This window comes from Rothia sp. 27098_8_161 (assembly GCF_041432905.1).
Classification (GTDB): Bacteria; Actinomycetota; Actinomycetes; order Actinomycetales; family Micrococcaceae; genus Rothia.
In genome coordinates, this window is sequence record NZ_JAPWAL010000014.1 from 1 (window position 1) to 48,750 (window position 48,750).

Consider the following 48,750-nt stretch of genomic DNA (forward strand, 5'->3'; position numbering starts at 1 on the left):
TCAATCTTGCTGTTCGCAACGGTCATGAGGGTCGGAGTGCTACCCGACGCGGCATGGTTGTGGCCGCCCGCAGAACCGTGGTTGTGGCCATTCTGTGCCACCTGGTTTGCGGAAGCGCCGGTCGCCTTCACCTTGAACACCATGCCCAGGGAGCGGTGACCCGCCACGGAGCAGTAGCCTTCCTGGTCGGCGGTAATGACGCCGGCATCAACGGTTTTCGTCTCGCCAGGGTTGATAACGCCGGTGGTTGCGCCGTTATCGAAGGTCAGGTCGTGGGTCATGCCCTTATCGTCGTTGGTGACTTCAACGACCAGGCGGTTACCGGCGGGTACTTCGACCTCGGCGGGGGTGAAACGGTAGTTGCTGGTCGCCTTCACCTGGACGGTGGTGGTCTGACCGGTCGCAGCCACGGAACCCGACGAAGAAACCGACGGCAGGTTCAATGCGGACGGGTTCACCGCAAAGCCCAGCAGGAACGCCATAGCAACCGCGAGTGCCGCCTGGAAGCTCTGCTTGGCGTGCGGGACGGGCTCCGGGGTGAGCGCCTCCTGATTGAAGACGGGCTTCTCGCCGCGGGCGCGTGCTGCCATCATTTCCTTGCGGGTATTCACGGAAGCCTTCACGCCGCGCACCATCAGCGGGATAAAGGCGATAAGTGCTAGGGCACCCACGATGGCGACCGCCATCTTAATGGACTGGCCCACCATGGAGCTGGGCATCATGAAGATCAGCAGCGCCAGATTCACGGCGGTAACGCGACCGGCAGCAAAACGGCTGAACTCCTTATTGGAGGCGCGCACCACCGCCGGGCCGCCACCCATCAGCTGAGGCAGCAGGTAGCTCATCGCACCCAGCAGCACCTGCAGTAGAAAGCCCACCACGAAGATGGGGGTGACCGCACGAATATCCATGACGGCGAACGGGGTGGTTGCCACCATGTAGGCGGTGGCCGCCACGCCAATAATCAGCCAGAGGAAGCCCATGCCGACGCCCATCGGCGGGTACTCGGTTGGGCGCTTGGTGCGCAGGGTACGTACCATCACCCAGGCAACAATAAGCAGACCGACCAGGTAGACGACCAGGCCCGCGGCAGCGAGCGGGCGCATCCCGAATATTGATCCGACAAGTGACAACGCCAAGCCGCCGCACATCAGGTACAGGGCGCGCAGGCTGTAAGTGAGCGCCTTATCAACCATCTTCGTGCGCAACATAGTCGGCCAGAACGTCACCAGCGTACCCACCACGGTAATACCGACGAAGCCGAGCACGTTCACGACCTCGTGCGCGAGCAGGAACTGGGCGTGCAGGGTGCCCTTCAGGTTCGGGTATGCAATCATCGCGCCAAACGTCGCACCGAGGGGCAGCATGAGCGCCGCCGCAATGTAGAAGCGAATCGTCACACCGAACCGCGAAGGCAGAGCCTGGCGCATCTGCTTCAGCAGGTACAGGGCATGCCACGTGACCATGGCGCCCACAATGAGTGCACCAACCACGGTGGCGGCGTAGAGTCCGGGCACGCTCAGCTGACCGATCATGCCGACCATGAGCACGAGAATACCGGCGTTCAGGATGAAGATGCGGCGCACCTGGGTGCCGCGCGCTTCATCGGGGATTTTGATCTTCATGAGCGCTTCGGTGAAGTGCTGCGACCAGATCAGGATCGAGTTCGTAATCAGGCCGAGGGTGACAATGTGCACCAGCAGCCAGCCGCTATTCGGGATAAGCTTATGCACCAGAAGCGCACCGATAAGGGTGAACATCCAGTAAGAGACGGGTTTGGAGGCGCGACGATGCCACGTACCGCGACCGGATGCACGGCGTGCAATCTCTTCGGGGGTGAGGTTCCCGCCGGGTACATCAGCCGGGCGCGCGCCAATGCTCAGGCCGGAGGAGCCGCCTCTGGAGACGCTTGCGGGCTTGCCGCTCGTGTTCTCACCTTCGGGTGGGGTGCCGAGATGTTCACTCACGTGATCACTGCTTTCACTGCTGGTTGTTCGTGGACGTCGGTGTGCGGGTCGGCACCCGGTACCCTTGCATTGGGGCGGGTGCCAATAAGCCCATTATATTGCCCGGGTAGTACCAATTTTGAAGACATGACGTGCATATGAAGGCGGCTCATACCGTGATAGTTGTGCTTGTGCGCTCAACTGATTCTTCCCCTGCGAATCTTCTCCCCAATGCACCTTTCACAGGTGCGCGCGATAAACTATTAGGATTCCAAAATCAGATGCCCGCCCACCCTATGCGCGCATCCGCCGGTACCAAGGTAAGGACAAGCACCTCGTGACAAGGACTGACTCCACCACCCCCATCTGGGGAAAAATCGCTATTGTGGCACTCATCCTCATGGTGGTGTGCGGTTACCTCTTTGAAATCCTTATTAACCCCTTCGGCGGTCTGGACTTTTCCATATACCGCATGGGTGCCATGACCATCTTCGACAATGAGGGGTTTACCAAGGATTTATACGCGCCAGCATTTATTGAAATTGGGGTGTTGAAGCTCCCCTTTACCTATCCGCCGTTTGCGGCTCTAGTCTTCCTGCCCTTTGCGTTCCTGCCGCTTGAGGTAGGCAAAGCCATTATGGTGCTGGGAACCACGGCCGCCGCTTGGTGGCTTTCGGCCACTATCTATAACTATGCCCAGACTTCCGGTCGTGCGTTACCCCTGCAGGGTCGCCTCGGTCGTACCGGAACTATCGCTGCCTTGACCATCGTGGTGATGCTGTGCGGCCCGTGGCGACGTACTTTTGACCTCATGCAGATTAATCCGCTCATTATGGCGCTGATTCTTGCCGATTTTGTGCGTCCGGCAACCCGCGTGCCGCGCGGTGTGCTCGTCGGTATTGCGGGTGGCTTAAAGCTTACTCCGCTGGTCTTCGGCCTTATCCTGCTGGTGCGCCGCGACTGGAAGGGCATCGCGGCCTTAGGCGCCACCTTCCTGGCAACAATTGCGGTCGGTTTTATCCTTTTGCCGAATGAGGCTCCCCAATTCTGGTTCTCAGCAATCTCTGACCCCTCCCGCGTGGGCGACATTAACTTCGTGGATAATATTTCCATCCAGGGTTGGCTCATGCACTTCGGTCTGAAGGGCACAGCCCTCAAGCTCGGCTTCTACGCCCTGGCCGCGCTCAGCATTGCCCTGGTTGCCGTGTTGCTCTACCAGCTTGAACGCCGCGGCAAAACCCTTGCACAGGTGGCCGTGACCGGCACTCTTATGGTGGCACTTTCACCGATTAGCTGGTCGCATCACAATGTTCTCCTGCCGCTACTGCTGGCAGCCCTTATCCTAGACGCATTCCCCACCTTTATGGTGTATCTTCCCTCCGCGGCACAAAAAATTGCGTGCGTGCTGGCGTGGGTGGCCGGTGTGGGCCTGTATATTTCACCGCGTATTATCGGCAGTATCACCCAGCTAGATATGAATGGCTTGGAATTCCTATGGGGGCCCGGCGTAGCTATTGGTGGTTTTCCATCCTTTGCCTTGTGGGCTACGGTCATGTTCTGGTCGGTTGCCGCACTGAGTGCGCCGGTGCGTGGCGCTCCGGTTGAACCAGCCGAAAGCGATGCGCCCCTGGGCTGGTGGGGTGCTCGTGCCGTTGTATCTGAATACGCGGCTACTACTTCTCGGGAGGCAACCGCGTGAGCCGCGAGAAGAATCGCGAGAAGAACGCCGAGGCGGTAGCGTCTATAATCCCGTGGGCTTCGGCATATTTCGCGGTTGCGGAACCGGCTGCTAAAAGCACTGTAGAACGTGCGGAGCCTGCCGCAGAGCCCACAAAACCTGCGCGTCCAGGCTTCTTTGACCGCATCCCCGGCATGCGCAGCGGCGCTCTCTGGGCGCACCTGCTGTTCATCCTGGTTGCCCTCTACGCCTTCGACTACGTGACGCACGCGGCGGCCGACGATATTTACGTGTACCGCCTGGGCGCTGTCTCCCTCGCGGACGGCCCGGACGGCTACCAGCTGTACACCTTCCGCACGCGCGGCCTGCCGTTTACCTACCCGCCGTTTGCGGCGCTGCTCTTCTACCCGCTCGCGTTCCTCACCGAGCCACAGAGCATGCTGCTGATTACCGCCATTATTTGTGCGCTCTGCTACTGGTGCGCGTACCTGCTGTACTCCTACGCGCGTAGCCGCTCGTGGCGTCTGCCGTTGCAGAAGCACCTGGGTCATTGGGGTATGGTGTCGCTGATTGCGGCGCTTATTTGGATGTGCGGCCCGTGGCGTTTGACCACACATTTTGGGCAGATTAACGCCATCATTTTAGTGCTGATTCTCGCTGATTTTATGCGTCCGGCAACCCGCATTCCGCGCGGCGTGCTGCTGGGTATTGCGGCGGGTATTAAGCTGACCCCGCTCGCGTTCGGTCTGCTGCTGCTCATGCGTAAGGACTGGAAGGGCATCGCGACCCTGGGTGCTAGCTTCGCCGCGACCGTGGGTATCGGCTTCCTAGTGATTCGGGAGGAGTCGCTGACGTTCTGGTTCCACGCGGTGCGTGATACTTCGCGTGTGGGCTGGTTCAGCTACTTTGATAATGTGTCAATTATGGGTACGTTGACCCATGCGGGCCTGCAGCATCATCTGACGGCTACCGCCCTGTCGGTGGTGCAGGTGGCGTTGACCCTGCTGATTGTGCTGGTTACGGCGGTTCTGTTGGTTCCGCTGATTCGTGCCCGCGCGCTCATGGCGCAGCTGGCGCTGACCGCGTTCATGATGCTGCAGATTTCGCCGATCAGCTGGTCGCACCACAACACCTGGTACCCGCTGATGCTCGCCGCCGTGGTCATGGAAATCTTCCCGCTCATGTACCAGCGGGTCAGCTCCTTCGTCTTCACGCTGGCTGTTATCTTGGCGACTGCGGCGCTGGTGGGTATGTACATTTCACCGTTCTGGATTGTGCTGGCGCTCTCCCCGCACTTCAACTCGGATCAGATTCTGATGGTGCCCGAGGGATCCCTGGGCCTGATGGCTGGCACTATGCCGTACCAGCTGATGTACCTGTTCATCCTGGTGACGTTCTTCGTGTACCTGGCGAATCGTCAGCTGGTGGAACGTGCGGCATACGCCGCAGGTGCCGAACTGGCAGAGGCGAAGTACTCCCGCTAAAGAAACCGCCTGCTCACGGCGGCTACCTGCTCACGGTTGCTGCCCGCTCACGGTTGCTGCCCGCTCACGGCGGCGGGCGCATCCAGCAGGGGCGTAAGCCCATCCGACAGAACCTCAGAGCATAGACTCCGGGCATAAAAGTATCCCAGTATATAAATATTCCGGTATAAAGTATCCCCCGCACCTATTCGGATGCGGGGGATACTTTTATACCCAGCCTGTTGATCTAGTCAGCCAAGCCACTAGTTAGTGCCGATGCTCCAAATAATTGCGGAGTCGGTACGAACCTGCAGGTAGCTCTTGTTGTTCTGAACCCACTGTATGCTGCCCTTCACAGGCGACATGGTCGAGGAGAAGAACGGGTCGTTCTTAGTTGCGTTCAGAACGCTGAAGCCGCGGCTGGTCGGGCCGCTGGTCTGGAACTCCATAGTCGCCTCGGTGCCTTCGTAGGTGAAAGCGTAGTGGTTCATGGTGCTCTGGAACTTCTCACCCTTCTTGTAGTGGGGTGCGGAGTCTGCATCGTAGACGCGAATGGTCCATTCGCCCTTACCGGTCAGTTCCAGCTTACGGGTGGGGGTGGAGTGGCCGCTCGCGTCAATCCATGCGGTGCCCTTGAGGTCCTTGCCGTCGCGGGTCGAGTCGATAACGCTCACACCTGCGCTGTTGTTGCCCTTCTCATCACGGCTAGAGATGAAGGCGTTAACCACACCATCTGCGGGCTTGAACTCGTAGTAGAGCAGGCCTGTAGACACATCGCCCTTGAGCTTCTCAATCTCGATGGTGTCCTTGTTGTCGGTGATGGTCTTCTTGTATTCCTTGAACTCACCCTCGGGCATCTTCGCTTCAGTAGCAGCGACCTGCGCTGCGGAAGAAGCCTCAGGGGATGCCTCAGCGGAAGTAGCCGCCGTGCTCGCCGACTTGGAAGAATCGGAGGTGGGTGTCGAGCCGCCACGCGGAACCAGCATGACAATCGCCAGGATGATAACAATCAGCAGAGCCAGCACACCACCGATAACACCCCAAATCTTGGTGCCGGAGAACAGACCCTTCTTCTGGGAGTTGTCCTTGCCCTGAGCTGCGGGCTCGGTACCGTAGGGGTTGCTCAGTGCCACGGTTGCCTGGTCCTGACCAGACACCTGACCCGCGTAGGGCTGCTGAGCGTTGTACGGCTGACCCTGGTAGGGGTTGTTTTGATACTGACTGCCCTGGACGTTCTGGCCACCCTGGAAGTTCTGGCCCTGGAAACCATCAGCCTGGTTCAGGTGGAAACCATTCGGTACCTGACCCGCCGGGATGAACGCCGCGTTCTGGTCGCCCTGCGCGTTCTGTCCGGGTTGCTCAGACAGGTTCACGGTACGTTCGGTTTTCGGAGTGTGGAACTTAACCAGCGGGGAGCTCTCGATGGTGTGGGCAGCCTCTTCGGTGGAGGCGGGAACCTCAGCTACGGGACCCTCAGCGACCGGTTCAGCTGCCGCCGGTACCTCGGGAGTAACCTCGGCGACGGGCTCAGCAATAGCGGGCTCAGAAATATCCGGTACTACGGGAGCTTCAACAGCCTCAGCAGCGGGCTCTGCAACAGGTTCGGAAACAACCGGTTCAGAAACAGCGGGATCGGACAGTGCGGAAGACTGGGATGCGAGAACCTGCTCGGGCAGAGTGACACCGGCCAGCGGAACCTGAGTCAGGTGACGCATCGGCTTGGGCCCGGAGGAATCCTCAGCTGACTCAGCCGCGGGTGCCTCTACAACCTGCGCAGCGGGAGCTGCCTCAGCAGCGGGCTCCTTGGGAATCAGTGGCTCAATAGTGGCCTCTTCAACCTGAATGGGTTCGGGCTCGGGCTCTTCGACCCACAGCTGCCAGCCTTCAGGAACGGGACCCCACGCGGGGTCAGGACGCCACGTGGGAGTGGGGGCCCATCCGGCAGGAGGAGCGGGCCAGTTGGGCGGCGGGTTGAAGACGAGTGCCATAAGAAAGTAGCCTTTCTGGTGCTGAAAAAACACCCCGGAAGAGCGGTCATCAGCGACTATGTATATGAGCGTATTATCGCTACAAATTATGGCATAGGTTCAGAAAATGAACCCCGTGAATGGTGGGTTTTGACTGTAATTCACGGCTTTTCAATGGTTTTGAAACATCCCGTATCGATTAGTTCTTGAAGGTTGCCGTATGCGCGGTCACCAGTGAACCCGCGGAGGCTAGGATTAAAGAATGAACACGATACCGCCTCCCGCACCCCCGCAGGTAGCCGCCGGAACCCCCGCAGCTGCTACTGCGCCTGCCGGCCTTGCCTACCACCGTCTCTCCCATGCCGACCCGAAATCCCGTTGGTTCTCACCCCTGCTGGAAGGTCTGCTCGGCGTCGCCGTATTTATTGGCCTCAACCTGATCATTTCAGTCGCCCTGGTTATGTCGGTTAGGGGTTCGGGAGTTTCCCTCCAGGATGTAGCTACGAACCGTGCCGTCATCATGGAACACCCGGCACTGTTCGCGCTGACCTTCCTCTCCCTCGTCGCCATCGTGCCTTCGCTCTTTGTAGCGCGCCTAGTCGTGGGTCCGAAGCCCTGGGGTCTAATCCACTCGGTGGCGGGCCGCCTGCGCCGCTCACTGCTGCTTCCGTACCTGGCTTTGAGCTTCGCGGTTTACGGCATCTACTACGCCGTGATGCTGGTGGTGAGCGGTGCGAACCTGCCTGAATACCATTATTTTCAACCTCCACAGGTTGAATTTTGGGTTTATATAGCGATGATGCTACTCCTCGTACCCGTGCAGTGCTACGCCGAAGAGCTTGCCTACCGCGGCTTCATGATGCAGATGCTTGGCCGCTGGCTCCGCACCCCCTGGTTGCCGATTGTGCTACCCGCAGTACTGTTCATGTTCTCCCACGCATACGACCCCTGGGGTCAGAGCACGATTCTCGCGATGGGTATTTATGCCGGTTTCCTCTGCTGGTACACCGGCGGTCTGGAAGCCTCCATCAGCCTGCACGTGGCAAATAACGTGATCCTGATGCTGCTGTCCATGGTGGCTGGTCTGGATCCCTTCGCCTCCGAGGGCGTGACCCCCGTGGATGCACTGCAGGGTATCGCACTGGAAGGCCTGTACGTGGTGCTCGCCTGCCTGATCTTCAACGCACGCGCTCGCCGCGGCGAGGTTTCACGTGAAACACAGCCGCTCAAGGTTGATAACTAAAGGTTGTGGCGGGTTGCTCTAGCCCAGCTACCCCAACCCACCCGCCCCACTCCATGCGGGCCTCACCAGGGCTCTTGCTCCACACCGCGTGGGCTATCGCCCGGGTCACCTCGTCAACACCCAAGAAAAGGTAGGGTTAAACCATGACTGTTGATGCTGTAAAAAATATTGAAGACCTCGCCGCATTCGTGGCGGATTCGCCGGTCTCTTACCTCGCCGCGCGCACGGTAGCGCGCCGCCTGCAAGCAGCAGGTTTCACCGAGCTTATAGAGACTGAAGCATGGGACCCGCAGGTCGCAACCGGCCGCCACTTTGTCGTTCGCGACGGCGCGATTATCGCCTGGGCTGGCGGCGAGAAGGCGCAGAAGGCAAGCGGCTACCGCGTGTTGGGTGCACACACCGACTCGCCCTCCCTGAAGGTCAAGCCCTCCTCCTCCATCACCACGAAGGGCTGGCACCAGATTGCTGTTGAGAACTACGGCGGCGCACTGCTGAACTCCTTCCTGGACCGCGAACTGTGCGTGGCGGGCCGCCTCACCGTCCTTCAGGGCGGGGAGATGAAGGACCGCCTGGTGCGCACCGGCCCGATTGCGCGCATCCCGCAGCTGGCGCCGCACCTGGACCACAAGCGCAACGAACTGGTGCTGGACAAGCAGTTCAACATGTACCCCGTGTGGGGCGTGGACCCGGCGGAGAATGATGTGCTCGGCTACATGGCGAAGCACGTGATTGACAGCGAGCCGGTCGACCCGGAAAACATTGTGGGTTACGACCTGCTATTCGCTGATTCGCAGCCTCCGTGCCGCTTCGGTGCCGATCAGGAGCTGTTCGCTTCCGGCCGCCTGGATAACCTGTCTTCGGTGCATGCGGGTTTGACCGCCCTGGAGCGTTACGTTGCCGATAATGCGGACGAGTACGCCACCGAGACCGTGATGCTTGCAGCGTTCGACCATGAGGAGCTTGGTTCGGAGTCGCGCAGTGGTGCGGCGGGCCCGTTCCTGGAGGATATTCTGGTGCGCCTGTCCGCTGCGCGTGGTGAGAGCACGGAGGAGTACCGCCGTTCGGTGGCGGCGTCGTTCTGTCTGTCGGCTGATGCCGGTCATCTGGTGCACCCGAACTATCAGGGTCACCACGACCCGACCGTGCAGCCGCTGCCCGGTGGTGGCCCGCTGCTGAAGATTAACGCGAACCAGCGTTATGCAACGGATTCGGTGGGTGCTGGCGTGTTCGCTGCGGCGTGTGCGAAGGTTGGTGTGCCGTATCAGGAATTCGTGTCGAATAACAATATGCCGTGTGGTTCGACGATTGGCCCGATTACGGCGACTCGCCTGGGTATGCGCACTGTGGATGTGGGTATTGGTTTGCTGTCGATGCATTCGATGCGCGAGATGTGCCATGTGGACGATATGGCGTACATGACCCGCGCGGTGGAAGGCTTCTTCCGCCTCTAAATTGAACCCCGCTGAGGTATGAGCAGCTGGGGAGTGGGCGCCGGGAACTTAGGGTTCCCGGCGCCCTTATTTTTAAAAATCTTTCGGGAGGTGTTTACCTCTTGAACAGGGTCTATATTTGCCGTAAAGTAACCCACAATACGTTATATAAGTGTTGCACACTACTTATTTTTGAGAAATTTTCACCAATGATGGTGCACCATTAGCTCGTCACCGGCGTAGCGAGCGAACCTCAACATGAAAGGCGGTTTCTATGTTCTTCGGTATTTCTCTGATCCCACTGGCGGTTTTGATCATTGTGGGTCAGCTGAAGAAAGCACCGCGAACGTCGCCAAACGACCCGGGCTATCGGGAGCAGAAGGAGCAGGCGCGAAAGCACCTGCGCATCCTGGATGTGCTCGGCGTGGGTTTTGCTCTTGCCCTGATGATTATTCAGTGGGGTAACGCCTCGTTCTCGCTTGCTTTTCATGCGTGCGTTATTTGGGTGGTTCCTCGGCAGCTGTATGAGCTCTGGCAGAAGTTCAATGTGTCGCGTGGGGTACTCTTCGCGTGTGCTATTGCGCTAATCATTATTGAGTTTGGGCTGGCGTTCCTGCCTTAGTCCGAGCGTGTAACAGTTGTGGCGGTGACCGAACAACGGTCACCGCCACAACTATTTTTAAGATGAGACAGACTCAGATTAGACGGGGTTCGATTAGACAGGGTTGTCGGGGCTGGGCAGGGTTACCACCTCAGACCAGCGCGTATCTTTAGCGGCCGCACGGTTCGCGTCGCTCTTCTGCTTCACATCGGCTGGCGCCTGCTGCGCCCACGCCTCAAAAGCAACAATGTAGTTCTCAGGGTAGTTTGCCGCGAGTAGCTCCTGGCGGGTCGGGAAGTACTCCTTACCCTCTCGAATATCGACGTAGTTGCTTGCCTTGTAGGGGTCTGCGCTCTGGATGTCACTGCGCGGGCCGGAGGCTACCTTTCCGCTTGCCACGTTATTGTCATCGATAGCGCGCACCCACGCCGCGGCGTAGGCGTGATCGGCCTTGTTCTTCTCGTACAGCGCCAGGCACTCGGCTCCTGCTGATTCAGCTTCGGCACGGGTGGGGAAGTTCGCCTGGTTGCGCACAACATGCCGCGCGGAGACGTAGGAGGGCAGTGCTGTTCCGCGGTCGGCGTTGATGGCTTCCTGCTGCTTGAGGGTTTCAGCTTTCGCGGTTTCGTCAGGTTCAAGGCAGGGGGTGGAGCTCTTCTTCGCCGCGGAAGAGGAAGCGGACCCGGTGGCGCTTGAAGCTGACGGGGATGAAGTCACGGTCGTATTCGAGGGTGCGGGAGTGTTTGATGCCGTGCTGGTGGAGCTACCGCAGGAGGCAAGAAGTAGAGGAAGAATCGCCAGCGCGGCACTGCGTCGTAGACCGCTGGAACGGAATGAAAGAAAAACAGGGGTGTGGGTCATGAGACCACCTCACAAGAGGGATGGAACGATATATTGAGTCTAAACATACCCGAATATTTGATACGTGGTCAATGGAAAATGTCACCTTATTTTTAAAACCAACACTCTAGACACAAGGTGTGCTAACCAGTAGTCTTAAGGTTCTGACCTGCTTAAACATGAGGTAGATAGGGTAAGAGTGTGGGGGCTTTGCAGGTCGCCTACCTATCCCAGGATTGACTTTAGGGCTTAGTGGATAAGAAAAACAATATTGAGGCTATGCGTTCGGTGTTCCGCTACTAGCTTTTTATGCTACTGAAAGGAAATGGCATCATGAATTCTACATATAAGATGTTTGCCGTAGATGAGAAAATAATTTTGTATATCTTGTTTCTCATTGTATTGCAATTTTTCTATATTTTCCCAACTGCCCTGTATGCAGATTTCTATAGATTTGTATCGCCATGTGATAGGTGGCAAAGTGCATATTTCGACTATATACCCTTCTTTGTGGTGGGAGTTGTATCAGCTAGCTTATGGCAGACTTTTAGTATGTGGCTGGGTGTAAAGCTTCGTATAGGAATTTTTTGGATCGCATCGCTATATTTAGTTTTTAAAATGTATGGGACTTATGAAATTTTAAAAGGCAATATCTTAAGTTCATGTAAAGTCCCTACAGAATATATGCATGGAATATTGTGGCCATATGATCTACAGGCATTCATTCTCTGGGGTCCCGATATTATCTCATGCGTTATTTTTATAGCAGTTTTTATTGCATGTTCTAAGCGTAGCTACTGGATACCAACCCTCGCAGCTATAGCCGCATTTGTTGTGCAGTGCGTCATCTTGGTACTGCTCTGGGAATACGTTAGGGGACTTATCTACTTCCTCCTGCAGTAGCGTTGGGCCGTTGAGGTGCAGGCTTTTACGGAGTTCGAGGTTGCATAAAAGGGGTTCCAACCGTGCTCCTCTGGGCATGTTGGCTTCTGCTGATTATCAGGCAAATAACAATATCTGACGCTAGTGTTTTGGTGTCTTGTTCACCTCAAAAGCCCGGTAGTCTCCATGTTTACGCAGGTCAAGGCACTGAATAAGCTTGTTTGTCGAGTTTCTTTCGAGATGTTGGATTTTAAAAAATAAACATAATTTTCTCTTGACCATGTATCAAAACTGCTTGTATATTGAGGGGCAACTCAGTATGCTCCAGCCCACAATGAGGTGACATTATGGCCCTGAATTCTAGGACCCCCAACCCCCGCTATATCGCACTGCGATACGGCGCCGCTCTCTTAACCCTGCCCCTGTTCCTTGCCGCCTGCGGCGGTGCAAACACCGCGGCAAGCAGCACCTCCTCACCCCCCACGGCGAGCGCCTCAGCAACGGCAAGCACCACACCGTACATCAGCTGCTCCTCATACTCCGCCGAAGATCTCGCATCAGCAGAAGCCGCCAAGCCCGCCCCGCGCACCGATGAACAATACCCCGCGTACATCCAGTACCGGCACATCCTCGCAGACGGCGCCCACATCATTGAGCCCAGCGAAATCGACAGCAAATGCCACGCCGCACTCAAAGCAGGGCGCAGCACCCTCCCCGAATACGTTCAAAACATCGATGCCTACAACGCCCACCCCAGCGTCGGAGTCACCGACCCCTTCGCCGGTAGTGAGTACCGAGACATCAAGGACCGCAACGAATTCATCCCCCACCGCGCAGACCTGGAAGAAGCCGCCTACCCCGAGATGATTATTCGTCTCTACGAAAAGTGGTACGAGGCAGCCCCCGCAGACATCAAGACGCTCAGCGACGGCAACCGTGCACGATTCCTCGCCACGAGCGCCTACCAGCAGTGGAAGGCCCAGCCCCAAATCCCCAGCAGCGCCCGCCCATAAGTCCACTCACGCATAATCCCGCTCAAAAACAGTTGTGGCGGTGACCGAATAACGGTCACCGCCACAACTCTTTAAAGGGGCTCCTAGCGGAGCTAGGGGAGGGGTTACTTGCCCTTTACCTCGCGTGCCAGAGCCAGTAGCTCCTCATGCACGGTCGTATCGCCCGTAACCTCCGGGTGGAAAGAAATACCAATCAGGTTGCCCGAACGCACACCCACAATCTTCCCCTCATGACGAGCCGTCACCTGCACACCCTCACCAGTGCCAGTCACAATCGGCGCACGAATAAACGCCGTATCAATAACCACCTCATCACCGGCAGGGGTCAACCACGGCAGGCGCACCTCTGCAGAATCAACCTGCGAACCAAAAGCGTTACGGCCCACCGAAACAGCCAAAATACCCAGCGACTGCTGACCCGGCGCCGGATCATCAATACGCTCCGACAACATAATCAGGCCAGCGCACGTACCCAGGGTCGGCAGACCCGAAGAAATCGCCTCAATCAGCGGCTCACGCACACCAAAAATACGGGTCAAACGGTCAATCGTCGACGACTCACCACCGGGCAGAACCAGCGCATCCAGACCCTCAAGCTGCTCACCGGTACGCACCCAACGTACCTGCGCACCCAAAGATTCCAGCATCTCCGCATGCTCGCTCACGCCGCCCTGCAACGCCAAAACACCAACCGTCAAACCCTCACCCGGCAAAACACCGGTAGGCTGAACCTTCATCACCGCTCCCTTCACAAAACAACAAACACAACAAACACAAGGAGGGTGGGACCCGCCTCAGCGAACCCCACCCCCTCATCAAACACTCACCCCGAATGCGGGGTGCGCGCACGAATTACCAGCCGCGCTCCGCCAGGCGGTGCGGTGCCGGAATGTCAGCAACGTTAATGCCGACCATAGCCTCACCCAGGCCACGAGAAGCCTCAGCAACCTTCTCCGGGTCATTGTAGAAAGCGGTAGCCTTCACAATAGCCTTCGCACGAGCAACCGGGTCGCCCGACTTGAAGATACCGGAACCAACGAACACGCCGTCAGCACCGAGCTGCATCATCATTGCAGCGTCAGCGGGGGTAGCCACACCACCAGCGGTGAACATGACCACGGGCAGCTTACCGGTCTGAGCAACCTCACGAACCAGCTCGTACGGTGCAGCCAGTTCCTTAGCCTTCACGTACAGCTCATCGGGCATGGTGTTGTACAGGCCCTGCAGCTCAGCAATCTGACGCTTAATGGTGCGGATGTGCTTGGTGGCCTCAGAGACGTCACCGGTGCCAGCCTCGCCCTTCGAGCGGATCATAGCGGCGCCCTCGGTGATGCGGCGCAGAGCCTCACCCAGGTTGGTAGCACCGCACACGAAAGGAACCTTGAACTGGTGCTTATCAATGTGGTTCACGTAGTCAGCGGGGGAAAGAACCTCAGACTCGTCAATGTAGTCGACCTTCAGAGTCTCCAGAATCTGAGCCTCAACGAAGTGGCCGATGCGTGCCTTCGCCATGACCGGGATCGAAACAGCATCAATGATGCCCTCAATCATGTCCGGGTCAGACATACGAGCCACGCCGCCCTGCGCACGAATATCCGCGGGAACGCGCTCGAGAGCCATGACGGCAACAGCGCCAGCATCTTCAGCGATCTTAGCCTGTTCGGGGGTGACGACGTCCATGATGACGCCGCCCTTGAGCATGTCGGCCAGGCCGCGCTTAACAAGCGGGCTGCCGGTTACGGTGTTGTTATCAGTCATGACCTTATCTTCTCACGTTCTGAGTGCTCACGCGCACTCACGGAGGTGGATTTTCTGTTCTCTGACACGGTACGACCCGAAGTTTACGTCAGAATGACACAAAATGTCATGAAAGGTGCCCGCACCCATGAAGTAGACAGCCCCGCCAGCGAGCGTAGGAAATAAAACCGCCGGTATACTCTTTAACCCAGTAGAACCCTGCACACGGGCACCGCGGGTAGGCGCTCACCACATCGTAAACGCCACCTAGAACAAAAGCCCGCAGGGCAACCATCAACACATTTCACAGACCATGTAGCGCACCAGGAACTGCGCCCGGGCACACCCATATCAGCACCCGAGCGTCCAGTACCCCTGTGCCCAAGAAAAGGAACAGCATGCTCGAAGTCGTTATCGCACTATCCCTCGCTGTCCTCGTAGGCAGCGCAATCGCGCACAAAACGCGGATCACCCCCGCCATTGTGCTGATTTTCATTGGCCTGGCTATCGGCATTATGCCCGCCCACGAACTGCACGAAGTTCAGAGTATTGGCCTGCCGCCGCACGTCATCCTCGAAATCTTCCTGCCCATCATGCTCTTCTGGGAAGCCCGCAACACCTCTTGGCGTGAAGCGCGCACCCGCATCCGCGGCATTATCCTCACCGGAACCCTGCTGGTCATCGTGACCGCCTTCGGTGTCGCCGGGATTCTGCACGAGCTCGTTGGCGTGAGCATCTGGGGTGCGGCCCTGCTCATCGGTGTGGCGCTCGCACCCACCGACGCAGTCGCCGTCGCAACCCTCAACGGCAAACTGCCCAAGTCCTCCATCACCACGCTTAAGGCGGAGGCACTCATTAACGACGGCACGACCCTCGTGTTGTTAACCCTCGCGATGCAGGTAGCCGCCGGCCAAGGACTCTCCCTCGGCCACTCCAGCGGCATGTTCTTCTTCTCCTTCCTCATCGGTATTCTGGTCGGTCTGGCAGTCGGTTGGGTAGCCAACAAGATTCGTGCCCACATCGACAACCCGATGTGGTTCACCTGCTTCATGCTGACCGTGCCCTTCATCGCGTTCCTGCTCGCGGAGAAGATCGAGCCTTTCCCCGATATGAAGGGCTCCGGCGTGGTTGCTGTCGTGATTGCGGCGTTCTTTCTCACCTACTACAGCCCGGACACCATCAAACCGCAGAACCGCACCTACGGTCTGCCCACCTGGGCGTTCGTCACCTTCGTCATGAACGCCGTGCTGTTCGTCATGGTCGGTGTGCAGCTGCCCACCGCCGTGGAACGTATGGGTGTCACCATCAACCTCTACGGCACCACCTGGAGCTACGGCCTGCTCGTTGTGCTGGTCGCCTGGATTGCCTGCGTTGCCATTCGTTACGTATTCCTGCAGGCGTCCATCTTCACGATTCGACTGCTTGACCGCAGCGAAAAGCAGCGCACCCTGCGCACCACCCACCGCGGACGTGTCGTATCCACCATGGCGGGTCTGCGCGGCGGCGTGTCCCTGGCGGTGGCGCTGTCCATCCCGGCGAGTGTTGAATACCGCGACTTCGTGATCTTCGTGGTGTCCGGTGTGGTGCTGTGCTCCATGGTCGTGCAGGGCATGCTGCTGCCCGCCGTGATCCGCTGGGCGAACCTGCCGGTCGACAACAGCGAAGAAGAAGAGATGAACGAAGCAATCCGCACCCTGATTGCCGAGTCCTTCGACTCCATCCAGGAAATCGGTGGACGCATCAACGCCCCGCAGGAAGTCATCGACCGCATCGCGGAAGAGTACATGTTCAACATGAGTATGTACCGCAACCTGCACACCCTGCACATGCACGGCGACGACACCCCCGAGAACGTGCTGAAGGTGCTCGAAGCGAACGAAAAGGAAAAGGAACTGCGCCTGGGCGTGCTCGAAGTTCAGCGTGACATCCTTAAGCGTCTGCGTGACGAAGTCAGAATCGACACGAACGTACTGCACCAAATCCAGGAACGCCTGGACATTGAGGTGTCGCGTGTGCTCGGCCCGCTTGAGCTCGAATAGCTCACGCTCCTACATGCGATACGTATGAGGTGAGGCGCCCCACCCCTGAACGGGGAGGGGCGTCTCGTTACTTTATGTTGCCGCTGCCTCTGTGCGCCCTCCCGTATCTGCGCACCCCAAGCGGCCATAAGGCAGGTTTTGCTCAGGGTGAGTATCTACCCACCCGCACTGAACATCGGTAAAATATGAAAGTTACGCCCGCACTCACCCCCCCCCTACGCGGAAGCCTCAACGGCCCAGGGAATGAGTAAGACATTTCGGGCACCCCGGCCCCGCACACTCGCGGACATCAGCCGTCTATCTGACGCACACAAGTGACCGGACCGCACAGACCAAGGAACCTATGACGTCCCACCAGACTGAAAACAACGCGCCCAAAAACGGCGCATCCAACAACACCGCACCCACCGCAGGACATGGCCCGCACGGTGCAAGCGAAGACCCGCAGAACATCTACCTGCTCAAAGACGCCCCCATCCTCAAGGCGCTACTCTCTCTCGGCGTGCCCATGGCACTCGGCCTCGCCATCACCAGCATCTACAACGTGGTGAACTCCTACTTCGTCGGCCACTACGGCAGCGTCGAAGAGCTCGCCGCCACCGGCTACGGTGTGCCCGTCTTCGGCGTCATCATGGCAATTGCGGGCCTGTTCGGTCTGGGCGCTTCCACCCTCGCCTCCCGCAAGCTCGGAGCAGGCGAACCCGCCCACGAAATCCACCGCGTCACCTCCTTCGCGCTGTACTCGGCGCTCGGTGCAGGCGTTATCGCCGCCATTATCGGCTTCATCCTTGCCTACCCGATTACCGGCATTATGGGTGCCTCCGGCGGCTCCTACGAACCGACCCGCATCTACGTGCACCTCATGTTCCTCGGCGCCCCCTTCGCCATCGGCATGTTCACCCTGGAACAGCTGGTCCGATCCGAAGGCTACGCCAAGCAGTCCATGTACGGCATCATCGTCGGCACCGTCGTCACCTGCATCTTTGACGTGCTGTTCATCGCCATCATGGACATGGGTATCGCCGGTGCCGGCTGGGCGATGGTCCTGGCGAACGTTGCGTCCATGCTGTACTACCTGCTGTTCCTGATGCGTAAGAGCGAGAACTTCTCCGCGAACATCCGTGACTTCTCCCTCGACCCCGCCATCATTAAGCCCGTGGTCGCGGTCGGTGCCGCTGAGCTCATTCAGAGCCTGAACCTGATCTTCTCCGCCCTGCTGCTGAACAACCTCGCTGCCTCCTACGGTGATGATACTGTGGCGGCATTCGGCCTAGCAATGCGCCTGAACATGGTGCCCGAAATGCTCTGTATGGGCCTGTGCATGGGCGGTATTCCGCTGTACGCCTACGCATACGGTGCCCGCAACGGCGCCCGCGTGAAGGAGGCGCTGCGCACCGCAACCATACTGTCTGTGGCAACTTCCGTGGTGCTCACTATCCCGGTGCTGATTTTCCGCCGCGAACTGCTTGCCGTGGTTGGTGATGAGCGTCTGGTCTCCACCGGCGAAGAGGTCTTGGTCGCGCTGATGCTTGCCGCCGTGTTCAACGCGGTCAGCATCGTGTTTGTCTCCTGGTTCCAGGCATCCGGTAAGGGCGGCCCGGCAATGCTGATGACCCTCGGCATTGCGTTGCTGTTCTTCCCCGCCGTGTACTTCGGCAATATGTGGTTCGGCTTTAAGGGCCTGACCTGGGCGTTCCCCTTCACTCAGGTGCTCGCCTGCGTGCTGGGTCTGGTACTGTTCCTCGCTACGGGCGGCACGAAGGTACCGCCCGCTGAGCCTGAGGTAGAAGCTGAAGGTTCTGAGGAATCTGATGCTCAGGCCGCCCAGGTTTCTGGCGCACAGTCCGAGCAGAAGGCATAGTCTTCAGCCTGCGAAAACATAGTAAAAGCCCCGGACTCCCATCGAGGGAGCCGGGGCTTTTACGTTAGTTCTTACGCTGGTTGAGGCGCTCAACCGGAAGACGCTAGATTCTTCCGCGCTAGTTCTTCCACCAAGAATCAAAAATCGTCACCGGAGTAGTGCGCTTATGGCGGCTACGCAGGTAAATCTGCTCCAGCTTTGCAGCTGCCGCCTCGTCGATTTCCTTACCTTCCAGGTAGTCGTCAATCTGCGGGTAAGTCAGACCCAGCTCATCCTCATCGGTACGGCCGGGCACGCCGTCCAGCAGGTCAGCAGTCGGAGGCTTAGCCCACAGACGCTCAGACGCACCCAAAACACGCAGCAACAGCTGGTTCTGACGCTTATTCAGACCAGCCAGCGGCAGCAGGTCCGCGCCGCCGTCACCGAACTTCGTGAAGAAACCCGTAATGGATTCCGCTGCATGGTCGGTGCCGACCACCAGGTAGCCGGGGCCGCCAGCAATCGCGTACTGGGCGATCATGCGGGCGCGCGCCTTCACATTACCCTTGTTGAAATCGCTAATCTGCTCGCCGGTCGCGGCAGCGTAGGCGGTGTCGAAGCCATCCACGGCTTCGGCAATGTTGAAGGTCAGGGAGCGGGTGGGCTGGATGAAACGCAGCGCCTCCTGCGCGTCCTCTTCGTCGTGCTGCACACGGTAGGGCAGACGCACTGCCACGAACTCGGTGGTGCGGCCACGCTCATTGAGGCGGTCCACCGCCAGCTGGCAGAGGCGACCCGCCAGGGTGGAGTCAATGCCGCCGCTGATGCCCAGTACCAGGCCGCGGCTTCCGGTGGCTTCCAGGTAGTCGCAGATGAACTGGATGCGGCGCTCCACTTCTTCGCGTGCCTGCTCTTCGGTCATGTTGGGCTTGACGCCCATTTCACGGATAATCTGTGCCTGTAATTCACGCATGACTTAAGTGTACGCTCCACCTTATGGCCCGTGCGGTGAACCGCCGAGGGAGGCGAGGTAGTGTTCCACACGGTCCGTTCAGCGCGGCGTACGCGGCGGGTTCAGTATCGTTTCAGCCCTGAAAATACACAGCATACTCACCGGTAAAAACCCTGTGCGACAACCCGTGCGGCTGTTAGCATGAACATACGGTTCAAATACCGTTCAAAATAGCCGGTGATGAGGGAAAACGCCCCCACCCCCGCTACGCCACAGAACACGTCAACCAAGGACGGTGAAGACAGCACCATAGCAAAAACAAAAACTGAACTCTACGATGAGCTCGTAGACATCGAAACCAGCCTCGAAAACCACCCGCTCACCTCCGGGAAAATAGCGGAGGCGAACATCATCGTCGAGCAGATGAAGGAGCAGGGCGCCACCCAGGAAGAAATCAATGAGGCACTCATCCGGCAGGGGCTGCCTTCCCTCGTGGAGATAGGCAAGAGTACCTTGACGCAGTCTTTTAGCCTCTGGAAGCTGAGTCACCGCAAGTCCAAGGTGGAAGCCGCCATTGAGAAGTTCAACCGTAAAGAAGCCCGCCGCCACTAACTAGCCCGCCTCGGGCAGGGCAAGCAAGTACCCCCGGCAGATGCGTACAGCATCCGCCGGGGGTATTTAGCGCTCAGATATAACGTTCTGACTAGCGGTTATTCAGCACACGCACGTTATAACGGTGCAAGAACGCCGCCATCGCGCCACGCTCAATCGGCTGAACCGCACGGAACGAACCATCAGCCCAACCCGTCGTAATACGCTGCTCAGCCAGCCACGAAATCTCACGGTAGAACTGGCTACCGGCCGACACATCACTAAACGGCGACGCCGCAGGAGCCGAATACGCCGGCGAACCCGCAAAACGGTAGAAGAACGCCGCCATAGCGTCACGATTCACAGCAGCGTTCGGACGGAACGTACCATCCGACCATCCGGTAGTAATACCGCGAGCGCGCATCCACTCAATCTCCTTGTAGAACGGGTGGTCACGCGGCACATCCTTAAAGCTAGGAGTGGACGGTGCAGTGAACTGCGGCGAACCCGCCATACGGTAGAAGAACGCCGCCATAGCACCGCGCTCCACCGAACCGTTCGGGCGGAACGTGCCGTCCGGGTAGCCGGTCGTAATACGACGCTGAGCCAGCCAGTTAATGTCGTTCACGAATGGGTAATCCGCCGGAACATCCTTGAAGTGTGCGCTCGCAGCGGTAGCCTCAGAGTTCGAAGAGACACGCAGAACCTGCGCACGCTCACCCGCAGCACCGTTCACGCCGGACAGGTCGCCGGTCGCATTGTGCATGTGCAGGAACAGTGCAGAAACGTTCTTCGTATCGCCGTTACGGTGCGCCACCAGCTGCGTGGAGGGTGCGTCCACGAACAGGTTCGGAACGCCCGCAGACTCGCCGCTGAACCACAGCTTCGGCGCTGCGTAGTTGAACACCACCGAATCAGTCGTATCAACCACGGTCGTAGCGGAGAACGCGCTCGAAGTGGTCACCGAGTATGAAATCTCGGTGGACTCGGCGTTCGGGTCAAGACCCAGAACGCTCAGCGGAACAGTCATCACCAGGGTGTTCGAATCCATGATGTTGGTGTCCGTATCACCCCAGGTGCCGTTCAGCGGGTACAGGGCGTTCTCGATGGCCTGCCACTTGCCGTTGCTGCGCTTAGAAACCTTCACCAGCGGGTAGTCCAGGCCCTTCTCACGCACCGTCTGCAGGCGGTAGTCGCTCACGCCGTCCTTGTCGGTATCAACGAACACGTAGTAGGTGCCGCGCGGGGTCACCTCCTGCCAGTTACCCCAGGTGGAAATACCGAAGGACAGGCGCGCGGCGGAGGTGTCCGCGCCGGCAGCCTTCAACGCCGCCACATCCGAGGCGGCACCCACGTACTGCAGGTCCATGCGGGAATCCGAGCCCACACCCAGCTTCGCGGTGGGGATGCGCGGGCTCGAAGCGCCCAGCTCAAAGGCACCCAGCAGGGAGCGGTAACCGCCCTGATCCACTGCGGTACCCTGCAGGGTCAGGGTCTGCTCCAGCGCGCCCAGACCATTCGAATCGAAGGCAATATCGGAGCCAGCCACACGCATCGCGGAGACAGGCTTCGGTGCCACGTGCAGGGGCATGCGCAGGGTCTTCACCGCAGCCGAAGAGTCAGCATCGGTCAGGATCAGGCGGCCCGAAGCGCTCGCAATGTACTGGCGGGCACCCGAAATGGTCACCGTACCGGTCGAGTAGTTCACCGAATCCTGGTTCGGGTACATGGACGGGTCACGGGTCTTTTCCAGCTTCGACGGGTCAATACGCACCGTCACGGTGAACGTTGCCTTCTGACCGGCACCCACAGAAACGGACTGCGGGTAGGAGAACTCCACACCGGGGATGCTCGTGCTGCCCTCATAATTCAGGGTGTAGGTGTGCGCCACCGAATCGGTGTTCTCAACGTTCACGCGGTGCTGCAGGGTCTGCACACCGGCGTTCGGGGTGTACTCAAGCACGCCGAAAGTGTCCGAAACCTGCTCGGGTCGTGCCGCGTTGAACAGCATAACGCGGTCAGCCACCGCCGCACGCGTATTAATGCGGCCGGTACCCACACGGTCCACCGCGTACGGGTTACCCCAGGCGTCCTGCATGTGGTGGTCGGCGGTGTTCATGATGACGGTCTTAAGCATGCGCGGACCGTACTCCGGGTGCGCCTGCATCATCAGCGCCGCCACACCGGCAACAAAGGGCGTGGACATGGACGTACCGGTCTTCACGCTCGAACCGGTACCGCTGCCAACCTCGATGGAGGAAATGTTCGTACCCGGTGCCGCAACGTCCGGCTTGGTGATGCCGTGCGAACCGTGCAGGCCACGCGCGGTGGAGGTGTTCGCCTGATCCAGCTTGCCGTTGGGCACGCGAATCGAGTCGCGCAGGTTCTCGCCGAGCTGCAGGGTCAGCTCACCCGAATCGATCTGCGCGGAAAGGCGCTCCACCTGGCTCTTTGACAGACGCACACCCGGAATACCGGGGTTACCGCCGATAGCGGTGTCACCAACCTCAGTGTTCGAGGTGAGCACCACGCCGGTTGCGCCCGCCGCCTGCAGGTTGTCGAAGCGCACCTTTGAACCGCAGGGGGATACGCCGTCAGCGTCCGCCCAGTCGATGAGAGCCCACTTGCCCTTCAGAGCAGCGGCCTCCTCTTCGGTGAATGCTTCGCAGCCGTAACGGTTGCGGGATGCGGCACGCACGACGGTGCCGCGAAGCTGCTCCTCGGTCGCCTTCGAGTAGTCGAAGTTCACCGAGTAGTCGCCGTAGGTGTCCGCCTCGTTCGCGGGGGCGAGAATCTTCACGCGGTCCACCAGCTGGGTCGAGCCGATGGAGTTCGCCACGGTCAGACCGTAGGCGCTGGTGCCGGGACCGCCCGAGTTGGAGTAGGTGTCGCCCACGGCGTTGTAGTTGTTTGCATTACCCGCCGCAATCACGGAGAGGATGCCCTCGCGGTAGAGGGAGCCGACCGCGTAGTTCACGGTCTCATCGAATACGCCGAACTCGTTGCCGAGCGACAGGTTCGCGATGTCGGCTCGGTCCGAGAAGTCGCCGTCATCGTTGGGGTCGAGCACGCGGTCCAGACCCTTGGGGACGAACGCGGTGGTGCCCTTACAACCGAAGATGCGCAGGCCAATCAGCTGGGCATCCGGTGCGGAGCCCGGGCCGATTTTCATGTCCTTGAGCTGGTCTTCGGTGAGCTTGGAGTAGTCGCCGTGGAAGGTCGAGCCGTCCGCGTTCACGCCGTAGCCTGCTGCAGTGCCCGCCACGTGGCTACCGTGGCCGCCGCAGTCGAGCGGGTTGTTATCCGGGTGGGGAATGGAGGTTTCCTTCTTGGCGGAGTTGTAATCGTCACCGACCAGGTCGTAGCCGCCGAGGAACTTCTTCGGATCGTAGGTACCCTCGGGAATCGTGTCGGATACCTTAGCCTTTTCGAAGGCTTCCTGCGTGCCGGGGCCACCCAAATCGGCGTGAGTGTAGTCGATACCGGTATCGAGCACGACAATCTTCACGCCCTTGCCGGTGTAGCCGGTGGAGGCGGGGTTCGCCGGGCTCTTCGCCCACACGGAGAGCGTGTCGGTATCGATGAGGGTGCCGCTGTTTTGCGGTGCCATGTCCTCAATGATGCTGATGCGTTCCACATCGTTGCGGTTTGCGAGCGCACGAATCTGCTCGACGTTACCATAGAGCGCCACGCCGCGCATCGTGTTGTGGGTGGTGTACAGGACCTGCGCGCCGGATTCCTTCGCCGCGGAGGCGCCCTGCTGCTGCACACTGGCACGAATCGCCTGCACCTGTGCTTGCGCGTTGACGGGTGCCTGTGCGCGGGAGCGGACTGCGTCCGGCTGAGTCTGTGCGTACGCACCCTGACCCTTAAATCGGACGAACACGGCGCGTTCGCCGGTGGCGCCGTCCAGGCTGGGGGAGAGGACTTCGTTGTTGTTCTCGCCGGTGCCGGTGTCATGGTGGGGTGCGTTGCGGTCTGCGCCGCGTACTATGCCCGGTCCCGCGTAGGCGGCGGTACCGAACGGCAAGGCGGTCAGCCCGAGGGTGAGCCCCAGGGTGAGTGCGCCGCAGCTGCGTGCCAGCTGCTTGAAGCGACCCGGCTGTGTGTGCCGGGCTGCTCGTGCAGGGGTAGCTTCAGGGAAGGTTGCCACTGAATGCTCCTTTTTAGTGATGGTGTGTTTCTTAGCGGTTTCTGCATCGAGGGTTCTGCACCGAGAGTGCTACGGTGCGTCCGCACTGCGTCTCCAGCGTGTCTGCAGTGCGCCTCCAGGGTGTCCGTGCAGCGTGAACGTCAAGGTTCATGCCGCCTGGTGAAGAAACCTTCACTTATTGTCTCAACGATTCTTTATATAACCTAGTCAGGCTCGTATTACGGAACATTATGCGTCAGTAGAAAGCACCCAACCACAGAAAAAGGGAGCCGCACCGCCGCAGATAAACTGCAACGATACGGCTCCCTCGGTAGAACCTACAGCGGTAGAACCTTATAAACCCTAGATTTCGGGGCTTTCCTTCAGCACACCCGTGCTGTAGCGGTACACGAACGCCGCCATAGCGTCGCGGTGCACCGGCTCCACAGGACGGAACGAACCATCGGGCCAACCGGTGGTCACGCCCTGCTCAGCCAGCCACGAAATCTCGCGGTAGAACTGCTTGTCGGTCGGAACGTCTGTGAAACGAGCCTGCGCGGGGGCAGTGTACTCGGGTGAACCTGCGTAACGGTAGAAGAACGCCGCCATCGCGTCACGGTTCACCGACGCCTCCGGACGGTACGTACCATCAGGCCAACCGGTGGTGATGCCCTGAGCCTTCATCCACTCAATCTCCTTGTAGTAGGGGTGGTTGAGCGGAACATCCGAGAAGCTCGGGGTGGACGGTGCGGTGTACTGCGGCGAGCCGCTCATACGGTAGAAGTACGCAGACATGGTTGCACGGTCCATGTTGTTCAGCGGGCGGAAGGTGCCGTCCTGGTAGCCGCGGTCAATCTGACGGGCAGCAATCCACGTGATCTCACGGTAGAACTGGTTGTCCTTCGGAACGTCGGTGAAGCGTGCATCGTGGATGGTGCGAGCCACCTTCACGACCTGCGCACGGTCGCCAGCGGCAATACCGTTAGCGGTCTTACGGCCGCTCAGGTCACCGGTCGCGTTGTGCATGTGCAGGAACAGAGCCTGACGCTCCTTGTTGTTGTTCTTGCGGTGAACGGTCAGCTGGCCGCCGTCACGATCCACGAACAGGCCGGGCACGCCCGACTCCTCACCGGTGAACCAAACACCGGGGTTGAAGGGGGAGTATTCGATAGCCGAGGTGGTGTCAACGTAGGGGTTGCCATCGTTGTACCAGGTGTCGGTCTGCACCGTGTACTTGATGGTCTGCGCCTTCTCAGCAGTCAGGCCCAGGTCCTTCAGCGGCACACCCAGAATCATGGTGTTGGTGTCCATGGTGTTGGTGTCGGTGTCGCCCCAGGCACTGTTCAACGGGTAGCGAGCCACCACGGTGGATGCGTTACCGGAGATGGACCAGACCTTCACCAGCGGGTAGTCCAGACCCTTCTCGCGGGTCACCTCCAGAACGTAATCTGCGGTGGAGTCGTTGTTCGTATCAATCTGCACCTGCACCTGACGGCCCCAGTGCATAGTGTCCCAAGTACCCCAGGTCGAAATACCGAAGAATAGAGAACCATCGTTCGGGTTCTTGCCGGCAGCCTTCAACGCCGGAGCGTCCGAGACAGCGCCCACATACTGCAGGTCAACAGCCTGGTTCGACGGCAGCTTCAGCTGACCGGACGGAATACGGTCGCTAACCGCACCCAGCTCAAACGCACCAAGCAGCGAACGGTAACCGCCCTGGTTCAGAGTCGTACCGCGCAGAGTCACCGTGGACTCCTTATCTGGAGTGCCCTTGTAATCAATACGGGACGCATCAACACGCATCGCGGAGACAGGCTTCGGCGCCACGTGAATCGACTGGCGAATCGCCTCACGGCCATTCTCCGAGAAAATCAGGCGACCAGAAGCGCTCGCAATGTACTGGCGCTTACCAGCAGCCAGAGTCTGACCGGTCGTCCAGTCCTGAGCGACCTGGTCCGCGCTCATCGCCGGGTCCATGGTCTTCTCCAACTTAGACGGGTCAATACGCACGGTCACGGTCACGTTCTTACGCTCTCCGGCACCCACGCTCACCTGCTGCGGGTAGGAGTACTCCACACCCGGGATGGTCGTACTTGCCTCGTAGTTCAGAGTGTAGGTGTGAGCCTGCGAATCGGTGTTGTCCAGAACGATTTCACGCTGAACAGTCTGAATACCCGAATCGGGGGTGTACTCCAGCACGCCAAACGCGGTCGAAACACGCTCGGGGGTCTTCGCGTCGTACGCGATAACCTTCGCGTCCACGGCGGCGCGAGCATTCACCATGCCCGTACCCACACGATCCACCGCATACTGCGCACCCTGCTCATTCTTGATCGGGGTGGACGCGCCGTTCATCAGCGCAGCCTTAACCATCTGCGGGTTGTAATCCTGATGCGCCTGCATCACCAGGGCGGCAATACCGGTAACATGCGGGGTTGCCATCGAAGTACCGGTGAAGGACACACCCTTAGCACCCGTACCCACAGCAGCAGACACAATCTCAGTACCCGGCGCCGCAAGGTCAGGCTTAATGAAGCCATCAGCACCGTGCTGACCGCGAGCACTCGAAGTGTTCAGGTCAAAAGCGTGCGAGTGAGGGCCACGGCCCGAAGCCTTGTAATCCAGGTTCATCTCAACGGTCACCGGACCGGCAACCAGAGCCTTCTCCAGGTCCTTCGTCGAAGAAGCAGTCAGACGCAGACCCGGAATGGTCGCATTACCGCCAATGCCGATGGTGTAACGCTCAGCCTTACCGGCCATCACAACACCTAGACCGCCAGCAGTCTGAACGTTATCGAAACGAACCTTCGAACCGCACGGGAACGACAAGTCGTCCTGATCCCAGTCGAAGTAAACCCACTTACCCTTCAGAGCCTTCGTCTCTTCAGCGGTGAAGGCCTCGCAAGCGTAACGGTTACGCTTCGGCGCGGCAACAACCTCGCCGCGCAGCTGATCAGCGGTAGCCTTCGAATAATTGAAGTTCACCGAATAATCACCCTGCAACCACTCCAAACCAGTCTTCGTGGTCACGCGGGCACGGTCAATCGGCTGAGTGGAGCCGTAGGCGTTCGCTACCGACAGTGCCGCAGCCGCATTCGCGGGGCTACCCGAATCAGAGTAGGTGTCACCCACACCGTTGTAGTTATTGGCGTTACCGGCAGCGGCCACAGTGAACACGCCCTGGCGCGCCATCGTATTAATCATGTACGACTCGGGGTCGTCAGCCGGGGCGAACTCGCCACCGAGAGACAGGTTCACAATGTCGGCGCGGTCAGAGAATTCACCGTCACCGTTCGGGTCCATGACGGTATCCAGTGCCTTCATCACAACACTCGAGTTACCGTAGCAACCGAACACGCGAATCGCCAGAATCTGAGCCTCAGGAGCAGTACCGGGGCCAATGGACATGCCCTTCAGCTGCTCCTCCGTCAGGTTCTTGTAATCGCCACGGTAAGTCGTACCGTTCGCCGTCACACCATAACCGGCGGCAGTACCCGCCACGTGGGTGCCGTGACCGCCAGAACCGAAACCATCCGGACGGCAATCCAGCGGGTTATTATCCGGCTGCGGAGTCGACTTCTCAGCCACCGACGCATTGTAGTCATCACCGACCAGGTCAATGCCGCCAATGAACTTATTACGATCAATCAGACCCGAATCAGCAGACGGAAGCTCCGTCATCGCCTTAGCCTTCAGGTACGAATCCACCGTACCGGGGCCACCAAAATCAGCGTGCGTATAGTCAACACCGGAGTCAACAACCGCAATCTTCACGCCCTTGCCCGTGTACCCCGTATTCTCACGAGTCCACGTAGCAAGAGTCTTCGTATCAATCTCGCTACCGGAGTTCATGCGCTCCTTCGCGATAATCGGCGAAATACGCTCCACATCCGGGCGCTCCGCCAACGCACGAATCTGCGCAGCATCACCAGTAATCGCCGCACCACGCATCGCATTATGCGTGGTGTACATCAGCTTAGAACCAGAAGCAGCCGCCACAGACTGAGCCTGCGACTGCACCTGGGCGGCAATAGCCTGCACCTGCGCCTGACGGTTCGCCGGCGCCTCCTTACGTGCCAGAACAGCCGAGGACTGGGTCTGCTCATACGCACCCTTGCCCTTGAACTGCACATACACAGTGATCTGGCCTTCAGCCTTCTGCAGGCCCGGGCTGATACGCGAGGCAGCGTTACCGGATGCGCTCGCAGTGCTTCCTTCGACCTGCTGGGGGCTCTGAGCGTGAGCTGCAGAGAAAGTGGCGGGAACACCGAGAGTAAGGGCAAGAGCCGCACTCAAACCGGTCGCACCGACAGCCTTCATTCTGCGGCGTGGCGCATGAGGCGTTGTCATGGAATCCTCCTTCGGATTTTCTGTTTTTCGCTGGATGCTGTGTGCTCTGTGGTTGTATATCGGTGATATGCGGAGGCGGCCCCACCGGCAGACGACGAGTGAGTGCGTCCGCCGGTGAAACCGCCACCAAAACTTGAGAGGGTCCGAGGTCTTCAACCCCGGAGCCTGCCGGTTCTGGGTATCCCTCCCACCCCATGCAGGGGGGTGGGAGGGAACCCGAACTGTTCGCTACCGGTTCACTACCGTCTAGCGGCCGGCCTGGTTAGCAACCTTCTCGGTGTAGCGGTAGATGAACGCCGCCATCGCATCGCGGGCAATGGGGGTTACCGGGCGGTAGGTACCGTCGGGCCAGCCGGTGCTGATGCCCTTCGAAGCCAGCCACGTGATTTCACGGTAGAACTGGTTATCGGTGGACACATCACTGAAGTGGCTGGTTGCGGGCAGGTCCACGTGCGGGGAACCCGCGGCACGGTAGAAGAACGCAGCCATGGCGTCACGGTTCACCGGTGCGGAGGGGCGGAACGTGCCGTCCGAATAGCCGGTGGTGATGCCCTGAGCCTTCATCCACTCAATCTCCTTGTAGAAGGGGTGCGTGGTGGGCACGTCCTTGAAGCTCGGAGTGGAGGGGGCAGTGAACTGCGGGGAACCCTGCATGCGGTAGAAGAACGCCGCCATTGCGCCACGTTCCACGGACTCCAGTGGGCGGTAGGTACCGTCCGGGTAGCCGGTGGTGATGCGACGCTGAGCCAACCAAGAGATCTCGGTGTAGAACTGGTCGGTGTTCTTCACATCGGTGAAGCGGGACGGAGTGATGTACTCGGTCTGCTGCTCCTTGATGTTCAGCACCTCGGCACGGTTGCCCTTAGCGCTGTTGGTGCCGGAGAGGTCGCCAGTGCCGTTGTGCAGGTGCAGCAGCAGCGCCTTGGCAGGTGCGCCGGATTCGCCGAGCGCGGGGATTGCGTCAGCGGAGCGGTGCGCCGTCAGGGTGGTGGTGGGGGCATCCGGGTGGAGGCCAGCCACGGTGGAGGAGTCGTCGCCGCTGAACCACAGCTTGGGACTGAAGGGGCGGTACTTGATCCAGCCGGTTTCGCTGACGTTACCCCACTCGTACTGGGTGGTTGCGCTGACTCGGTACTGGATGTCCGGGTTGTTTGCGCTGGTCAGGCCCAGGTCCTTGAGAGGTGCACCCATGATGAGGGTGTTGGTGTCCATCATGTTGGTGTCCACATCACCCCAGGCGCCGTTGAGCGGATAGTGGGCGAGCTCGACGAGGCTACCGTTCTTGTAGCCGTAGAGGCGCACCAGCGGGTAGTCCAGGCCCTTAGCACGGTCGGTGACCAGCTTGTAGTCGGCGCGGTTGTTGCCGTCAGTGTCGATTTCTACGGTGAAGGTGTTCTCGTAGGAGACAACATCCCAGTTCGCCCAGGTGGAGATACCGAAGCGCAGGGTGCCGTCATCAGCGTTGCCGCCGGCCGCCTTCAGTGCGGGCGCATCCGAGGAAGCACCGACATACTGCAGGTTCGCCTTAACGTTGCTGTTCAGCGATAGGGAGGTGGGAGCCACACGGTCCACGCTCGCACCGTACTCGAAAGCGCCAAGCAGGGAGCGGTAGCCGCCCTGGTTGACCTCGGTGCCGCGCAGCGAAATCTGGGACTTGGTCCAGCCGGTGTCTGCCTTCTGTGCCTCGTCGCTGGAGGGCTTCTGGGTGAAGGTGACGGTGTTTTCAGCAGCGTGCATGGTGCTCACGGGCTTGGGTGCCACGTGGATGGGCAGGCGCAATGCCTTGGTGCCGTCTTCAGTGAGGACGAGTCGGCCGGAGGCGCTCGCAATGTACTGACGGTACTGTGCGGGTACGGTTTCGTTGCCAGTGTAGTAGTCAGTTGCGTTCTGGGTTACGTCCATTGCCGGATCGCGGGTCTTCTCCAGCTTGGCCGGGTCGATGCGTACGGTGACTTCGAGCTTCTTAGTCTCACCGGGTGCAAGGGTGACCGCGGAGGGGAAGGAATATTCCACACCGGGAATATTAGTGCTTTCAGCGTAGGATAGGGCGTAGGTGTGCGCCACGGAGTCAGTGTTCTCGACCGTCACCTCGCGGGTGAGGGTCTGAACGCCTGCATCCGGTGCGTACTCGAGCACGCCGAAACTCAGGGACACGGTACCGCTCTTGTCAGCGTTGTAGACGAGGGACTTCGACTGCACGGCAGCGAGGGTGTCGACTCGTCCAGCACCCACACGATCCACCGCGTATGCGGCACCGGGTTCGGTGCGCACATCGTGGGTGGCGGTATTCATGAGGGCGGACTTGACCTGTGCGGGGGTGTAGGTTGGGTGGCTCTGCATGACCAGGGCGGCGGAGCCGGTCACGTAGGGGGCCGCCATGGAGGTGCCGCTGAAGGTCACGGAGTTGCTACCGGTTGCTACCGCCGCGGAGGTGATGTACGAGCCGGGTGCCGCAATGTCGGGCTTGGTGTAGCCGTAGCTACCGTGGAAGCCGCGGGCACTCATGGGGTTCAGCTGATCCAGCTTGCCGGTGTCTACGCGCAGGGAGGACTTCAGCTCGTTGCCGAGGCGCACGGTCAGGGGCTTACCTGCCGCTTCTGCTGCGGTAATCTGTGCCCGCAGGTCCTTAGCGGCGGATGCTGCCAGGCGGAAACCGGGCAGGGTCTCGTTGCCGGCAATACCCAGACCGGGTTCTTCGTCATGGCCTGCAAGCAGTACGCCCTTGGCGCCTGCGGCCTGCAGGTTGTCGAAGCGCACCTTGGAGCCGCAGGTGAGGTTACCGTCGGCTTCTGCCCAGTCGATGAGCACCCACTTGCCCTTTACAGCTGCCGCTTCAGTAGCGCTGAGAGCGTTGCAGGCGTAGCGGTTGTTCTCGGAGATTGCGGTGACTTCACCGGTGAAATCCTTGCTACCTGCCTGTGCCCAGGGGTAGGAGGCGCTGTAGTCGCCGCGTACCTTGCGGGTGGTGCCGGTGGCGGGGTCGGTCAGCTCTGCCGCATCGACGGCGCGGGTGGAGCCGTAGGCGTTGGCCACGGTGATTGCGCTGGCTGCGGTGGCGGGGTGACCGGAGTTGGAGTAGGTGTCACCGCGCAGGCTGTAGTCGTTGGCGTTACCCGCGGAGATCACGGAGAGAACGCCGGCGCGGGTGAGCGCGTCAACGGCGTAGGCTTCGGGGTCGTCCTGCGGGGAGAACTCGCCGCCGAGGGACATGTTGACCACGTTCACGCGGTCGGAGAAGTCGCCGTCACCGTTGGGGTCGAGGGCACGGTCGAGCGCCTCGATAACGACGTTGGTGCTGCCGCTGCAACCGAAGACGCGGAAGGCGTAGATTTCAGCGTCGGGGGCGACGCCGGGGCCGATTTTCATTGCCTTGAGTTGCTCTGCGGTGAGCTTGCTGTAGTCGCCGGTAAAGGTGCTGCCGTCGGCGTTTACGCCGTAGCCTGCCGCCGTGCCAGCCACGTGGGTGCCGTGGCCGCCGGTGGTGCAGTCGAGCGGGTTGCCGTCGGGAACGGCGGTGTTGCTACCGTCGTAGTTGTCACCGACGAGGTCGTAGCCACCAGCAACCTTGGTGCGGTTGATGAGGCCGGAGTCTGCGGAGGGCAGCTCGGTGAGCTTGGATGCCTTCTCGTAGTCTTCGAGCTTGCCGCTACCACCGAAATCGGTGTGGGTGTAGTCGATACCGGAGTCGATGACGGCGATCTTTACGCCCTTGCCGGTGTATCCGCCCGCTCCGGCGGAGTTGGTGGTGCCGGTCCAGGTGGCGAGGGAGCCTGCGTCAATGGCGGCGCCCGCGTTCTGGCGGTACTTGGGCAGGATGGGCGAGATTTTCTCCACGTCGGAGCGGTTGGCGAGCGCCTTGATGGACTCGGCGTCACCGCGCACTGCCACGCCACGTACTGCGTTGTGGGTGGTGTAGAGAACCTGGGCGCCGGACTGGTTGCTGACCTGCTGTGCCTGGCTCTGCACCTGGGAGGCGATGGCCTGCACCTGCGAGCTTTGGTTGACGGGTGCCTGCGTGCCGGTGCGTACGCCTGCGGGCTGGGTCTGTTCAAAGGCGCCCTTACCTTTGAATCGGACGAAGGCGGTGACGGTGCCGCTGGCGCTCTTCATGCTTTTGCTGAGTACCTGCTTGGTGGCGTCGGGGTCTTCCGCGGCGTGGGCGGTGGTGCCCAGTGCTGCGAGGGGGCTCAGTGCCATGCTGAGGGTGAGTAGCCCACTGCCGATTCGGTGTCGATGCGACCAGCCGTGGGGGTTTGGGGAGGCGGTGTGTTTCACGGTGCTCCTTTGCTTGGCTCCCGGGGTGTTTCTGGGAGGCTTGTGTGTTTTTCTGGTGAGTTCTAGCTGAACTTGAACACGCTAGATGTGAACTAGGATACACTCCAAAGTGGCTTGTGAAGCGTTTATTACTTCTAAATACATCAAATTGTGGACATATTCGTCAGCACGGTCTTTCATATGGTTCACTTGCACTCAAATTCAGCTTCTTTTCAGATTTAGTTGTTATTGTTCAAACATCTATTGAACATCTATCACAAATGCTGGTGTGCGAGTGCACCCCGTCTGTGAGCCACACTTCGCATCGGTGTATTGACATTAATCAGCCGGTAATGAATTCTGGTGGTTCATCCGATTCGTCTCGGAAACTGTGCTTTTTGCCCTACTGATACTGAACCCGTTTGTGCTGGTTCCTTTGGTGAGCATGTTTGATGGTAGTGCCGGCATGTCGGTGCTGCTCTTCTTCATCACTATCGGTATATGATCACTTTTTGTGGTGCCAATCCTATGGATTGTGGGTATTGTTCAGGCGGCGAAGCGTAAGAACCGGTTGAGGGAACTCATCCAGAAAGCGGAGACGGGGTATGCCGAGTACTGGTACTACCTGGTGTACACCGCCGGCCGGATGGCTACGCGGACATCGAGGGATTCACAAAACAACAGAGTAGCCCCAGAACCGTATAACGACCTGCCCCTCCGCGCACGTAACACCGCGTGGAGGGGCAGAGGCGTCTTTTTCTTGTCATATTCGGGTTTCTTCGCCTGCTGTCCGGCGAGGGTTAATATTCCATTTACCTTGCCTTGATAGGGTGAAACCATCACGAGCGTTGCGACCAAGCAGAGCGAGGCGGGCACCCGCCGAAAACGGCGAGTTATTCTGCTGCCGCGCCTCAACGATTAGCTGTATCCACTCATCGATAGATTAAGGAAAAGAACGATGTCCCAGCACCCTGAACAGTACAACCAGTACTCCCAGCAGGCACCCTCCTACTCGCAGGCGCCGGGTCAGCCCAACGGTTACGTGGTTTCCTCCAAGGATGACCAGAACATGGCGATGCTCACACACCTGGCTTCTGCAATTCTGTCGCTACTGTCTTTTGCAACCGCAAGTATTCTCGCACCGCTGGTGATGTGGTTCATCTACAAGGACAAGCCTGGTTACGGTTTCACTAAGGAATCGGCACGTCGTGCGTTCAACTTCAACTTCTCCCTGTGGCTCATCAGCATGGCGTCCTGGGTGCTGATGGTGGTGACCTTCGGCATCCTGGGCATCATCCTGTGGGTTGTCCCGCTGGTTGTGTCTATCCTGATGGTTATCTTCCACAGCCTGGCTGCTCTAGCTGCAAACCGCGGTGAGCAGTACACCTACCCGATGACCTTCATCGAGATCCTCAAGTAGTCTTCACGGCTCATATCGGTAGCGCCCCCGTCTGAATATTGGATGGGGGCGTTGCCGTGCTCGGTGAAGCTCACCGGCACCGTATTCGGCATGCCTATCGACTCGTTACACGGGACTTAAAGGGGTGGGCACGGTATCATTAGAAGAGCTGTGCCTACCCGGATCATGAGGCGGTAGGTCGCCGCCGCGCCGTGAAATCCGGTGCGTATCTTCAAGGCTTTCAAGGAGCACAAAAAATGTCAGCTGTCGTGATTGTGGGCGCCCAGTGGGGCGATGAGGGTAAGGGCAAGGCAACCGACCTGCTCGGACCCCGCGTAGACTACGTGGTCAAGCCCAACGGCGGTAACAACGCCGGTCACACCGTGGTGGTGAACGGCCAGAAGTTTGAGCTGAAGCTGCTGCCCGCGGGTATCCTGAGCGATAACGCCGTCCCCGTGATTGGTAACGGCGTAGTTGTTAACCCTGAAGCTCTTTTCGCTGAGATTGACGGCCTTGAGGCTCGTGGCGCTGATACTTCCCGCCTGAAGATTTCCGCTAACGCACACCTGGTCGCACCCTACCACCAGACCATGGACAAGGTGACCGAGCGTTTCCTCGGCAAGCGTGCTATCGGCACCACTGGCCGCGGTATCGGCCCCGCCTACATGGATAAGGTTGGCCGCCTCGGCGTGCGTGTTCAGGACATCCTGGACGAGTCGATTCTGCGCCAGAAGGTTGAAGGTGCACTGCGCCAGAAGAACGAACTGCTGGTGAAGGTCTACAACCGCCGCCACGTTGAGGTCGATGAAATCGTCGAGTACTTCATGTCATACGCTGAGCGTCTGAAGCCGATGATTGTGGACACCACCCAGCTGCTGAACAAGGCACTGGACGAGGGTAAGACCCTGCTGATGGAGGGCGGCCAGGCAACCTTCCTGGACGTTGACCACGGCACCTACCCGTTCGTGACCTCCTCCAACCCGACCTCCGGCGGTGCATGCGTCGGTTCGGGCGTGGGCCCGACCCGCATCTCCCGCGTGATTGGTATTCAGAAGGCGTACACCACCCGCGTGGGTGCTGGTCCCTTCCCGACCGAGCTGTTCGATGAGATGGGCGAGTTCCTGCGAACCACCGGCGGCGAGTTCGGTGTGAACACTGGCCGCCCGCGTCGTTGCGGCTGGTACGATGCCGTGCTGGCGCGTCAGGCTGTGCGTATCAACGGCTTCACCGACCTGTTCATCACCAAGCTGGACGTCCTGACCGGCCTGGATAAGATCCCGGTTTGTGTGGCTTACGATGTTGACGGTGTGCGCCACGACGAGATGCCGATGACTCAGACTGACTTCCACCACGCTAAGCCGATTTTCGAGTACTACGACGGCTGGACCGAGAATATTTCGGATGCGAAGAGCCTGGATGAGCTGCCCGAGAATGCCCGTAAGTACGTGCTGAAGCTGGAAGAGATTTCCGGCTGCCGTATTTCTGCGATTGGTGTGGGCCCGGATCGTGATCAGACCATTGTGGTTCGCGACCTCATCAACGAAAACTAATCTAATAAGCTAAATACGTGAACCCCCGGAGGGTACCTTATTGGTGCCTTCCGGGGGCTTTTCGTATGCCGGGTGCACGCGCGGTACATGTGACCGGGTGGGGCGTGTGCCGTATGCTGGAAAGAGCGCCTCGCACACGTGGTGCAAAAGCGTTCAGAGGAGGACAACGATGACCTACATTACCGGAGCCATCTACCCCAGCGGAGACCGTATCCGCATAGGCGCACCCGAAGAAGAAACCCTCAACGCCTACCAGCAGCCTAACACCGCTGTCGCCCTCGGATACGCCAACCCCGACATCTACGAACTGTACGGCCTGCAAGAAACCTTCAATCTGCACGAACTCGCCATCGAAGATGCCGGACGAGGCCACCAGCGCGCCAAACTAGAACGATACGGCGACTCCCTCTTCACCGTCATCCGCCCCGCTATCTACCTCGACAAAGAAGAAGAAGTGCGCCTCAGCGAACTGCACCTCTTCACCGGCCCTCGCTACACCCTCGCACTCGTCCGCGACGAACAACGCAACAACCAGCGCATCAACGACCAGTTCAACCTGTTCTACGCCACCCCCGACGCATCCCCCGCTCGACTGCTGCACCGTATCCTCGACAGCACCGTCGACGGGTATGCACCCGTGCTGGACGGCCTCGAAAACGACAGTGACGAAATCGAAGACATCCTCTTCTCCACCAATGAGCGACGAGACGCCAACACCCTCGCCCAGCGCATCTACGAACTGCTCAACCAGGTTATCGACTTCCAGCGTGCCTGCCGACCCCTCGAATCCATGATTGGCCGTATCATCGAAGGCATGCGCACCGGTGCGCTCGACCCCTCACCCTACCCGGGCGCATCCGACGAAGAAAAGAATGAAGAAGCGGTTGAGCTCGCCCGGCAATTCCGCAACGTGCTCGACCACGTAACACAAACAAAAGAACGCCTTGAAGACCTTCGTAGCTCTCTCGAAAACGCTCTGCGCGTGCACGATACCCTGCTCGGTCAGCAGCAGAACGATGACACTAAGAAAATCTCCGCCTACGCGGCGCTGCTCATGGTGCCCACCATCGTTGGCTCGATCTACGGCATGAACTTTGAGGTCATGCCCGAACTCAAATGGCAGTTCGGCTACCCCGCCGCGCTGTTGCTCATGGTGGGTTCCTGTCTGCTCCTCTATTGGTTCTTCAAGAAGAATAAATGGCTCTGATATGTGTGTATGCCGGATATGACATACACGATATACCTTATGCGGCGCGGTCGTACTGGGCACGCATTGCGCGGCGGCAATCACGACGCTCACGCTTGAATTTCTTACACACAGCCTCCGAATCGGCAAACATGTAGAAGTCCTTCGGCTCAGCCGACAGACCCAAAGTCGACAGCTCAACCAGCGACAGCATCGCGTAGAACACCTTGTGGTGCAGCTCAAAATCGCAGGCCCCCGGAGCGGACTCCACCGCGAACACACCGCCAGTGCACTCCAGCACGCGCATCGCCCAGTGCTGAGTCCACAGGTCACCATTGACCGGGCTCACACCCAGGCGAGTCAACGCCAGGCCGGTACCCTGCACACGCTCAAAGCGCAGGCACATCTCCAGGTCCTTCTCCAGGGGGAACACGAACAGCAGAGCGTTCTGCGCCGCCGCACGTAGCTCAGCCAGGTTCGCCTCGTAACCGGAAGCGCCCTGAGTCAGGTGACGCATCACGCGGTCCATAGTCGAGGACACCGGCGCGGTGCGGAAGCACGAACCGTCAGCCACCAGCTGCTTCAGAACGCCGCGGAGCTCCTCCACGTTGAAACGCTCCATACGAACGATGGTGCCCGCCTGCATTAGCAGGTTGAACTCTGCATCACGGCACAGCTGCTCATCTGCGGTGCAGGAAATCTCTGCGTTTGCGTACTGGCTCTCGTGAGTGGTGTTTTCCATGACCGTTCCTTCCGTAGATGCTGAATTAACCTAGCGGCAACACCGCAGGAGACGGCGTGTCCGGTCGGAAGGATCGTCCCTTCCAACACCTACACTCTATGAGCGACCCCTGACACGATAAGCAGTTTTTAATCTACCCCGGGGTAAAACTGGGAAAATTCTGAAAAATTCTGAAACCGCCCGTAAAACACAGAAAACCGGGTGCTTTCCTATGCGGCCGGAATCGGCGCTTTCTGCACGCCATGCACCTGCTTTTTGCCCGCTGGATGCACTCGTGACCGGAATCGGTGCGTGCCCGCCCGAAATAGGGTCTAATGGGGGCAGAAAGGCGCAGCGGTATCGTTGCCCGCACCTTCCACACCGAATAATTCACCGACGAAACGAGCACATCATGCCGAAGAACAAGCCCTCAGAAGAGACCCTGGCGCAGGTACGCCGCGTCATCGACGCACTCAACGAGCGTGGCGCCCGCAAGCAGGCGATCCGTCTGAAGGTAACCCGCCCCGAAGCGCCGCTGCCGCAGACTGCTTCTAAATTTGGTGGCCGCCCGTACCTGCCCGCCGGCGAGTTGCCGCCGACCAATGAGAAGGGGGAGCCGCTGGGCATGATTGCGCAGATCAACTGCGCTGACCTGCCCGAAAACAATATCTACCCGGCGACCGGTCTGTTGCAGTTCTGGATTAACCCCAATGACGAAGAATGCCTGTGGGGTTACGACTACGAGAAGCCGCTCTCGCAGAAGAACCACCGCGTCGTCTACTACGAGACTCTGGATGAGCCGAACCCGGATGCTCCGTTCCCGAACGTTGACTGGGACGAGGGCGGCTGGCCTATTGGCGGTTTCGACTGTGAGAGCGGCCCGCTTGAGATTGAGTACGGCATGACCTTCGAGATGCGTGAGCAGGGTGTGACCGCCTCCGGCTATGACTACTACGATGTTTTTGGTGCGAAGTGGGATGAAACTTACCCGGATGAGTTGCTGCCCGAAGCACACGAGAACCCGTACAAGAACCAGGCACGCCGCGAAGCCCTCTACGAGCTGACGGAACCTTTTGAGTCGGAGGAAGAATACTCCCACGTGGGTGGCTACCCGTTCTTCGTGCAGAATGACCCGCGTGACGAGTTCAAGGAGTTGCGCGGCCACACGGTGAACCTGCTGACTATCGTCTCTGAATCGGAGAATGAAGAGAACGAAGACGAGGAGATTGAGATCATGTGGGGTGATGCTGGTTCGGCGAACTGGCTGATTACTCCGGAGGCACTTGCCGCCCGCGATTTCTCGCAGGTCGTCTTTGAGTGGGCTTGCGGCTAAAGCCCTGCCGCTAAGCCGGGGTTGCCTTCAACGCCGCCTCGGTTAGCTACTGACTCGGCTAGCTACGCACCAGGGGAGGGAAATAGAGAATATCCGCTCTATTTCCCTCCCCTTTATGTACCTTTTATCGGGCACGTCTAAGCAGCGCGATATTTACGGTTCTTACTACGCGGCGGAGCCGTCGGGACAATCAGCTTCGCATCCACAAGACCGCGCAGGTCATTCGTAATGGAAGTACGTGAAGCGCCCCGCCCCCAATGCTCCTGGATAAATGCCGCGGAAACCGCCTCGCCCTGTGCACGCAGACCGCGCACAATGCCGGCCTGGCGTTCACTGAGGCCGTCAAGCGACGCATAGGCCCCCGCCAGTTCGACGGTGTCGGCTGAATGTTTGTTTTCGGAAGGGGTTACTTGCTGAATCTTATCCTCAGGCGCGGTCTTCTGCTCCGTAGAAGACACACCCTGCGGAGGCTGCATCAGAGTGACCTGCACATAGAGTAGACGGTCAGCAAACTGGGGAGCGGGCAGACCCGCATCCTTCAGCGCTCGCAGAACCGTGGGAATACCGGAAGCCCTATTCTCTGCAATTAAACGCCCCGTACCCGGGTCGGGCAGATCAGTCAGAATGCTTGCCAAGTAGCTATTGCGGGTTGAAGAAACACCGGGCTGACCGAAATCTCGGATAGTTACAGCACCGTAAATACCACCCGGGCTACGCACCACCAGGCGGTTGGTGTAGAGCTCAACCTGCACCTGCGAGCCGCGCGCACCAGGGGAGTAGTCGCGGTGCATGAGGGCGTTGACCAGGAGCTCGCGGATAGCCTCCAGCGGATACTCGTAGCGCTCAACCCGCCCGATACCGCTGCTGTTGAGGCCCTCCATCGTGGATGTTTTGCGCATATTGCGAACCAGAACGCCCATAGCTTCATCCAACATGGAGGGGATAGGGCCGGTACAGCTGTGATTGTCCAGGAAACGTCGACCGTCCTCGGTGACCTCACCAAGCTCTTCACCGGGAAGAACAACAACGCTCATCATCAGCTGTGGGAAGAACGCCTGCGGGTATGAACCCATAGCGAGAAGCGCTCCAAGAGTGGGCACTTCTCGGCCCTGAGAATCGATGCGTAGAATGCGTGCCTGCAGAAGAACCTCACGGTCAGAAAGCGCCGCAAAAACACGAGGCTGCTCCTCGCGCAGGCGAGCGACATAGGCACTCACAAGGGTGGGGGAGAAGTCTTTGAAGCTTGCCTCACTAATCAGCTCCTCGTCATAGCGGGGCTGACTGCGGTTCTCTAGGAGGCGGTCAATCTCGTACTTAGTCAGGCGAATATCGGCCTCTCCAACACGCTGGTAGGAGCCGTTATACATGCCGTGTGCTTCGATGTAGTAGGGCTTCTGCGTCGGGTCGCCGGGGAGTACATCGATGCGCACGATACGGCGCTGGCCCTCTACTGGCTCAATGTGAATATCTGCCGGAGGTCGAGGCGTAATCTTGGAACGGATTGCCTCAACAGATGCATCATGGACTGCCTGTGCGTTGAAACCTTCAACCGGCTGTAGACCTTCTGCCGGGTCGGTGAGGCCGAGAAGAATGGTGCCACCGTCTCCATTAGCGAAGGCGCTAACGGTTTCAAGAACAGACTTGGGGAACCCGCCAGCTGCAGCTTTGACTTCTACCTGTCCGTTTTCAGCCTGGCTACAGCGTAGGTTTTCGATGAGTTCGGCGGTGTTTGTTTCCATGTATGCTCCCGATGGCTACTTCTTGGTGAACGTCATAGCAAGGTCATAACAGCATCATAACAAGACTTGTCATGATGTTGTTATGATCCTGCGATGATGTTGATATGATGCGGTATCTTCATCACTCTTAGAATCTTGAAAATCCCGGAAAAGCAGGCTAAAACTGGGTATTTTTATCGGTCTCATTGACCGCGCATCATATCAGCCGTCATAACAGAAGTTGTTATGACGGCTGATATGATGCCCCGTCATAATCCGCAATAAACGACATATAGGTACCCGCACTTGGTGCACCCCGCCGCCGGTGGCACAGTATAAAGTCGAGCCACTATCGACTCCCCGCACACAGGCGGGCAGATACACCAGGAGCAAACCAATGGCTGAACACACTTTCGGCTTCCGCACCCGCGCACTACACGCGGGCGGCACCCCCGACGCTGAACACGGTGCCCGCGCGGTCCCTATCTACCAGACCACCTCCTTCGTCTTCAAAGACGCTGACGACGCCGCGAACCTCTTCTCCCTGCAGAAGTACGGCAACATCTACTCCCGCCTATCGAACCCCACTGTCGCCGCGCTGGAGGAGCGCATCGCCTCCCTCGAAGGCGGTATCGGTGCGGTAGCAACCGCCTCCGGTATGGCTGCCGAGTTCATCACCTTCGCGGCTCTGTGTCAGCAGGGCGACCACATTGTTGCTTCTTCGCAGCTCTACGGCGGCACCGTCACCCAACTGGACGTGTCCCTGCGCCGCTTCGGCATTGAGACCACCTTCGTTCCCGGAACCGACCCCGCCGACTACAAGGCGGCACTGACCGAGAACACCAAGGCAATCTACACCGAAATCGTGGCGAACCCCTCCGGTGAGGTTGCCGACCTGGAAGGCCTCGCAGAGGTCGCACACGAGGCAGGCATCCCCCTGGTCGTGGACGCAACCCTGTCCACCCCCTACCTGATTCGCCCCATCGAGCACGGCGCGGACATCGTCATCCACTCGGTCACCAAGTTCCTGGGCGGTCACGGAACCACCCTCGGCGGTATCGTCGTCGAGTCCGGTCGCTTCAACTGGGGTAACGGCAATTTCCCGTCCATGACCGAGCCGGTTCCTTCCTACAATGGTGTGTCCTGGTGGGGTAACTTCGGTGAGTACGGCTTCCTCACTAAGCTGCGTTCTGAGCAGCTGCGTGACTTCGGTCCGTCGCTGAGCCCGCAGGCCGCGTTCAACCTACTGCAGGGTGTTGAGACCCTGCCGCAGCGCATGGATGCGCACCTGGCGAACGCTAAGCAGGTTGTCGCCTGGCTGGTTGAGGATCAGCGTATCGCCTACGTGAACTACGCTGGTCTGGAAGACCACCCGCACTATGAGCGCGGCAAGAAGCTGCTACCGCTGGGTGTCGGTTCCGTGTTCTCCTTCGGTGTCAAGGGCACCGAGAAGGCATCCGGCCGCCTGGTCGGTGGCGAGTTCATCGGCGCCCTGCAGCTGGCAAGCCATCTGGCGAATATTGGTGACTCCCGTACGTTGGTGCTGCACCCGGGTTCGACCACGCACCAGCAGCTGTCGCGTGAGCAGCTTGAAGCTGCTGGCGTCGGTGAGGACCTGATCCGTATCTCGGTGGGTCTGGAAGACGTTGAAGACATCATTTGGGACCTGGACCAGGCGCTAACCTACGCAACCGGTCTGAACCACGCCGGTGAGCGTGTTGGAGAATCCAGCGCAGACAAGATTGTGGTGGCTGAGGAAGCGGTTGCCGCTGCTAAGGCCGCCGAGGACGCTGCTGGCGCGTCCTGCTCCCTGCCTACTACCACTCAGGAGGAAAAGTAATGACTGAGAAGCGTACCTGGGTGGGTCCTTCCGCCCCTGAGCGTCTGAATATTCTGCGTAATACCCGCACGATTGCGATTGTGGGTATGAGCGATAAGATTTCGCGTGCTTCGTACTTTGTGGCGACGTACCTGCAGTCGGCGTCACCGTACAAGCTGTACTTTGTGAACCCGATTCTGGCGGCAAAGGGCAAGCTGGTTCTGGGTCAGCCTGTGTACCCGTCGCTGCAGGACTTGCCGGAGGTCCCGGATTTGGTGGAGATTTTCCGCCGTAATGAGGACCTGCCGGGTGTGGTTCAGGAGGCTGTGGATCTGGGTGTGAAGACCGTGTGGATGCAGCTGGGCTCCTGGAGCGAGGAGGCTGCCGCGATTGGTGAGGCTGCCGGCCTGAACGTGGTGATGGATAAGTGCGTGAAGATTGAGCATGCGCGTTTCCACGGTGGTCTGCACCTGGCTGGTTTTAACACGGGCGTGATTTCTTCGAAGCGTCAGGTGCTGTCGAAGTAAGCAGCCTGTGCTGTATAAGCCGCTGTAGCTTGTAATTACAAAAATTAGGTGCTTGTCAGTGCTTGAACGATAAGGGGCGTACCCGGGGTGATTCCCGGGCGCGCCCCTTATCTGTGCCCGGTGTAGTGCCCGGTGGAGCATCCGGTGTGTTGTGGGTGAGATTGAGGGCGTAGCATCGCCCCTTGTGGAGAGCAGTTCAGCTTTGAGGTAAACCTTACCTCTATGTTCTGGGGTGCTGAACCGGTATCCTAGTGTGGAGCCCGGCGGCCGGTACACAGCACACACGCGTACCGACCGCCGGGTTTTCCTCTCTCACAGATTGTGACGGAATGTTACGTTGAATTCTTTCCCACCGGGAATAGCTGTACGATAGCCAGCGTTGCACCCGCAGAGAGGGGCACACCGCATGATGCCCCCGGGTTACCGCAGGGCGACAACCCGCAACTACAAGAGCATCAACCACCACACGAAAGAAGAACAACATGTCCGCAATGATTAACCGCCGCACCGTCCTCGCAGGCTCCGCATTCACAGGCCTAGCTGCACTGCTCGCAGCGTGCGGCTCCAATGGCAGCAGCACCGCATCCAGTACCAACAAGCTGGAGGCTATCAAGTCTGCCGGAAAGATCCGTGTGGGCCTGGAGGGTACCTACCGCCCCTTCTCCTTCCACGACTCGAACGGCACCCTGGTCGGTTTCGAGAAGGAAATCATCGACCTGGTCGCTAAGGACCTGGGCGTCACCGCAGAGTTCACCGAAACCCCCTGGGATTCCCTGATCGCCGGCGTGGACGCTGACCGCTACGACATCGTCATCAACAACGTTTCTGCAACCGATGAGCGTAAGCAGAAGTATGACTTCTCCGTCCCCTACCTGTACTCCGAACCGAAGGTCGCGGTGAAGAAAGATTCTTCCCTGCTGAACGTGAACGAGATTTCCGGTCACTCCTCGGCGCAGTCTGAGACCTCGAACTTCCGCAAGATGGTGGAGGCGAAGGGCGCCTCAATCGTGGTTGTTTCCGGTTTTGATGAGGCTATCGAGCAGGTCCTCTCGGGCCGTGCAGAGATGACCGCGAACGACTCCGTGTCCTTCGCTGAGTACTTCAAGGAGCACCCGGACGCTAACCTGCGCCTGCTCTCCGGTGACCTGGGCACCGGCAGCAACTCCTCCATCCTGTTGCCTAAGGGTCAGGATGCCCTGCGTAACGCTATCGACGAGTCGCTGAAGAATCACCTGCAGAACGGTGACATCAAGGCGATTTACGAGAAGTACGTAGGCGAAGACCTCTCCCCGAAGAACTAATTAAAGGAGCTGAGTTCCGTTTATGGAACGCTACCTGAATCTTTGGGCTGAGTCCCTGCCCCAGCTGCTGGGTTCGACCCTGGCAGTGACCATTCCGCTGTCGCTGATTTCTTTCGCGGTGGCGCTGCTGGTGGGCATTGTGTCTGCGGGCGCGCGCACGAGCCGCTTCGCACCGGTGAACTGGCTGGCGTGGGTGTACATTTGGGTTTTCCGCGGTACCCCGCTGCTGGTGCAGCTGTTCATCGTCTTTTACGGCCTGCCGAAGGTCGGGATCGCCCTGGATGTGTGGAGTGCCGCAATCATCACGATGAGCCTACATACCGGTGCGTACGTGGCGGAGACCTTCCGTTCCGCGGTGGCGGCTATTCCGCGTGGCCAGTTCGAGGCGGCGGCAACCCTGAACTTCACCCGCATGCAGACCCTGCGCCACGTGGTCATTCCGCAGGCGGTGCGTATCGCTCTGCCGAACCTGGGCAACAACTTCATTGACCTGATTAAGGGCACCTCGCTGGTGTCGGTCATTTCGATGGTTGACCTGTTCCAGACCGGTAAGCAGATCGCGTCGCGTACCTTCGAGCCGCTGGCAATGTACTCCGAGGTCGCCATCATTTACCTGGTGATTTTCACTCTGCTGACCGCCGCGCAGTCGGCGCTGGAGAAGTACAGCAACCGTTACGTGAGGAGCAACAATGCTTAGCGTTGAATCCCTATCGAAGAGCTTCGGTGAGACGCAGGTGCTCAAGAACATTAGCCTGGATATCCCCGACGGTGAAACCACGGTTATTCTGGGCCCCTCCGGTAGCGGTAAGTCGACTCTGCTGCGTTGCCTGAACCTGCTGGAAACCCCGCAGTCTGGCACGCTCATCATTGACGGTGCGCAGGTGGACTACAGCCAGAAGCTCACCGACGTGCAGGTGCGTGATATTCGTTCCCGTTCGGCGATGGTGTTCCAGCAGTTCAACCTGTTCCCGAACTACACGGCGTTGAAGAACGTGGCGCTCGCCCCGACCCTCAACGGCACCCTGAGTGCTCAGGAGGCTCAGGAGCGTGCCCGCGAGCTGCTGGCGAAGGTGGGTCTTGCCGACAAGGTGGATTCCTACCCGGACGCCCTCTCTGGTGGCCAGCAGCAGCGTGTGGCGATTGCCCGCGCCCTGGCGCTGGAACCCTCCTACCTGCTCTTTGATGAGCCGACGAGTGCGTTGGATCCCGAGCTGGAGGCGGAGGTCATTCGCGTGCTGATGCAGCTGGCGAAGGAGGGTCGCTCCCTGGTTATCGTGACGCACAATATGGCGTTTGCGAAGAAGGTCGCGGACCGTATCGTGTTCCTGGAGAACGGTACCCTACGCTATAACGGTGAGCCGACCGGTTTCTTTGCTTCGGATGATGAGCGTATCTGTAAGTTCTTGACCGTGTATGACAGCACTGAGTACACGATTTAGTCATATAGTAAATGTGGGCTGGTTTCTGCTCATCAGATGATTATCTGATGAGCAGAAACCAGCCCACATTCTATATACAGCATATATTGGTTTTTACTCTGAAAGTCCCTTAGAGCGACGATACTCCTCAAGCTGCTCAGCATTAATCACCTCAAGCTGCTCAGTGAGTGGAGCACCGGGTGCCCAGCCCTCATTAGTAACGGTGCGGTCCTCCTGCTTACCAAAAGTGAAGAGACGCGGGCGAGGCACACGCAGCTCAGACGGGGTGGTCGGCAGCTGCCAATTCTTCGCGTAGGAGAGTACACCCAGTACCAAACACAGCAGAATGGATAGACCCATCGCCAGGTTCGGGCGATGGAATAGGCCAGTCACGAGGGCGGTCTCGGCGGCCCCCACAAACGCGACCGTCGCATACAGGGAGTTGCCACCAAAAATTGCCGGAATGCGGTTGACCATAATGTCACGGATAACGCCGCCGCCGACCGCGGTGGTCACACCCAGTGCAATAGCGGGCAGCCAGTGCAGACCCAGGTTCAGGGACTTAATGGTGCCAGTTGCCGCCCACGCACCCATACCGATGAAGTCGATGACGAGCATGGTTCGGGTTGCCCAGCGGGCACTCAAATCGATGCTGTACGCCAGAATTGAGGAGCCGATAGCGCCTACCCAGTAGCCGCCGTCGGTGAGTGCCACCGGCAGACCCGAGTTGAGTAGGATGTCACGGATCATACCGCCGCCCATACCGCAGGCGACTGCGAGCAGCAGGAAGCCCACAATGTCGAATCGGAAGGCGCGCGCCACAGCACCGCCGAGCAGGCCGTTGGCGACAACGGCGGCAATGTCGACGATGCGGAATACCTGGTCCGGGTCAAAGAGCTCGTGCATGGGCGTTCTCCTGCGTACGTGATACGTGTGCTGTGGGGTGCGGGTAAGGCGCGCACGGTGGGCGGGTCGGGTGACGACGTTATCACCGCATCCGGCTCTGTCTGCCTGTGCGCGTACCTGAAATGGCACCGATTTATTGTAGACCCGCCCCCGCCTCTGCTCCTAGTTAAGAGGCGCTTGTATCAAGGCTGTTTGAAGGCCGGGGCTTGAGGGCATAGCGGAAGCGGCGCATCCGACCCGTGATGGGTGGATGCGCCGCTTCTGTGTAAGCTCTAACGCTTAGTGGGTTTAGCCCAGTGCCTCAGCCAGCTGAATGCCCTGTGCCACGCCACCGAGGGTTGCAGCAATACGGATCAGGTCGTTGACCTGTTCCTTGGTTGCGCCCTCTTCGCGCAGGGTGTGCTCGTGAGCTTCAACGCAGTGGGAGCAGCCGTTGACTGCGGACACTGCCAGTGCGAACATCTCGAAGTCGAGCTTCTCAATGCCACCGTTCTTGCCGATGATCTGCATGCGCAGGTTTGCGCGCTGGTCATCGTATGCACCGTTCAGGAAGCCACGGGTGCGGTAGAAGATGTTGTTCATGCCCATGATGGTTGCAGCGCCCAGAGCAGCCTCGTAAGCGGTGTCGCTCAGGTGCTCCTTAGCCTCTGCAGCAATCTCAACAACAACAGAGTCAACCTTGGTTGCTGCTGCGGTTGCGAGGATTGCACCCCAGAGCTGCTGCTCGGACAGGGAGGTAATGCGGGGCAGAGAGGACAGGTTGAGGTTCATGTCCTTCGCGTAGGAAGGCAGAGCCGAACGCAGGTTATCGATGCTCATGGATTACTTCATCTCCTTGAATGCGTCGATGGTCTCTGCACCCTTCTTCCAGTTGCATGCGCACAGCTCGTCGGACTGCAGTGCGTCCAGCTGACGGAGCACCTCGTCGGTGTTACGGCCGACAGAGTCAGCGGTAATGGAGACCGACTGGATGGTGTTGTGGGGATCGATGATGAAGGTTGCGCGGTCTGCAACGCCGTCCTTGTTCAGGATGCCCAGTGCGCTAACCAGCTCACGCTTGAGGTCGGATGCCATGACGATGGGCAGGTCCACGAGCTCTTCGTGAGAGCGGCGCCATGCGTAGTGGGTGTACTCGTTATCAACGGAAACGCCGATCACCTGGGTGTCACGTGCCTCGAACTCGTCAGCAAGCTTGCCGAATGCAGCAATCTCGGTGGGGCAAACGAAGGTGAAGTCCTTCGGCCAGAAGAAGACGACGCGCCAGGTGTCTTCGTCCAGACCCTCGGAGGATACGGTGGTGAAGTAGTCTTCGGGGGCGTTTGCTTCGATGTCAGCGAGCTTACCCGGGACAACGCCGGTGAGCTCGTATTCGGGGAACTGGTCGCCGATGGTCAGAACTGCCATAGTGTTCTTCTTTCTGATTTGTGTCGCGCGACGAGAGTGCGTGGCGCTTGTTCTAATAGTGCCCAGTGAACGGGCCTGATAACTATTTTATTATGAATAATTCATAATAATCAAGTGGCCTTGGAATAAAACCCGAAGGTTTAACTATGATATGCATCACTGAATATTCCGGGGTATTCGAAAAGTTTCTACCCGTGCAAATTGCCAGGCGCAAATCCCACTTACAAACCCCAGGGGTTAAGCTCGAATCATGACCCCTGAACACAGTGACTTCTTAGAACACAGCGAATATGTAGAGCCTGGCCAACCCGAACTCATTACCGAACGCCTCACCCTGCGCCACCTGCGCGAGGCGGATATCCCCGACATCGTGGAATCCTGCCGCGATGAAGAAATCCTCCGCTACACCCGCATTCCCTTGAACTACACGCACGCCGACGCCGAGGACTACCTGCTCACCACTGCCCGCCAGATTGCCGTCGGACAGATTCAGCGTTGGGCGATTGACGC

General features: G+C 59.1%; 33 protein-coding genes. 19 read left to right on the forward strand and 14 right to left on the reverse strand.

Annotated features, from left to right (window positions below):
• A partial coding sequence (locus O3648_RS05875) for a cupredoxin domain-containing protein (protein ID WP_371569044.1) occupies positions 1-1,967 on the reverse strand: 1,967 nt, incomplete at its 3' end.
• A 316-nt stretch (positions 1,968-2,283) separates the two neighbouring features.
• On the opposite strand from O3648_RS05875, the gene O3648_RS05880 reads away from it, so the two are divergent.
• Complete coding sequence (locus O3648_RS05880) at positions 2,284-3,645, forward strand: glycosyltransferase 87 family protein (protein ID WP_279741543.1); 1,362 nt, start codon at positions 2,284-2,286, stop codon at positions 3,643-3,645.
• Positions 3,642-5,108 (forward strand): glycosyltransferase 87 family protein, encoded by a 1,467-nt coding sequence (locus tag O3648_RS05885; RefSeq protein ID WP_279755143.1) that lies wholly within the window; start codon positions 3,642-3,644, stop codon positions 5,106-5,108. Before O3648_RS05880 ends, O3648_RS05885 begins: the two co-directional genes overlap by 4 nt.
• A gap of 242 nt (positions 5,109-5,350) precedes the next feature.
• Here the strand turns inward: O3648_RS05885 and O3648_RS05890 are convergent, their stop codons facing one another.
• Complete coding sequence (locus O3648_RS05890; RefSeq protein ID WP_371569048.1) at positions 5,351-7,075, reverse strand: hypothetical protein; 1,725 nt, start codon at positions 7,073-7,075, stop codon at positions 5,351-5,353.
• A 241-nt stretch (positions 7,076-7,316) separates the two neighbouring features.
• Here O3648_RS05890 and O3648_RS05895 point away from each other — a divergent pair, with 241 nt between their 5' ends.
• The 3 genes from O3648_RS05895 (at position 7,317) to O3648_RS05905 (ending at position 10,349) form a co-directional block, all read left to right on the forward strand.
• On the forward strand, positions 7,317-8,297 hold the full coding sequence (locus O3648_RS05895) for a type II CAAX endopeptidase family protein (RefSeq protein WP_279741538.1): 981 nt from the start codon (positions 7,317-7,319) through the stop codon (positions 8,295-8,297).
• A 143-nt stretch (positions 8,298-8,440) separates the two neighbouring features.
• Positions 8,441-9,748 (forward strand): M18 family aminopeptidase, encoded by a 1,308-nt coding sequence (locus O3648_RS05900; RefSeq protein WP_371569050.1) that lies wholly within the window; start codon positions 8,441-8,443, stop codon positions 9,746-9,748.
• A 253-nt stretch (positions 9,749-10,001) separates the two neighbouring features.
• Positions 10,002-10,349, forward strand: coding sequence for a hypothetical protein (locus O3648_RS05905; RefSeq protein ID WP_314417114.1), 348 nt, complete (start codon positions 10,002-10,004; stop codon positions 10,347-10,349).
• A 93-nt stretch (positions 10,350-10,442) separates the two neighbouring features.
• On the opposite strand, the gene O3648_RS05910 is transcribed toward O3648_RS05905, so the two are convergent.
• The gene (locus tag O3648_RS05910; protein ID WP_279789835.1) at positions 10,443-11,189 is read right to left on the reverse strand and encodes a hypothetical protein; all 747 of its coding nucleotides are present in this window, start codon (positions 11,187-11,189) and stop codon (positions 10,443-10,445) included.
• Between the two features lie 1,208 nt (positions 11,190-12,397).
• Here O3648_RS05910 and O3648_RS05915 point away from each other — a divergent pair.
• On the forward strand, positions 12,398-13,063 hold the full coding sequence (locus O3648_RS05915; RefSeq protein ID WP_371569053.1) for a hypothetical protein: 666 nt from the start codon (positions 12,398-12,400) through the stop codon (positions 13,061-13,063).
• A gap of 104 nt (positions 13,064-13,167) precedes the next feature.
• Here O3648_RS05915 and pdxT read toward each other — a convergent pair whose 3' ends face one another.
• Positions 13,168-13,800, reverse strand: coding sequence for a pyridoxal 5'-phosphate synthase glutaminase subunit PdxT (gene pdxT / locus O3648_RS05920; RefSeq protein ID WP_279789831.1), 633 nt, complete (start codon positions 13,798-13,800; stop codon positions 13,168-13,170).
• 115 nt (positions 13,801-13,915) lie between these two features.
• The gene (gene pdxS, locus O3648_RS05925; protein WP_005507298.1) at positions 13,916-14,821 is read right to left on the reverse strand and encodes a pyridoxal 5'-phosphate synthase lyase subunit PdxS; all 906 of its coding nucleotides are present in this window, start codon (positions 14,819-14,821) and stop codon (positions 13,916-13,918) included.
• Between the two features lie 377 nt (positions 14,822-15,198).
• Here pdxS and O3648_RS05930 point away from each other — a divergent pair, with 377 nt between their 5' ends.
• A complete protein-coding gene (locus O3648_RS05930) occupies positions 15,199-16,839 on the forward strand; it encodes a Na+/H+ antiporter (RefSeq protein WP_371569055.1) in 1,641 nt (546 codons plus the stop codon).
• A gap of 343 nt (positions 16,840-17,182) precedes the next feature.
• Positions 17,183-18,700 carry an MATE family efflux transporter gene (locus O3648_RS05935; RefSeq protein WP_371569057.1) on the forward strand — a complete coding sequence of 506 codons (1,518 nt, stop codon included), beginning with the start codon at positions 17,183-17,185 and terminating at the stop codon, positions 18,698-18,700.
• A gap of 118 nt (positions 18,701-18,818) precedes the next feature.
• On the opposite strand, the gene nadE is transcribed toward O3648_RS05935, so the two are convergent.
• Positions 18,819-19,652 carry an ammonia-dependent NAD(+) synthetase gene (gene nadE / locus O3648_RS05940; RefSeq protein ID WP_279741524.1) on the reverse strand — a complete coding sequence of 278 codons (834 nt, stop codon included), beginning with the start codon at positions 19,650-19,652 and terminating at the stop codon, positions 18,819-18,821.
• Between the two features lie 219 nt (positions 19,653-19,871).
• Between nadE and O3648_RS05945 the strand changes: the two genes are divergently transcribed.
• Positions 19,872-20,243, forward strand: a complete 372-nt coding sequence (locus tag O3648_RS05945) for a recombinase (RefSeq protein WP_279791354.1) — start codon at positions 19,872-19,874, stop codon at positions 20,241-20,243.
• A 91-nt stretch (positions 20,244-20,334) separates the two neighbouring features.
• On the opposite strand, the gene O3648_RS05950 is transcribed toward O3648_RS05945, so the two are convergent.
• The 3 genes from O3648_RS05950 to O3648_RS05960 form a co-directional block, all read right to left on the reverse strand.
• Positions 20,335-24,375, reverse strand: coding sequence for a S8 family serine peptidase (locus O3648_RS05950; protein WP_371569060.1), 4,041 nt, complete (start codon positions 24,373-24,375; stop codon positions 20,335-20,337).
• 342 nt (positions 24,376-24,717) lie between these two features.
• Positions 24,718-28,704, reverse strand: a complete 3,987-nt coding sequence (locus O3648_RS05955; RefSeq protein ID WP_371569063.1) for a S8 family serine peptidase — start codon at positions 28,702-28,704, stop codon at positions 24,718-24,720.
• A gap of 246 nt (positions 28,705-28,950) precedes the next feature.
• Positions 28,951-32,979, reverse strand: a complete 4,029-nt coding sequence (locus O3648_RS05960) for a S8 family serine peptidase (protein ID WP_371569066.1) — start codon at positions 32,977-32,979, stop codon at positions 28,951-28,953.
• Between the two features lie 937 nt (positions 32,980-33,916).
• Between O3648_RS05960 and O3648_RS05965 the strand changes: the two genes are divergently transcribed.
• From O3648_RS05965 to O3648_RS05975, 3 genes are all read left to right on the forward strand, one after another.
• A complete protein-coding gene (locus O3648_RS05965; RefSeq protein ID WP_279741518.1) occupies positions 33,917-34,378 on the forward strand; it encodes a DUF4870 domain-containing protein in 462 nt (153 codons plus the stop codon).
• Positions 34,379-34,614: 236 nt separating this feature from the next.
• The gene (locus tag O3648_RS05970; protein ID WP_279741516.1) at positions 34,615-35,907 is read left to right on the forward strand and encodes an adenylosuccinate synthase; all 1,293 of its coding nucleotides are present in this window, start codon (positions 34,615-34,617) and stop codon (positions 35,905-35,907) included.
• Between the two features lie 169 nt (positions 35,908-36,076).
• Positions 36,077-37,114 (forward strand): magnesium and cobalt transport protein CorA, encoded by a 1,038-nt coding sequence (locus O3648_RS05975; RefSeq protein ID WP_279754973.1) that lies wholly within the window; start codon positions 36,077-36,079, stop codon positions 37,112-37,114.
• 37 nt (positions 37,115-37,151) lie between these two features.
• Here O3648_RS05975 and O3648_RS05980 read toward each other — a convergent pair whose 3' ends face one another.
• On the reverse strand, positions 37,152-37,835 hold the full coding sequence (locus O3648_RS05980; RefSeq protein ID WP_279741512.1) for an integrase: 684 nt from the start codon (positions 37,833-37,835) through the stop codon (positions 37,152-37,154).
• Between the two features lie 391 nt (positions 37,836-38,226).
• On the opposite strand from O3648_RS05980, the gene O3648_RS05985 reads away from it, so the two are divergent.
• Positions 38,227-39,147, forward strand: coding sequence for a YwqG family protein (locus O3648_RS05985; protein WP_371569069.1), 921 nt, complete (start codon positions 38,227-38,229; stop codon positions 39,145-39,147).
• Positions 39,148-39,284: 137 nt separating this feature from the next.
• On the opposite strand, the gene O3648_RS05990 is transcribed toward O3648_RS05985, so the two are convergent.
• Positions 39,285-40,886 carry an ATP-binding protein gene (locus O3648_RS05990; RefSeq protein WP_371569071.1) on the reverse strand — a complete coding sequence of 534 codons (1,602 nt, stop codon included), beginning with the start codon at positions 40,884-40,886 and terminating at the stop codon, positions 39,285-39,287.
• A gap of 376 nt (positions 40,887-41,262) precedes the next feature.
• Between O3648_RS05990 and O3648_RS05995 the strand changes: the two genes are divergently transcribed.
• The 5 genes from O3648_RS05995 to O3648_RS06015 all read left to right on the forward strand — a co-directional run bounded on the left by O3648_RS05995 (position 41,263) and on the right by O3648_RS06015 (position 45,951).
• On the forward strand, positions 41,263-42,705 hold the full coding sequence (locus tag O3648_RS05995) for an O-acetylhomoserine aminocarboxypropyltransferase/cysteine synthase (RefSeq protein WP_279741506.1): 1,443 nt from the start codon (positions 41,263-41,265) through the stop codon (positions 42,703-42,705).
• Positions 42,705-43,211 (forward strand): CoA-binding protein, encoded by a 507-nt coding sequence (locus O3648_RS06000; RefSeq protein WP_279741505.1) that lies wholly within the window; start codon positions 42,705-42,707, stop codon positions 43,209-43,211. The genes O3648_RS05995 and O3648_RS06000 overlap by 1 nt, the downstream gene beginning before the upstream one ends.
• 482 nt (positions 43,212-43,693) lie before the next feature.
• Positions 43,694-44,512 carry a transporter substrate-binding domain-containing protein gene (locus O3648_RS06005; protein ID WP_371569074.1) on the forward strand — a complete coding sequence of 273 codons (819 nt, stop codon included), beginning with the start codon at positions 43,694-43,696 and terminating at the stop codon, positions 44,510-44,512.
• A gap of 22 nt (positions 44,513-44,534) precedes the next feature.
• Positions 44,535-45,209, forward strand: a complete 675-nt coding sequence (locus tag O3648_RS06010) for an amino acid ABC transporter permease (protein WP_012904266.1) — start codon at positions 44,535-44,537, stop codon at positions 45,207-45,209.
• Positions 45,202-45,951 (forward strand): amino acid ABC transporter ATP-binding protein, encoded by a 750-nt coding sequence (locus tag O3648_RS06015; protein ID WP_279741500.1) that lies wholly within the window; start codon positions 45,202-45,204, stop codon positions 45,949-45,951. Before O3648_RS06010 ends, O3648_RS06015 begins: the two co-directional genes overlap by 8 nt.
• A 93-nt stretch (positions 45,952-46,044) precedes the next feature.
• Here the strand turns inward: O3648_RS06015 and O3648_RS06020 are convergent, their stop codons facing one another.
• The 3 genes from O3648_RS06020 to O3648_RS06030 all read right to left on the reverse strand — a co-directional run bounded on the left by O3648_RS06020 (position 46,045) and on the right by O3648_RS06030 (position 48,240).
• A complete protein-coding gene (locus O3648_RS06020; protein WP_371569077.1) occupies positions 46,045-46,836 on the reverse strand; it encodes a trimeric intracellular cation channel family protein in 792 nt (263 codons plus the stop codon).
• A gap of 288 nt (positions 46,837-47,124) precedes the next feature.
• Complete coding sequence (locus O3648_RS06025) at positions 47,125-47,655, reverse strand: carboxymuconolactone decarboxylase family protein (protein ID WP_279741498.1); 531 nt, start codon at positions 47,653-47,655, stop codon at positions 47,125-47,127.
• Positions 47,656-47,658: 3 nt separating this feature from the next.
• Positions 47,659-48,240 (reverse strand): peroxiredoxin, encoded by a 582-nt coding sequence (locus tag O3648_RS06030; protein ID WP_279741496.1) that lies wholly within the window; start codon positions 48,238-48,240, stop codon positions 47,659-47,661.
• Between the two features lie 250 nt (positions 48,241-48,490).
• Here O3648_RS06030 and O3648_RS06035 point away from each other — a divergent pair.
• Positions 48,491-48,750, forward strand: a 260-nt coding sequence (locus O3648_RS06035) for a GNAT family N-acetyltransferase (protein WP_371569080.1), incomplete at its 3' end; no start/stop codon positions are given.

Coding starts and splice junctions, on each gene's coding strand:
- O3648_RS05890 (WP_371569048.1), bottom strand. CDS start 7,075: ATGGCACTCGTCTTCAACCCGCCGCCCAACTGGCCCGCTCCTCCTGCC.
- O3648_RS05895 (WP_279741538.1), top strand. CDS start 7,317: ATGAACACGATACCGCCTCCCGCACCCCCGCAGGTAGCCGCCGGAACC.
- O3648_RS05900 (WP_371569050.1), top strand. CDS start 8,441: ATGACTGTTGATGCTGTAAAAAATATTGAAGACCTCGCCGCATTCGTG.
- O3648_RS05905 (WP_314417114.1), top strand. CDS start 10,002: ATGTTCTTCGGTATTTCTCTGATCCCACTGGCGGTTTTGATCATTGTG.
- O3648_RS05910 (WP_279789835.1), bottom strand. CDS start 11,189: ATGACCCACACCCCTGTTTTTCTTTCATTCCGTTCCAGCGGTCTACGA.
- O3648_RS05915 (WP_371569053.1), top strand. CDS start 12,398: ATGGCCCTGAATTCTAGGACCCCCAACCCCCGCTATATCGCACTGCGA.
- pdxT (WP_279789831.1), bottom strand. CDS start 13,800: ATGAAGGTTCAGCCTACCGGTGTTTTGCCGGGTGAGGGTTTGACGGTT.
- pdxS (WP_005507298.1), bottom strand. CDS start 14,821: ATGACTGATAACAACACCGTAACCGGCAGCCCGCTTGTTAAGCGCGGC.
- O3648_RS05930 (WP_371569055.1), top strand. CDS start 15,199: ATGCTCGAAGTCGTTATCGCACTATCCCTCGCTGTCCTCGTAGGCAGC.
- O3648_RS05935 (WP_371569057.1), top strand. CDS start 17,183: ATGACGTCCCACCAGACTGAAAACAACGCGCCCAAAAACGGCGCATCC.
- nadE (WP_279741524.1), bottom strand. CDS start 19,652: ATGCGTGAATTACAGGCACAGATTATCCGTGAAATGGGCGTCAAGCCC.
- O3648_RS05945 (WP_279791354.1), top strand. CDS start 19,872: ATGAGGGAAAACGCCCCCACCCCCGCTACGCCACAGAACACGTCAACC.
- O3648_RS05955 (WP_371569063.1), bottom strand. CDS start 28,704: ATGACAACGCCTCATGCGCCACGCCGCAGAATGAAGGCTGTCGGTGCG.
- O3648_RS05965 (WP_279741518.1), top strand. CDS start 33,917: ATGTCCCAGCACCCTGAACAGTACAACCAGTACTCCCAGCAGGCACCC.
- O3648_RS05970 (WP_279741516.1), top strand. CDS start 34,615: ATGTCAGCTGTCGTGATTGTGGGCGCCCAGTGGGGCGATGAGGGTAAG.
- O3648_RS05975 (WP_279754973.1), top strand. CDS start 36,077: ATGACCTACATTACCGGAGCCATCTACCCCAGCGGAGACCGTATCCGC.
- O3648_RS05980 (WP_279741512.1), bottom strand. CDS start 37,835: ATGGAAAACACCACTCACGAGAGCCAGTACGCAAACGCAGAGATTTCC.
- O3648_RS05985 (WP_371569069.1), top strand. CDS start 38,227: ATGCCGAAGAACAAGCCCTCAGAAGAGACCCTGGCGCAGGTACGCCGC.
- O3648_RS05990 (WP_371569071.1), bottom strand. CDS start 40,886: ATGGAAACAAACACCGCCGAACTCATCGAAAACCTACGCTGTAGCCAG.
- O3648_RS05995 (WP_279741506.1), top strand. CDS start 41,263: ATGGCTGAACACACTTTCGGCTTCCGCACCCGCGCACTACACGCGGGC.
- O3648_RS06000 (WP_279741505.1), top strand. CDS start 42,705: ATGACTGAGAAGCGTACCTGGGTGGGTCCTTCCGCCCCTGAGCGTCTG.
- O3648_RS06005 (WP_371569074.1), top strand. CDS start 43,694: ATGTCCGCAATGATTAACCGCCGCACCGTCCTCGCAGGCTCCGCATTC.
- O3648_RS06010 (WP_012904266.1), top strand. CDS start 44,535: ATGGAACGCTACCTGAATCTTTGGGCTGAGTCCCTGCCCCAGCTGCTG.
- O3648_RS06015 (WP_279741500.1), top strand. CDS start 45,202: ATGCTTAGCGTTGAATCCCTATCGAAGAGCTTCGGTGAGACGCAGGTG.
- O3648_RS06020 (WP_371569077.1), bottom strand. CDS start 46,836: ATGCACGAGCTCTTTGACCCGGACCAGGTATTCCGCATCGTCGACATT.
- O3648_RS06025 (WP_279741498.1), bottom strand. CDS start 47,655: ATGAGCATCGATAACCTGCGTTCGGCTCTGCCTTCCTACGCGAAGGAC.
- O3648_RS06030 (WP_279741496.1), bottom strand. CDS start 48,240: ATGGCAGTTCTGACCATCGGCGACCAGTTCCCCGAATACGAGCTCACC.